This window comes from Arthrobacter sp. N199823, assembly GCF_002929705.1.
Taxonomy (GTDB): domain Bacteria; phylum Actinomycetota; class Actinomycetes; order Actinomycetales; family Micrococcaceae; genus Specibacter.
Map to the genome: position 1 here is coordinate 499,244 of NZ_PJIN01000001.1, position 57,671 is coordinate 556,914.

The window sequence follows — 57,671 nt, forward strand, 5'->3', positions numbered from 1 at the left end:
GCTGGGTCGGCGGTGTATGCCTATGGTTCCAACTATCCAGTGAACGGGTCCTCGGCCAGCTACCTCGTCGACGTCATCTTCCAAGCTGCGGCGGCGCCGCTAACGGTGATCAGTAGAACGCCGGCATCCGGGGCAAGCGACCAATCCGTCAATGCTGCTGTAAAGGCCACGTTCTCAACGGCGTTGGCAACAGGTTACACGGTGGCAGTCAAGAACGGGGCCACGGTCTTGGCCGGGACAGCCGTGCTTTCAACGGATGGCAAGACGCTCACTTTCACCCCGGCTGCTCCGCTTCCCGCTGGTGCCACAATCTCTGTGGTGCTGGGACAGCTCCTATCCACTCAAGGGGCCACTCTGGCTGACGTTAGCTGGCAATTTAGCACCGCTGACGGTTCGGCAACACCAAGCAACTACTCCATGTTTGGTGCGTTGGTGCCTGACACGGCATCAAATGCCGATGATCCAGCAGCCATTGAACTGGGTGTGGCATTCACCCCTTCAGTCGCCGGGACAGTGACAGCCATCAGGTTCTTCAAGGGCGCCGGCAATACCGGGGCGCATACGGGATCCATCTGGAACGCTGCAGGTGTCAGGCTGGCAACGGTTCCCTTCACCGGAGAGACAGCAAATGGCTGGCAGAGCGCTACTTTGCCGACGCCGCTACAACTGACCGCTGGAGCCACCTACACTGTCTCGTACTTTGCGCCGAATGGTAACTACTCATCTACCAGCGCCTTCTTTGCAACAGCGTTCACCCACGGTCCATTGTCCGTGGGCGCTGGCAGCAACGGCCGGTACCTCTACGGGAGCAGCGGTGGCATGCCAATCAACAGTTGGAACGCCACAAACTACTTTGTTGACTTGGTCTTCACCGTTCCTGCAACGCCTTAGCGCACAACTGACGGCGACCAAGCATGTTCAATGAACAAGGTGGGAGCCGCATTGGCGGCGGCAGCGAGAGACCAGACATCACTGTCGCCCACAGTCCCGCTCCGAGGCAGTCCGTAGAGCAGAGTGGTGTTGTTCAGCCACTCCACTTGATCATCAACGCTGCGTGATTCCGAGAGGATAGTTTCCTTATTCGTGGCCAGATCCAGGACGGCAATATTCCAATGGGGGCTGGGCCCCTGGACTGTGTTCTTCTTGTACGCGATGCGCGTGCCGTCAGGCGAAATCGACGGGCACTCGGCAGTTTGCAGGATGGAGGTCAATGTCCGCTTGGCAAGGTCTCCACGCACCAGCCACGTTTTGTTGCCGCTGGCTGCCGTGGCGTAAAAGGTATTGTCATCTGAACTGAAGGTGACGCCCCACAAGTTCCTGTCAACGGGCGCAATGGGGCTGCCATCAATGATCAAAGTAAAGTCCTCCAAGTTGCCAAAATCGCCGCCCGTGGCCTTGGCAATGACCGTCGCGGTGGAAAATCCTGACGGCGCGTAAGAGTGCCCGGTCACGAACGCGGTTGAGGCAACCAGGGTGCCATCGGGGGAGACCCGGGTGCGGCTGGGAATGCCGGGCAGCGGCCACGCTCTCTCTTCCTGCCAATCAGCAGTGTAAACAGCAGCCTCGAAGGTGGTGGCGATGCCCGCATTGGTCCGCAGACAGGCATTGGTGCCCCCAGCTGAGTACACGCGATCGCAGACTGCATCCGTCACCTGCCGTGGGCCCGACGGGTTTTCCAGTGGCACGGCGGCCACATGGCCATAGCCCGCGCCTGCGGCAGTGTTTCGAAAGACCACGTGGGGTACTGCTGAATCGATGGCCCCGGACTCCACAGACACTGACGACGGCGTGTCCTGACGCTGCTGATATTGGACAAAGGACCACACCCCGTAGCCGATGGCTAGCGCCAAACTCAACGCCGTGATCACTAGGAGCCACGCCCAGCGCGCTCGGGACGTCACTCGGTGACCTGGGCGAGTTTAATTCCGCGTACCAGCAGCACCGATAGCGGTATTGCCACGGCCAGTGCTACGGCGGCAAGCAGAATGGCGTGTTGGCGTCCCAGCGAAAACCACAACACACCGAAGCCGACGGATGCCAGCAGTCGGGATAACGCAACCACCGTTTGAGCGGCCGCAATCCCGCTTGCCCGGCTTGCTGGTGTGGAGAATTGACCTGCCAAGGCGGCGAGTACACCGTCCGTTGCGGCATAAAAGACACCCAAAAGTAGCAGGCACGTAAGTGTTGCCGCTGCCCCTGTGGACGGCAGCGCCGCACAGAGGTAGGCCGCAAGCAAGGCTCCGTGCCCCACAATGAACAGCCGCATCCGTCCCCACCGGTCCGCCAGACGGCCCAATGGAATGGCAAGAATTAGGTATGCCACGTTTGTCCCCACATAGAGCAGCGGGAACCATTGGGTGGCAAACGACGCCCGGCTCTGCAGTACCAGGTATATGAATCCGTCACCGATGGTCACCAGCCCGAATATGGCTGCCACGAGTAAGAGGCGCCGCATGCCCACGTTATTCAAATCAGCCCAGCGGAACGGGAGCCGGCCGGCGGGTTCAGTCACAACCTGATGGGGGCTGGCTGGTGCTGACTTGGCCAAGATTTCGGCACGCTGTTTGCGGGCCGGAACAATGATGCCCAAGACCGCCAGCCCTATAACACCGCAAGCCAGAGAAGCAACGAACACGGCGTGGTAGCCGTTCGGGATGGCAAGCAGTACCGCGAACGCTAACAGTGGTCCGATGGTGGCGCCTACGGTATCCAGCATTCTGTGGACCCCGAAGGACCTTGCCAGGTGCTCAGGCTGGGCAGCTTCAGTGATCATCGCGTCGCGCGGGCCTGTCCGGATGCCTTTGCCGATCCGGTCCACGGCAATAATGGAGGTTACGGCACCAAAGCCGGTGGCTACCAGTAGCCCCGCCCGCGAAACCGCTGAGAGACCGTAGCCCAAGAAAGCGACCAGTTTGTGATGGTCGGCGCGGTCAGCTGTCCAGCCTGCGCCGATGCGGACAATGGCGCTGATCCCTTGGTAGATGCCGTCCAGGAATCCGTAGGCCACCATGGAGAGGCCCAGCGCGCCGGTGATGTAAAGGGGAAGGATTGCGTTGACAGACTCGGAGGAGATATCGGTAAAAAGGCTCACGAGTCCCAGAGAGATGATGATGGGAGAGATCTTGAACGGCGTTGTCGCGCGTTTCGAAGTGTCGTCTTTGCCGCCACGGCGGTCCGAGAAAGAAAGATACATCTAGTGGCGGTCCCTAGCTCTCTGCATGCAAAATGCCAAAGACGCTATATTCCGTACCGCCGTCTTGTCGCGGTGTGGTGGTCACGGTGATCTTATCCGTTCCCCGAGTAAACCACATGGCAGATGATCCGGCGCTTGCCGGCGCTTGAGCGGCGCCCAGGCCCAATTGTGCAAACTGCTTCTGGTAGAACTGCATGACAGCTAGTGGTTCCGCCGTGCTGTGGGCCACCAGACTCACCTGAAGAATGCTTCCCTGCGGGCTCACCGAGCTGCTCTTCAGCGCTGAAGCCGGTGCCGCCTCAATGACGTCAGTGGGAAATCCTGCAACGATTTTCCCGTTGACGCTTCCCTCAGCCGGGAGCGGCGACTTGACCAGAGGGCCGTCGTCTCGCGATTTCGGCAACGCCGCACTGGTGGACTTCTGGGCAGGGGGTGCCACTTCAAGGGGGCGTTGAGGGTCCGGAACTGCAGCGGGAGCTTTAGGGTTGACGGACGGGAGCACTGAAGGTTTGGCAGAGATGGCAGGTGCTGCTTTGCTGACTTTCGGGCTAGGAGCGAGTGCCGAGGCAGAAGGAAGCGGAGTAGCAGGCTGCAAGCTCGAAGACTGCGTGCCTGTTGCATCAGCAGCTTGAGGAGATGCGGGCGGAGTGGTCAATAAGTTGAGCATCACCGCAAACGCAACGATGACCACTGCCAAACTTAAACCGGAAATTACTAAAACACGTGGTTTCATCGTTTTCTCGAGTCTGTTTTTCTAATCCCGATCATGAATAGGACGACCAAGAAATGCGCGGTCGCCATATGTTCTCAGACTAGCCCGGTAGCTCTAGCAGCTCCAGAGTAATAGGAACAACTTAATGGTTTCGCAATGCTGGGGTGGAGAGAATCAAAGACGATCACCACCCTGGACCTCAGCTTCGGTGCGCCGCTCGTGGGGCGAGTCTACGAATCTGGCGGATCCGCAGGGACCAAATGATCAGGACCAGTACGGTTCCTATCAATGCTCCGGAGGCGTTGGCGACAATATCGCTCCACGCCGGAACCCGCTGGGGCAAGAAGATGCCTTGGGCTAGCTCTACAGCGCCGGAGATTGCTGCAGCAATGACGACTGAGAGCCACCAGAGCCGCCGGTGCAGGCGCAGCGTCAGGATGATCCCGAAGGGGATAAACAGCAGAATATTGGCGGCAAATTCAATCTTGCGGTAACCGATGAACCATTGGGGCAGGCCGTGGCTGTGTAGCCACATGATGACGTGCGTCAGAGCGCCATCTATGGGCCTGTCCACGGGAGACGGCCAAAACAGGATGCCGGCCAAAGCGGCAAAGTAGACGATTGCCAGAACGACGGCGATCTTGTGGCTGGTGGTTCTCACAAGGGTCAGTCTAAACGTAGGGCAAGCGTCGGGCGTTCCTCGGGCAGGATTGGCCGCCTTTGAAGTGGCGGGAGTGCACGCGCACGACGTCGGACAGTTCCTTGACGCTGCCGGCATCGCCGTCCGCGTGGGGCACCATTGCGCCCAGCCGCTGCATCGCCGTCTCGGTCTGAACTCGTCCACTCGGGCGAGCACTTATTTGTACAACACAACTGCCGAAGTTGACGCTTTCCTGGCCGCGGTGGCCGGGGTGCGAAGCTACTTTGGCGTGGAAGGTGCCTCACTGTGAGCGCGTTGGATTCGCTGTATCAGCAGATCATTTTGGAAGAGTCCAAGACCCGGCGCGGCGGTGACTTGCGCGATGATCAGTTGGACGGGCAGCATTTGCCGGCCAACGTGGGTCAATGCCACCAGCTGAACCCGGTGTGCGGGGATGAGATCACGTTGCGGATCGAGACGGCCGAGGATGAGGTGAGCGGCATCCATTGGGCGGGGGATGGCTGCTCCATTTCCATGGCGTCGGCCTCCATTCTCAGTGACATGGTGGTGGGCCTGAACCGCGCCGAGGTGGCTGCGTTGATTGCGAATTTCCGCGAAGTGATGCGTTCACGCGGGAAGCTGGTAGCGGATGAGGAGATCCTCGGCGATGCCGCCGCGCTCTCAGGTGTCTCGAAGTTCCCGGCCCGCGTTAAATGCGCCATGCTCGCCTGGGTGGCCGCTGAGGATGCGCTGAACCAGACCAGTTAGCGCATGGCCGGGGTGCTGCGAAGGGTTTTGCGCCTACGCAACGCCCAAATGACCAGCACCAGCATGGTTCCTATGAACGCTCCTGAGGTATTGGCGACGACATCACTCCACGCCGGAACACGCTCAGGCAGAAAAATGCTTTGAGCCAGCTCGACAGCGCCTGAAGTTGCCGCAGCAATAACCACTGAAAGCCACCAGAGCCTCCGGTGCAGGCGCAGCGTCAAAATAATCCCGAAAGGGATGAACAGGAGGATGTTGGCCGAGAACTCAACCACGTTGTAGTTGATGAACTTAGGCATCCCGTGTCGATGGAGCCATGACAGCACCTCATGGAGTGTGCCTGCGGCCGGTCGATCTACGGGAGTGGGCCAAAAGACGATCAGGACAACTGCGAGCAGGTACGCCGCAGCCAAGGCCACGATGATTCGGTGTAGGGGTTTGTTCACGAAGCTCAGTCTTGCTGATACACGTCAGGGATGCCGTCACCATCGTCATCGCGGTCCTCGAGCTCAGCGAGTTGGCGGTAATGCTTGTTTCTTATGCGCAGTACCACGGTGGCCAGCAGCGCCGAGGCTAGAGAACCCGCGAGAATAGCGACCTTTGCGTGGCTGTAATGCGGGCTGTCGTCGCCAAAGCTGAGCTCGCTAATCAGTAGTGAGACCGTGAAGCCGACCCCGGCCAAGAGCGCAAGGCCGACGACATCGATCCAAGCCAGTCCGTCGTCGAGCTTGGCTTTGGTGGTTTTCGTGACAAGCCACGTGGCACCCAGGACACCCGCAAATTTGCCGATAATTAGCGCCCCGAGGATACCCAAAGCAACAGTGTCGGTGAACGCAGACTTCAGCCCAGCCACGCCGCCCAAGGCGACTCCGGCGGAGAAGAAGGCAAAGACCGGCACTGCAAAGCCCGCGGAAATGGGCCGCATGAGATGTTCAAAGTGTTCGGCCATTCCTGGTCCCGCATCTGGACCGCCAGCCTTCGCAGAACGGATCACTGGGACGGCGAAGCCCAGCAAAACACCAGCGACTGTGGCATGGATGCCCGATGCGTGGACTAGGGCCCAGGTGGCGAGGGCCAGTGGCAGCAGGAGGTACCAAGAGCGGATTCGTTTCTGAACCAGCCACGTGAATGCGAGCAGGGGAATAACGGCCAAGGCCAGGAATCCATAGTTCATCTCACCCGGGTAGAAGACGGCAATGATGGCGATGGCGATCAGATCGTCTACAACAGCAAGGGTTAGCAGGAAGGTGCGCAGCGCGCTGGGTAGGTGGGTGCTGATGACTGCCAGGACTGCGAGTGCGAAGGCGATGTCCGTGGCAGTGGGAATGGCCCAGCCCTTGAGGACTTCCGGCCCGGCAGCCCAATTGACTGCCACAAAGAACAGCGCGGGGACAATAACCCCACCTACTGCGGCCGTAATCGGGACTATTGCCCGAGCCGGATTGCGCAGATCTCCTGCCACGAATTCTCGTTTGAGTTCCAGACCTGCCACGAAGAAGAAGATGGCTAGGAGGCCGTCGGACGCCCAGCCGCCCAGGCTCAGATTCAAGTGAAGCCACTCGGGGCCAATCTTGAAGTCGCGGAGATTGAAGTAGCTCTCCGCGATGGGTGAGTTTGCCCAGACCAAAGCGATCACGGTGGCGGCAAGCAGCAAAGCCCCGCCAACGGTTTCGGAGCGGAGGATGTTGTTGATGCGCACAAATTCGGAGTAGCTTCCGCGACCGAAGATGCGAGGTGTTGACGATGAACTCATGGGCGGGAACGCCCTTTCAGTGGTGCAAAATCCTCAGCGCGTTGGCCGGGGACTTTTGGGTTCGACAATGGCATTGCCGACCAGACTTCCCGGCGCACCTGATTACAAGTTTACAGGGTGGCGGAGAGGGCCTCATTTACAGGGTGGCGGAGATGGCCTCGATGAAAACCGTGAAAACGTGGCCACGAGCTTCAGAGGGGCGTCTGAGGGTGAATAATTATTAGCGGCCAGGGATAGGAATTTAGCCACTTGGTGAATGAATGTACCCGAACGGCAAAAGAAATGGCCGTTTGGAAGCCGTTTGGAAGTTGTCCGTATGGATAGTTATGGGCTTGGCTAGGTGTACTGCCTACTGGGGGCATGAATTTGGAGTATGGGGGGATTTTCATGAAGAAGATTACGAAGGCAGCCGTCGCTGCGGGTGCAGCTGCTGCTCTGATGCTCGGGGGAGCGGGGTCGTTGGCACTTTGGAACGATTCCAAGACTGTCGACGCGGGAACAGTCACGACCGGTCACCTCACGTTGGACGCGACGGCCGCTGGCACCTGGACTGACATGAGTATTGGCGCTGGCACAACTGCATTTGTTCCTGGAACTGACCACTTGGTCCCGGGTGACACCGTGGTGTACTCCCAGACGGTGACCATTGCCGCTGACGGGAAAAACTTGCGGGGCGCGCTGACCGTGGGGGCACTGGATGCCGCCGTCCCGGAAGCACTGGCTGAAGACGTGACGGTGACGATAGCTGCTGCACCTACCGACCCGAAGCTGACGCTTATCGGTAGTAATGAAGTGTCCTTCGCTGAGCCGGGGAGCTATGAAGTTCCCGTGACCATCACCGTTCTCTTCGCGAAGGGTGTATTGGGTACGGTACCTACTCCCGCGGCAGAGATGGGCGCAGACATTGACCTGACTGCGCTGACCCTGACCCTGAATCAGGTTCGCCCGTAGTCAGTACCCGACGGTAAATGCGCAAAATCCTCATGTCCGCCGTAGCTGCGGCTGTGCTCGTGGTGCTTTTTGCAAGCGCCCAAGGCACGGCCGCGCTTTGGCGTGCAGAGGAGACACTAAAACCAGGCACCATCACCACAGGCACGCTCTCGCTAGCGGTGGGCAACGGGAGTTGGGCATCGGCTGACTTTCCCTTCGAAGCCCTCGATACACAAACGCTGGGCCCAGGCAGATTCGTCCAGGCACCACTGACCATTAGCAACACCGGAACCACAACTTTGGGCTACTCCTTGGTCGGCGCCGCCTCCGCAACCACACCGCAATCTGCGGCTGATGCGGCGTTGGCTGCCGCCGTCGTACTTTCAGTGCATGTCACCGACGATTCGGCGGCGTGCGCGGCAGACGCTTCCAGCCCGGATCCTTCGCTGTACGAGGGTTCGCTGGCAGGCGCGGCGTTTGCGGAGGCCGGCGATCTTCAACCCGGCGAGGGCGAATTGCTGTGCGTCCGCGTTGCTCTTCCGGCCAATGCGTCGCCGGATGCGGCCGGCGGGAAATTGCAGCTCGTACTTACCTGGCGCGGTGATCAGCGGTGAACGGAGTAACCGCCGCGGTGGCACGGGGCAGGCGCCGAACGTCCAAAAATGGTGAGAAAACCGGTGTGCTCTGGTGGGCCGGGCAAATCTTCTCCTGGCTGCTGTTGTTGACCGTTCTGGCAGTCGCAGCGGTCATGATCGTCATCCCGAGGGTTGGCGGGGCCACTGCTTACACGGTCCTGACCGGTTCCATGGCGCCGGGCATGGCACCGGGCAGCCTTGCCGTGGTGCGGCCCGTGGATCCCGCAACCCTGCGCACGGGCGATGTCATCACCTACCAAATAAGGTCCGGTGAGCCCGCCGTCGTCACGCACAGGGTGGTGGGTGTGGGTTCAACGCTGGATGGTGAACTGCGCTTCACAGCCCGCGGTGATGACAATGGCGCCAACGATCCGCCCATCCGCCCCGAACAAATCCGTGGCAGCCTCTGGTACCAGCTGCCCTGGCTGGGCCACATCAACTCCGCCCTCTCCGGCCCGCAACGGCAATGGCTGATATCAGCCGCCATCATCGGTCTGCTCGGCTACTCCGTGTATATGGCCACCAGTGCCCTGCGCGACAGACTCAAAAGAAAGAAAACGCCGTGAGCTCCTCCAACGTTTCCCGCAAGCATTCCGTGCCACTACCCGTGCGCCGCACAGCGTTAGCCGCCGCAGTTGTTGCTGCTGCCATTGGTACGACGGCGGCCCCGGCTATTGCTCAACGCCCACCCATGGTGCTGGTCTCCGAAGGCAACCCGGACATTGCCTTCTCCTACAGCTTAGACGGAATTGCGTTCTCAAAGGCAGTGCCGGATCTGTTCAGTGGTTCCCCGAAGCTTGTGCCCGGTCAGGAAATCGAGGAACGGCTGTGGGTCCGCAATGAAAACTCCGTGGCTGTGGAAGTGTCCGTAGCTGCCGAGGCCCCCCTTGGCGAGAGGGAACCCACGAGGGCGGGATTGACGCCGTCGCCCGTTGTTACGCTGGCGCCGGGAGCAGCCGCGCCGCTGCAAGTGCGGATGTGGTTGCCAGAATCGGCTGACAACTCGAGTCAGAGCCAGACATGGCCCGTGCGTCTTCAAGTAAATGCCCGTGAATCCGTCTCCTCGACTACCCAAGAACTTAGCTACACGGGGGCGACAATTGGCATCTGGCCCTTGTCCGTCGCCGCATTGCTGGGCGGCGCCGGCGCCTATCTTGGGGCGAGGAAGCGCAGGATGCAGCGGTGACTGGAGAGAAGGTGAACCGGCGGAGGATGCAGCTCAAGGCACTGCTCTCGCTTGGCCTGCTGGCCGGATTTGGGGCAGTATCCACGCTGGCGGCGTGGACCGGAGAAGCAACTGCAACATCATCCATTCAAGCCGGCACGGTGGCGATTGGCGTGGGCGCCACAGCTGATTCCACTTCCGGTAGTTACACACTGCCGCCTAGTAGCAATTGGTACCCCGGTGTAAATCGCGCGGTCTTGGTGAGCGTGAAGAACATCGGAACACTAGCTGCGCCCTTTGCCATCTCGGGAATCACAACGCCCGCAGGCGTGGGAACACTTGGCGAGAGTATGCACGTGAAGGTGACTCGTGGGGCCACGGTTGGAGACGCCACCTGTGATGGAGCAGCGGTTCTAGAGAAAACCGCTGGTAATGGTTTTTCGGGGTCCTCTGTGCCTCAGTTATTGGCAGCTGGGGAAGTGCAGGCGGTGTGTGTGCAATACTCGCTGCCGAGCACTGCGCCCAGCACGTTGCAGGGAAAATCCACCACGGTCACCTTGACCTTCACTGCGACAGTGGGGCTGTCCTGACATGGCGGCCATGGAACGAAAAACTTGGTGCCGGACGGTGGAGCGGTATTTGTTCAACATTGGCGCGGTGCTGGGTGCACTGTGCCTGGTGCTGGCCGGACTCACCTTGGCATTCGGCCTGAAGCCCCTGATCTTCTCCTCTGGTTCCATGGGGCCAGCCATCCCCACCGGTTCGTTGGCGCTGGCACTTCCCGCGGCCGCCTCCAATGTTTCCCCGGGTGAGGTGGTGTCCGTGGTGTCCTCCGACGGAACCCGCATAACGCACAGGGTGGTCTCCGCTGATCCGTCCATGGGGCTGGTGCTTAAGGGCGACACCAATGCCGTTGATGATCTTTTGCCATATACCGGAGCAACGGTTGACCGGGTGCTGTTCAGCCTTCCAGGTCTGGGGTACGTGGCCGGCTGGCTGGCGTCACCGTGGGTCTTCCTGCTGGGCGGGCTACTGTGCGCGTACCTTATATATGTAGCCTTTTTCCGGGCCGGTTCAGGGGGAGCTCGGAAGTCGCATTCGGGGCGCGGCCGAAGGAAAAACGCTGCCGATGGCGAGGCAGCCAAACCGGGGAACCGGCGTCGGACATGGTTGGGAATTGGCGCGATGGCTGCGGTCATTGCTGTTGCCGTCCCCTTGGGTGTCGCGGCCAAGGTTGAGCCGACGCTAGCGGTATGGACGGCGATTGCCGCGGCCGGATCTGAGATCGGCGCAACAGCCGCCGGGCCGGTAATAGGTGCCACGTGCGGCAACCTCGGGGACAAAAACACCATTGAGTTCAAGTGGCAGAAACCCGCATCTACTCCGACCGAATATCTTGTGACCGCAGTCCAGACCAATTCGTCGGGCGTGGTGACGATCGGCGGGAAAGTGAATAGCGAAAAAATCTCCGGTTCAAGCACCTCTTTGGTGACAAGCAATTCCGGTCCAACAGGACTTCTCGGAACACTTCTCGGTGCGCTATTGGGCTACAACTACTACTTCACAATCAGTATTACGGCCTTGTATGGCGATTCTTGGGCGTCACAGCCGGTGGTTTTCAAGGGTGTTAACACCACCGCACCCACTCTCATTATCTTGGGCGAGCTCAAGGTGACGTGTCCGCCATTGCCAACGAACTAAACCGGAGGTCGCTTGGCCAGTCAGCATCATCGAATAGTGCGTGATGCAGGGAATTCGCGTGGACTGGTTATTCCCGGGCACGCAGTTGGCCGCACAACCCTTGGAGAAAATCAGGTCATGCGGCCATGGTGCGAGGCACCCGGGTGGGTGGGCGCCGTCGAACTTTAGAGAATCAGGCGTGCGTGTTCAGCCATTCCTGCGCGAGCGTGGCCTGCAGGTTCAGCGCGCGGCCAATGACAGGCTCGGCGGCGGAGGCGATCTTGGCGCCGAGGAACGGCACGCCGGACTTGACCTCACCCGTGAGATCAACAACCGTGGACTCGCCGCCGGCTACCAGCTTTTGCACTGCTGAAACATCCACAGGAGCCTTGGCCACCGAAAGCTTGATGATGTTGGTGCGTGAACCATCGGCCGCCGGAGCGCTCCAGGACTCATCCTGGGTGACGGTCAGCGAATCGCCAACGAACTTCTTGACGATGTCAGGCATGCGCGTGGTGGGCAACGTGCGCACGGTCTTGGTGGTGAACGCGGCTGTGGTGGGGCCGCTGATGGTGAATGACAACAGCTCACCGCCGACAGTTTCGCTGACGTGCTTGATAAATGCTTCGTTGGTGAAGACATCGGTGACATTCTGAGCCGTAGCCGAGAGCGTTGTTGAGGCGGCAAGCGCCATGGTTCCTCCAATATAGGGGGTGTTTGGGGCAGCTCCTAGGATAGCAAGCTCGCTGGCGAGTAAGCTGGACACGGTCCCGGAGTCGTTCATAGATTCTGGGCTTTCGTGTTGTCCTCAGCGCGGTAGATAACGTACTTTGGCGGCGCCGGCCGCCAGGCACTAAGGAGAAAACCACCCATGAGTCTTGCAGGGTTGCGAACAGCGCTTTCTGAAGATCCACTGTTCGCCCGGGTGCGCAGCTACGCCGCTGCCCACCCCGCAACGCGCAGCACCGACGTGGCCTTTAGCGCCCCCGCAGGCATGCGGGCGGTGCTCCTGGCAGAAGTAGCGGATGGTTTGGCCTCGGCTGCCTCTTCTTCGGACGAGCTCCCGGGCGTGGTCCTGGCCGTCACTGCCACCGGTCGCGAGGCTGAGGACACCGTCGCCGCCCTGCGCTCCTACCTGCCCGACGGGGCTGTGGCCGAATTCCCCAGCTGGGAAACCCTTCCGCACGAACGCCTGTCACCGCGCTCGGACACTGTAGGTCGGCGCCTCTCCGTCCTGCGCCGGTTGGCCCATCCCGAGCACGACGCCGGAGATCACCTTCGCGTGATCGTGGCACCTATCCGTGCGGTGGTCCAGCCGCTGGTGGCTGGCTTGGGAGAGTTGGTGCCGGTACGGGTGAAGGTGGGAGAGGAGATCCCCTTTGCTGCGCTCATCAAGGCACTGGCCGACGCGGCGTACGCACGCGTAGACATGGTCACGCATCGCGGCGAATTTGCTGTCCGAGGCGGCATCATCGATGTCTTCCCGCCCACCGACAACCACCCGATCCGTGTCGAGTTCTTCGGCGACGAAGTTGACTCGATGCGGTGGTTCAGCATCGCCGACCAGCGCACCCTGACCTCCGTCAAGGGCTCCGTCAGCCACCCGAGCGAACTGTACGCTCCGCCTTGCCGGGAAATCCTCATCACACCCACCGTCATGGGCCGGGCCGCCAAATTGAAGAACGCCATGCCCGGTGCCGCTGCCATGCTGGAAAAAATTGCCGGCGGCATTGCCGTGGAAGGCATGGAGTCCTTGGCTCCGGCCCTCGTTGACGGCATGGTGCCGCTGGCCTCCTTGTTGCCTGCCGCATCCATCACCGTGGTGCTGGATCCCGAAAAAGTCAGCGCCAGGGCTCACGATCTGGAATCCACCAACGAAGAATTCTTGGAAGCTGCCTGGTCTACAGCGTCCGACGGCGGCAATGCCCCGCTTGATCTGTCGCAGGCCAGCGGCGTAGCAGCCGGGGTGGATCTGGCCTCGGCTGGATTCAAGTCTTTGGCGCAAACCCGTGAGACTGCCCTTGAGTATGGGATTGGCTGGTGGGCGCTGAGTTCTTTGGCTCAGGATGAAGAGCTGGAACCGTCCACCGATGTGCTGAACCTGCACGCCCGGGAACCTCGGGGCTACCGGGGTGACGTGGCGGAGATGATGGAGTTCATCGGCTCCCGCGTCAAGGATCAGTGGCGTGTTGTTGTGGCCACCCAGGGCCCGGGCCCGGCCCAACGCCTGGCTGAGCTATTCCACGAAGCCAACATCCCGACGTCGCGCGTGGACTCTCTGGATGCGCCACCGCAGCCGGGCATCATCGAGGTGACCACGGCTGACACTGGCCGCGGCTTTGTCCTGGATTCGCTGAAGCTGGGCCTGCTGACCGAGGCGGATCTGCTGGGTCGCGCGTCCGCGGTCTCCACCCGCGACATGCGCAAGATGCCCTCGAAGCGGCGCAACGCCGTGGACCCGCTGCAGCTTGCAGCCGGGGACTTTGTGGTTCACGAGCAGCACGGTGTGGGTAAGTTTGTGGAACTTATTCAGCGCAAGGTGCCCGGTGCCGGCGTTGGTGGGGCTGCCGGTTTGCGCGAATACCTGGTGCTGGAATATGCGCCCTCCAAGCGCGGGGCACCGGGTGACCGGCTCTTTGTGCCCACCGATCAGCTGGATCAAGTGACCGCGTATGTGGGTGGAGACGCACCGGCGCTCTCAAAGATGGGTGGCTCCGACTGGGCCGCCACCAAGTCCAAGGCACGCAAAGCCGTCAAGGAGATTGCCGGAGAGCTGATCCGGTTGTACTCGGCGCGCATGGCGTCTAAGGGGCACGCTTTCGGGCCGGACACTCCGTGGCAGGCCGAGCTGGAAGAAGCCTTCCCCTACGTAGAGACGCCGGATCAGCTGGTGGCCATCAACGAGGTCAAGGCCGACATGGAGAAGGAAGTCCCCATGGACCGGCTGATCTCCGGCGATGTGGGCTATGGCAAGACTGAAATTGCCGTACGTGCTGCCTTCAAGGCGGTCCAGGACGGCAAACAAGTGGCCATTTTGGTTCCGACCACGCTGCTGGCGCAACAGCACTATGAGACGTTCAACGAGCGTTTTTCCGGCTTCCCGATTCGGGTGAAGCCGCTTTCGCGCTTCCAAACCGCCAAGGAATCCAAGGAAATCATGGAGGGCGTGCGCACGGGAACAGTGGATGTTGTCATTGGCACGCACCGCTTGCTCTCCAAGGACTTCGGCTTCAAGGACCTGGGCTTGGTCATTGTTGATGAGGAACAGCGCTTTGGTGTGGAGCACAAAGAGGCGCTGAAGAAGATGCGCACCAATGTTGATGTGTTGGCCATGAGCGCCACGCCCATCCCGCGAACCTTGGAAATGTCCATGACGGGCATCCGCGAAACCTCTACCTTGGCCACTCCGCCTGAGGAACGCCACCCCGTGCTGACCTACGTTGGTGCGCACAGCGACAAGCAGGTGGGCGCCGCCATTCGACGTGAGCTTATGCGCGAGGGGCAAGTGTTTTATGTGCACAACCGGGTTAAATCAATTGAGAGCACTGCCGCGCACATCCAGCAACTGGTTCCCGATGCGCGTGTAGCGGTGGCCCATGGACAAATGTCTGAATCGCGCCTGGAGCAGATCATTGTTGACTTCTGGGAAAAGCGTTTTGACGTGCTGGTGTGCACAACCATCATCGAAACGGGGTTGGATATTTCCAATGCCAACACGCTCATTGTGGAGCAGGCCAATAACTACGGGCTGTCCCAGCTGCACCAGCTGCGCGGGCGTGTGGGCCGCGGGCGCGAACGCGCTTATGCCTATTTCCTGTACCCGGCGGACAAACCGCTGGGCGAGGTGGCCTTGGAACGGCTCAAGGCAGTAGCGGCACACAATGAACTCGGTGCCGGTATGGCCTTGGCCATGAAGGACCTTGAAATCCGTGGTGCCGGAAACCTGCTGGGTGGGGAGCAGTCGGGCCACATCCAAGGTGTTGGCTTCGACCTCTACATTCGACTGGTGGGCGAGGCTGTGGCGGACTTCCGCGGTGAAGGTGAGGAGCGGACGGCAGAGATGAAGATTGAGCTGCCCGTCAATGCCCACCTGCCACACGACTACGTACCGGGGGAGCGGTTGCGTCTCGAGGCGTACCGGAAGCTGGCCGCTGCTGTGAGTGTTGAAGCCATTGCCGAGGTGGAGGCTGAACTGATCGACAGGTACGGTGAGCTGCCGCAGGCTGCCGTGAATCTGCTGGCCGTGGCCAACTTCAAGGTACTGGCCCGGGCCGCAGGCCTGACAGACGTTGCTCTGCAGGGTAACTTCATCAAGTTCGCCCCGGCTGAGTTGCCCGAATCCAAGGAGATGCGCCTGACCCGCATGTACCCGGGCTCCATGGTGAAGTCGGCGCTGAACGCGATCTTGATTCCTAAGCCCAAGACTGCGCGGATTGGTGGCCGCGACCTGGCCGATGCCGAAGTGCTCAAGTGGGCGCAGGGCGTGCTGGAAGCCATCTTTGAAGTGACCCCACAGACCGTGGCGGCCAAATAACGAACTGCCGCTACGTTATGCGCCGGACTGGGGCCGGAGTCCGGCGCACAACGGTTGGACACTTTCCCTATGCGTCAGACTCGGACCGGGTCCGGCGCATCTTGTCCACAGGCGCCATAGTCAGCACGAGTCCGGCGCATAACGGTGAGGCACTTTCCCTATGCGTCAGACTCGGACCGGGTCCGGCGCATAATAATTGTGCTGGGTGCTGGGTGCTGGGTGCTGGGTGCTGGGTGCTGGGTGCTGGGTGCTGGGTGCTGGACGGGCGGTGCGGAGAGTTGGCCGCCAACCAGCGCGGCGGTACAACCCGGCCTCGCGTTGTACCGCCAGCCGGCAGCGCCACCCGGCCTCCCGGCGTCGTGCTCAAGTCGGTGCATGAAACTGCTTCTAAAACAGGGCTTAAACATCTGAACCGCAGCAGAGGCTTACGCCAATTGCTGCGGTTCAGTGGAAAACGGAAACTGGCTACTCGCCTGCGGAGTCCGTGCGGCCCATGATGGTCATCGGGAACCAGAAGGCCAGCGCGCACAGGCCAATGCCGACGCCGGCCGGGATGAAGGCGTGGGCAAAGCTTTCCAGGCTCCAGTATGAGAACGCAAAGATTCCACCGAGGAACAATGCAAGGAAAACGACGAACAAGACGATGGACTGCACCAGGCTGTTCTCGCCCTGGTAACGGGTGCTGGACACTGTTCCTCCTGACCCCATGGCGGGGAGCTGAGTGGGTGCACCGGACTCACCGGCGCGTTGATCTACCAACGATCTTAGTACGGATTAGTACGAAGCTGCGCCCGTACCACCGGTGACGATGGCGATACCGGAGCTGGTACCAATGCGAGTGGCACCCGCGGCAATCATTTCCAAAGCCTTTTCCCGTGTGCGGACTCCGCCGGAGGCCTTGACGCCCAGGTCCGGACCCACGGTTTTGCGCATTAACGCAACATCTTGGGCCGTGGCGCCGCCGCCGTTGAAGCCCGTGGAGGTCTTGACGAAATCGGCGCCAGCTTCGAGCGCCGCCTGACAGGCCAAGACCTTCTCGTCGTCGCTGAGCAGTGAGGTTTCAATGATGACCTTCAGCAGGGAATCCGCTTCGTGGACCACCTCGGCCACGGCTGAAATATCCGACACCAGCGCGTCCTTGTTCAAAGCCCTGGCCGATGCGATGTTGATGACCATGTCAATTTCATCCGCGCCGTCCATGGTGGCACCGCGGGCTTCGAATACCTTGACATCGGTATTGTGCGTGCCGAGCGGGAAACCCACCACCGTGCACGTCAGTACGCCCGTGCCGAGCAGAGCCTTCTTTGCTGCTTCAACCCAAATGGGGTTAACACATACCGACTTGAAGTGATGCTCAGCTGCTTCCTTGCATAGGCGCACGATGTCAGCGTGGCTGGCCTCGGGTGCTAGCAGGGTGTGATCAATGTAGCTTGCGAGTTCGTCGCCTGGCTGGCTTGCAGCGAACGGGCTGTTGGATGTCATGATGCGGACCTTCCCACGTGTGAATGATTAACACCATGGTGCCACAGTAAAGGCCACCATGAGGCTTGGTTGGAGGCGGCCGTTGGCTGTTTTTGGCGAGCTCGGCGTCAGCGGAGGAGGTCAGTGGCGGGCGTCAGCGCAGCCGGTAGCCGCGCTTGACCACGGTTTCCACAATGCTGGCGTCCGGCAAGGCTGCCCGGAGCCGACTAATGGTCATGTGGAGGGCGTGATCGCCTTCCAAGGATCCGGTCCCCGCAGCGAGCTCGCTGGGCGAAAGGACCCCGCCGTCTGCGCCCATGAGCAACTTCAGTAGTTGCAGGGGGGCAGGCGCCACCGGTACCGGAAGCCCGTTGACCAGCAACGACTGCCCGCGCACCTCCAGCACGGACCCGGCACTCTCCACACGCAGCACCCCTGTCTTCTCCAGATACTCACAGACCAGCCTGATCAGGGCCCCCATACGGAACCGTTCCGGCATCAGCGGGACAATGCCGGCCTGAAGGAGTGGGGCCGCAGTAACAGGACCGACGACGGCGCACACCACGCCGCCGATTCCTGCCGTGGTAATTCCACCTGCGCCGTTTCCGCCTGCGCCGCTTCCAACGTTGGGGTCGATCCCGCGCAATGCGGCACGGAATTGCTCGCCACGGCCCAAAGCATCGGCGGCGCTGAGCACCGCGTCGACTGCCGGGGCGCTTGTAAACGTCAGGACATCGATTTCCTTGTTGATGACGGCGTCAATCAGTTGGGGCAATTTATCCCCTTCTTCAGCGTTGACCCAGCGATACGGGGTCACGGTCAACACCCTGGCGCCAGCCTCGCGCAGCCGGGTCAGGGCTGCCACGTCCGTGTAACCGTGAACCTGCACGGCCACTGTCTTGCCGACCACACCGGCAGAAATCACCAAATCCGTCAGCGTTGCCGTGGTCTCATCGGAGCTGATGCCATCGTCATCGAGCCCTGCGGCCCGGACCGCGCCACGAGCCTTGGGGCCACGCACGTAAATAGAAGAGGAGGCCAGCGTTGCCAGCAGCTCTTCACCCTGCCCGGCAACATCGGCCGCCTCGGCCCAGCGACGCATCCCGTAGGCGGTGGTGACCATGACGATGTCCGGCGCTGCGGCAATCACGGCCGCCGTTTCTGCGCGCAGTGCCTCATCATCTTCAACAGGGGCAATTTTCAAGGCCGGAGCGTGCTGCACCTGAGCGCCGCGACGTTCCAGCGCGTCAATCAAGTCCCCGGCCCGGCGATGCGCGGTGACACCGATCCGGAAGCCGCGCAGTGGCTGATCCAGGTGCGGGGAAGAAAGCTGGGGTGTCTCGCTCATGAAATCCTTCAAGCTGTTTGCAAATAGGCATCCGCGACGAAGTTCGGGACGGCCAAGCCATGCTCGCCAGCTAGATTCACCACATCCCCGATGACAATGACAGCGGGATTGAGGCAAGCAGATGACGCGTGAACAATCGTACCGAGCGTTGCCACTGTGGTGCGTTGCGTATGGCTGAATCCATTCTCGACGATAGCCACGGGCGTAACACTTGCTAATCCGGCTCCGCTGAGGCCCGCCATCAAAGAGGGCAATGTGCCGATGCCCATCAGGACAACAATGGTGCCGCCCAACCCTGCCAAATGCGTGAATTCATTGGTGGTCAACGGTGCGTGTCCCGAGACCACTGTGAACAGGTGGCTGACGTTGCGGTGAGTCACGGGGATGCCCGCAGCGCCCGGCACGGCGATGGAGCTGGAAATACCAGGCACAACGGTGACGGCTATGCCGGCAGCCACAGCCCCGGCCATTTCCTCACCGCCTCGCCCAAACACAAAGGGATCCCCGCCCTTGAGGCGCACCACGTGCAGACCGGACTTGGCGCCATCGATCATGCGGGAGGTGATCTCTTCCTGTGGGACCTTGTGATGTCCGGGGGTTTTTCCCACATCCACGAAGGTGGCCCGGGGTGCCAAGGCGGCGAGATCTTCGGTGGGACCCAGCCTGTCGAAGTAGACTACATCCGCTGCGGTCAACGCCTTTGCAGCGCGCAGCGTCAACAGATCGGCCGGACCCGGCCCGCCGCCCACCAAGGTGATGTGTCCGGTGCGGCCAATGCGGCGGGGGCTTGTTGGAGTTGCCATGGATTTCACCATTAGTTGTGCTCGGCGATGGAGCTGCGGACGGGGATGTGGGTGGCAATCAGCACCGGGCCAGCCTCAGCTTTTTCGGAGGCCGTTGCTGGACGGATCTGTCCGCGCTCGGGCACAAACATGATCGAATCGTCGGCTACTTCAGGGGCATTGACAAAGGAACGGAAACGGCGCAGACGTTCGGGATCGGCCAAGGTGGCAGCCCATTCGTCCTCGTAGTTGCCCACGTGTGTGTTCATGGCAGCTTCCAGATCGGCGGCGATGCCCAACGAATCGTTGACCACCACATCCACCACGTGAGCCAATTCGCCGTCGAGCTCTTCCTGCCAACGGGCTGTACGCTGCAGACGTTCGGCGGTGCGGATGTAGTACATGAGATACCTGTCGATGTAGCTGATGAGCGTGTCATCATCGAGGTCCTTGGCGAGCAGCTGGGCGTGCGCCGGGGTGGCTCCGCCGTTGCCGCCCACATAGACGTTCCAGCCGTCGGCGGTGGCAATGACACCCACATCCTTGCCGCGTGCCTCGGCGCACTCACGGGCGCAGCCGGACACGCCGAGCTTGAATTTGTGCGGGCTGCGCAATCCGCGGTACCGCAGCTCCAATTTGATGGCCATGGCCACCGAATCCTGAACGCCGTAGCGGCACCAGGAGGAGCCCACACAGGATTTCACGGTGCGCAGCGACTTGCCGTACGCCTGTCCGGATTCCATGCCGGCGTCCACCAGGATCTTCCAGATCTCCGGTAGCTGCTCCAGCCGGGCGCCGAAGAGGTCAATCCGCTGACCGCCGGTAATCTTCGTGTACAGGTTGAAATCCTGGGCGACCTTGGCGATGACGGCCAGCTTGTCCGGGGTGATCTCCCCGCCCGGGATGCGCGGCACCACCGAGTACGTGCCGTCCTTTTGCATGTTGGCAAGCGCGCGGTCATTGGTGTCCTGCAGGGTGCCGCGGCCCTCGTCTAGGACGTAGGCGCTGTTTTGGCTGGCCAGAATATTGGCGATGGTGGGCTTGCAAATATCGCAGCCACGCCCATTTTTCGCCGTCTCATCGACGCCAAAACGGGCCAGAATGTCGGGGAAACTGGTGAGTTCCAGTGCACGGACTGCCTCGAACAGTTCCGGGCGGGACATCTCAAAGTGCTCACAGAGGGCCTTGGAAACCGTGATGCCCGACTTCTTCAGCTCACCCTCCATGAGCTTTTTCAGCAGCGGAACGCAGGATCCACACTGGGTGCCGGCGCGGGTGCAGGCTTTGAGCCCGGGCAGATCCTGAACCGGTGAGTTGCCTTCGCACGTCCCGCAGCCGTTGACGGCGTCGCGGACACTGCCGGCGGAGACGTTGTTGCATGAGCACAAGATGGCATCGTCGGGAAGTTCGACGACGGGAGCGTCACCGCCGCCTGCTGCCGAAAGGAACGCCCCGGGTTCGCCCGGCAGCTCCCTGCCCAGGAGCGGGCGCAGGCTGGTGTAGGGGCTGGCATCCCCAACAAAAATGCCGCCGAGGAGCGTTTTGGCATCGGCACTGGTGACGATCTTTTGGTATACGCCGCGGGCCGGATCGGCGTAAACCACTTCCAGGCTGTTCTCTGTAGTGGCAAAGGCGTCGCCGAAGCTGGCCACATCCACACCGGAGAGCTTGAGCTTGGTAGCAGTGTCAAAGCCGGGGAAGGTGGCGCCGCCGCCGTGGAGCCTGTCGGCGACAATTTCTGCCATGGTGTTGGCCGGGGCTACCAAACCCAGACACATGCCCTCGTAGTTGGCCACCTCGCCAATGGCCCAGACGCCGGGCACGCCCGTGGCGCAACTATCGGTGATGACAATGCCGCCGCGCGGGCCCAGCTCGAATCCGTGGTGGGCAACCCCGTCACTGTCGCGGGCCAGCTCATCGCGAGGCCGTACGCCCACGGAAACCACCACGAGGTCTGCGGCTACCACCGAGTCATCGGCCATGAGCACTCCGGTGACCTGACCGGCGTCGTCTGTCTGAATAGCTTTGGGGTACTGGCCAATAGCGGCGTTCATGCCCTTCGCAGCGACCAAACGGCCCAGAGCCTGGCCGGCGCCCTCGTCGAGTTGGGCGTTCATGAGCCAGCGCCCGCCATTGATGACTACCGAATCCGCACCAAGCTTGATGAGTCCGGCCGCAGCCTCCAGGCCCAGCAGACCACCGCCGATGACTGCCGTCTGCACCGTGCGGCCCAACTTCTCGCTCAGCGCGGCAACTTGCTGGTTCAGCGTCCAGACGTCGTCCAAGGTGCGGTAAACGTGGGTGTACTCGGAACCAGGGATGCTCAGGCGCGTGGCGTCAGAGCCGGTAGCCAAGACCAACTCGTCATAGGGGTAGATGGTGAGTTCGCCACAGTCCATGGTCTGCACGGTGCCCTGCTCGGGATTGATGCTGGCAACTTCAGCGCCGGTGACGAGCGTGACGGCGGGGTGATCCCACAGTGCTGCATCGCCCAGGGTGAGATCGGTGGAGACATCCTTGAGGGCCTGGCTCAGCGCCACCCTGTCATAGGGAACGTGGACTTCCTCGGTGAGGACGGTGATGTGCCAGTCATTGCGGCCGCGGGCATGCATAGCCTCGACAAAACGATGAGCGGCTGGCCCGCCGCCAACCACAACGATCTTGCGGAAGTTGGTGGCACTGCTGGCCGTGGTGCTTTGCTCGCTTGGCTGCGTCATGTCTATGGCCTTTCCTGGGGGCCCGGTGGAGGCGGCCTCGTGTTGGCGGAACCTACGCCGGCCCTCTTGGGTGGGCCTGGTACCGGCACCAACGTGTGTTTCCATGTTAGGAAAGGGCCATTGCTACGCCGTTTCGTCGATGTAACAGCCAGTTAACATAAGCCTCACGGGCCCCGGCATCGCGGTGGTGAGAGAGGTTTAACATTTCCGTTACCGGGGCGTCGGGCAGGGGAAACATGGCCGTTTTAGGGTTGATCTCAGTTGCCCGACCCGCAGCTTCTGGTCACCGGGTTGTGGGTTGGGCATCCAGTTTTTTGCCACGGCGCTTAGCTCCCACCCGGCCCCGATCAAAAGGAACGCTCATGGAACAGCTCATGGAAATGCCCCGCACCTCCCACGCTCATGGCGCTCGCACCGCACATACAACGCGGTGGTTTCCGGTGTGCAAGTTGCGCGATCTCGAAGACTCGTGGGGTGAAGCGGCCCTGATCAACGGACAGCAAGTCGCGCTGTTCCGGGTGGGTGAAAACGACGTTTTTGCGGTGTCCCATGCCGACCCGGCCACCGCCTCCCATGTCATGGCCCGCGGTGTGGTTGGCTCCCGCGGCAACACGTACACCATCGCCTCACCGCTGCACAAAGAGGTCTACTCGCTGGCAACGGGGGAGTGCTTCGGCAGGCCAGAATTATCCTTGGACACCTTCCCGGTGCGCGTTGTGGCCGGCGGTATCGAGGTGGAGCTCTAGAGCTGGACCCGCCCGATAGCTGCAGCTGCAACGCAGCACGATTGACGTGGCACAACAAAAAACGCCACGCAGCCGTGTGAAAGCGGATGAGTGGCGTAATTCGCGCGGCTAGAGCCGTGACTAACTGTTAGAGATTTTCCAGCCCCAGGGCTGCCTTGACGTCAATAACCACCGCGGCCAGTGCACGTTGCGCCTCTTCGTGAGCTGCGCCGAGATGCTCCGCGCCGGTCACCGGAATGATGACTTCCAGGTAGCACTTGAGCTTTGGTTCGGTGCCGCTGGGCCGGATGATGACCCGGGTGCCGTTATCGCTCCAGTAGGCCATGGCCTCCGTGGCGGGCAAGTCAATTGAGCCCGTGGCGAGATCGGCGAGCTCGGCAATGGCTGAACCGTCAAAGTGCGCAGGAGGCTGGGCCCGGAGCCGGGACACCATGGCGTGAATATCGGAGATTTCCTCGACGCGGATGCTGATCTGGTTACTGACGTGGAGACCGTGCGCCAAAGCCAAGTCATCCAAAACATCGAAGAGCGTCCGGCCAACAGCCTTGAGTGAGGCGGCCATTTCAGCCACCAAGAGCCCAGCCGAAATCCCGTCCTTGTCGCGTACCACCTCCGGTGCCACGCAATAGCCCAAAGCTTCTTCGTAGCCGTAAGTAAGCGCCGGAACACGCGAAATCCACTTGAAACCTGTCAGCGTATGGGCATGTCCGTATCCGGCGGCAGCTGCGATCTTGCCCAGCAGTCGCGAGGAAACAATCGAGTTGGCAAAGACGGGGGTACCTGTTGCGCCGGTTTCTGCTGTTCCGGCGCGCCCGCCCCTTGCCGCTATGTGCGCTCCGAGCAAGGCCCCCACCTGGTCGCCGTGGAGCTGATGCCACGTTCCGGTGGCGGGGTTCAGCGCACCGACAGCGACCCTGTCGGCGTCGGGATCGTTGGCCAAGACCAGATCGGCACCGACCTCTTCCGCCAAGGCAAAGGCTAGATCCATGGCGCCAGGCTCTTCCGGATTAGGGAAGGAGACAGTGGGGAAGTCTGGGTCAGGGGCGGATTGTTCGGCAACGGCATGAACATCGGTGAACCCGGCACTGTTGAGCACAGCCAGGGCCGTTTCATGCCCCACACCGTGCAGCGAGGTGTGGACAATGCGCAGCTCCCGTGCGGGGAAGGCCGTAGGATCCACCAATGTGGCAACAGTTGTTTTGTACTCCTGAACCAGTGCATCGCCAAGGACATGCCAACCCTCGTTGGCCATCTCAATGCCTGAAGTTTCGCCCATTTCCGCTGTGTTGGCAACGGTATCAATGTGACCGGCGATCAAGGAATCGTGCGGGGCAACAATTTGCACGCCGCGAGCCTCCGGAGCCACGGCCCGGCCGCCCAAGTACACCTTGTAGCCGTTGTCTTGGCGTGGATTATGGCTAGCTGTCACCATGATGCCGGCTTCGCAGTCCAGGGCACGTACAGCGTAAGCCAGCACCGGTGTTGGCAGCGGTGCCGGCATCAGGAATGTTTCAATACCAGCCGCAGTGAAAATAGCCGCGGTCTCTTGCGCAAACGCCTGCGAGTTGTAGCGGGCGTCAAATCCCACAACTGCCCGGGGCTGGTACCGCAGGACAGACGCGGAGGAGGATCCGGCGTCGAAAGTGTCCTTCTGCCCTTCCTGAGCGTCCTCAGGCTGCGCGGGCTCCTTGGCGAGGGCGAGCAAGTGCGCGGCCACACCGGCTGCGGCGCGCCGCACCACCACCTTGTTCATCCGGTTCGGGCCAGGCCCCATGGCGGCGCGGAGCCCGGCCGTCCCAAATGCGAGATTGCCGGCAAAGCTGTCGGCCAACTCTGCCGGGTCAGCCGGCGCGGCGGCGATCAAATCCAGCAGTTGCGCGGCAGTTGCCGGGTCCGGATCGTGGTCAGCCCACTGGCCTGCGGCCGCCTGCAGGGCCGCAATCTCGAGTGCTGAGGCGGACTCGGATTGGTTCTCGTTTACATGTCTCACGAAACCAATGTAACCGCACCGCGCGCGAACTCCTACAACTTTGCGATGATACCGGCCAACAAGGCGGAAATGCGGGGGCCTGCGGCGGTGCCGGCCTCGATAACTTCAGTGTGGCTGAGCGGGGTGGCGCTGATGCCGGCGGCGAGGTTGGTCACCAGGGAAATGCCGAATACTTCCATGCCGGCGGCGCGGGCGGCAATGGCCTCCAGCGCCGTGGACATGCCCACTAAATCGGCACCAATGCGCTTGGCGTACTGCACCTCGGCAGGAGTTTCGTAATGCGGGCCGGTGAACTGGGCGTAGACGCCTTCATCAAGGGTGGAATCCACTTGGCGGGCCACTGCACGCAGCCTGGCGGAGTACAGATCCGTCAGGTCCACAAACGTTGCGCCCTCGAGCGGGGACGTCGCCGTCAAATTGATGTGGTCGCTGATCAACACGGGCGTGCCGGGGGTCCACGCCTCGTTGAGCCCGCCGCAGCCGTTGGTCAAAACCATGGTGGTGGCGCCGGCAGCGGCGGCGGTGCGCACACCGTGGACCACAGCGCGCACGCCCTTGCCTTCGTAGAAGTGGGTGCGGGCGCCGAGGACCAAAACGTTCTTGCCACCGGGGGTGCGGATGGATGTCAGCGTGGCCACGTGGCCTACTACTGCGGGGGCGGAAAAGCCCGGGACGTCAGTGGCATCCAGGACAGCTGTGACCTCGCCGATGAGACCTGCCGCTTCACCCCAGCCCGAGCCCAGAACCACTGCGATGTGGTGAGTTTGAACACCCGTGTGTTCGGCAATATAGGCGGCTGCCTCGCGGGCTAGCTGGCTGGGATCGGTCTGCTCTGCGGTGTTTTGAATAGTCACGGAACCAACATACCGGCCCCGTGTGCCTAAGCACAGTCTTGGTGGAACTTGGTGCATGGCGCGGCCTAGGGAAGAATGAATGATTGTGACCAGTCAACAGGATGTATTTGCGCCCTTTGCCCTTCCCAGCCTTGCCATTCTTGGTGGTGGTCCCGGCGGCTACGAAGCCGCCATGGTGGCCGCGTCAATGGGAGCCGCGGTGACCATTGTGGAGCGCGCCGGACTGGGCGGAGCAGCTGTCCTGACAGACGTTGTCCCGTCCAAGTCGCTGATCGCCGTGGCTGAGGCCATGAACCGCAGCGTCGACTCCACACAGCTCGGTGTGAGCTTCGAATCTGCCGAGGGCAACCCCAAGACCGTCATGAAGGCTGATCTGAAGCAGATCAACGAACGCGTGATGCGCCTGGCCAAGGAACAGTCCGCTGACATCCGCCGCGGCCTGGAAGCCGTGGGCGTGAAGATCGTCATCGGCACTGGCCGTTTGCTGGACAACCGCACCATCGAAGTGGACCGCGGCGAGTCACGCGAGATCATCAAGGCCGATTCCATCCTGGTCTCCGTTGGCGCCCACCCCCGTGAACTTGCCACGGCCCAGCCCGACGGCGAACGCATCTTCAACTGGACCCAGATTTATGATTTGGACGAACTCCCCGAAGAGCTGATCGTGGTGGGTTCTGGTGTGACCGGCGCTGAATTCGCCTCCGCCTTCAACGGCTTGGGCTCAAAGGTCACCTTGATTTCCAGTCGCGACCAGGTTCTGCCCGGCGAGGACTCCGACGCCGCTGCCGTGCTGGAAGACGTCTTCGCCCGCCGAGGACTGCGCGTGCTGTCTCAGTCGCGCGCCGAGGCCGTAGAACGAACCGCCGACGGCGTAGTGGTGACACTGGGCGACGGCTCCAAGGTCACCGGTACCCACTGCCTGGTCTGCGTTGGCTCCATCCCCAACACCACCGGGATCGGTCTGGAAGCTGCCGGCGTTGAGGTCACCCCCAGCGGCCACATTAAGGTCGACGGCGTCTCCCGCACCAGCGCGCCGAATGTCTACGCTGCCGGTGACTGCACGGGCGTTTTTGCACTGGCGTCCGTAGCTGCCATGCAGGGCCGCATCGCGGTGGCTCACATGGGTGGCGACGGCGTACGCCCGCTGAAGCTGACACAGGTTTCCTCCAACATTTTCACCTCCCCGGAGATCGCCTCCGTGGGTGTCTCCGAAGCCGATCTGGCCTCGGGCAAGTACCAGGGTGATGTCATCAAGCTGTCCCTGGACACCAACGCCCGCGCCAAGATGCGTGGCGTCAATGACGGCTTTGTGAAGATCATCGCTCGCAAGGGTTCCGGAACCGTTATTGGCGGTGTGGTTGTGGGTGCTGGCGCCTGTGAACTCATCTTCCCGATCGCGCTGGCGGTGACTCAGAAGCTGCACGTGGATGACGTGGCCAACACGTTTACGGTGTACCCGTCCATGTCCGGCTCCATTTCAGAGGCTGCGCGCCGCCTCCACGTCCACATGTAACTCACCCTGCTGCGAATCGACCCGTTGCGCGAATCGACCCGTGAGTTAAGGTCGCTTAGAAAGTTCTAAGCGACCTTAACTCACGGGTCGATTCTGTTTTCTGCGGCGCTCCGTCTGACTCGATGGATCGCAGGGCGCGAATGTGGGGTGATTTAGGCCGCGGCCGGGGCGAAATGGGCCTCGATGAGGGACTTCAGCTCTCCGTGGCAGCCGCCGCAGCCGGTTCCGGCCCGTGTGGTGGCAGAAAGCTCCGGAACCGTGGCGCAGCCGCCCGTCACCGCGTCCGTGATGCTCTCTTCTGAGACCCCGGCACAGCGGCACACTGTCCTGGTAGGGTCGGCCACCGCCACGGCACCGCTGTCCCCGTCCGAGCCATCCAATCGCAAGAGTGCTGAGCGGTCTGCCGGAAGCTCGGATCCGCGTTCAAAGAGTAGCGTCAGTTCCGCGCCCGCACGGGGCATGCCGACACTCACGAATCCTGCCAGCACGCCGCCACGGGTACTCATTTTCACGTATTTCCCGTGCTCGGGATCAACCCACTGGCTGATGTTCAAGCCGGGAACATCGTCAAAGGGCCCCGCTGACACATCTCCGGCCGCTGCCACGTCAACTCCGCGAGCCTTGAGCATGATGACCGGGGCGCGCTCCGCAGGCAAGGGTACGGTAGGGCGCGGAGCTGTGGCTGCTGCGGAATCGCTCAGGAACCCTGCGAGCCATTCGGCCTGCCGCCACCCCGGACCAATGAGACCCAGTGGCCCCGAGTTATCAGCGCACTCCGGACACGTTGCGTCCAAGCAACGCACTTCTGCACAATCGCCCAGGGCAAAGATGTGGGGATCGTGATGGGCCATGAGCTGATGGTCCACCAAAATACCCCTGTCCGTGGCCAGCCCGGCTCCAGCAGCCACCTCAATGCGCGGCCGCACGCCACAGGAGAGCAGCAGTAGCTCCCCCTCCACTGTTGCCCCCGCATCCTGAAGCAACCCGGAAAAGGTGGGAACGCCGTCGGCTCCGGGACTCAATTCCACCCCGACAGCACGCGCCTGCGAGACCACTGTAATACCCCGGGCACGCAGCGCGGCCGCCACCGTATGGCCCGCACCGGCGTCAATGCTGCGGCCCAGAGTGTGCGCCCCGTGATGGACCACCGTCACGTGCGCACCCTCGTCGCGAGCAGCCAGCGCGGCTTCCAAACCAAGAATTCCGCCACCCAGCACCACCACGCGCTCGTGGCGAACGACGGCGTTGCGCAGCACCGCGGCATCGGCCAGATCGCGCAGGGCACTCACGCCACGGGGGAGCGGGACCCGTGCTGTGGGATCCGGGTTGAGCCCGTGCAAGGTGGGAACCACGGGGCGGGCACCTGTGGCGAAGACCAGCTTGTCATAGCCGATCCATGTGCCGTCGGAGAGCAGGACGCCGCGGCGGGCACGGTCCACGCGCCGGACCAGGACCCCCATGAGGACAGTCATTCCGGCAGCTCTGAGCTCTGCCGCATCGGAGACGGAAATGGCCTCTTCGGTGGTCCTGCCAACGCCCAGATCGGCGACCAGCACACGGTTGTAGGCTGCCGTGGGTTCCTCGCCAATAATGGTCAGTGCCAGCTCGCCGCGACGGACGCTGGGCAATAATTCCTCGGCCAGGCGGGCCGCCACAGGCCCGTATCCTATGACCACGATGTGCTGGGGTGCCAAGGTCATGCGACTGCCTCCAATGCTGCGTCAAGTGATCCGGCTTGCTCCGATACCGCATCCGCGGGTGCATGTATTGGCGTATCCGCCGTCACGGTGACCGAGCTGGCCTTGAATTCCGGCATCCCGGAGATGGGATCCACGGCCGCGCTGGTGAGTAAGTTGGCGTTCTCCTCGGCCGGAAAATGGAAGGGCAGAAACACCGTATCGCTGCGAATGGCCCTGCTGTACGTGGCTGTACACCGCACCGTTCCACGCCCGTTCGCGATGGTGACACGTGCGCCGTCGAGAATTCCTCGCGATTGCGCAGCCAGCGGATGGATGAGCAGCTCAGCCCGCGGAGCGGCATCCGATAAGGCCTGCACCCGCCGCGTCTGGGAACCGGATTGGTAGTGCTCCAACAGCCGGCCGGTGACCAGAGCCAGCGTTGCTCCCGTGAACAGCGTGTCCCGGGCACTTCTGCTCGACGGCGTTACCGGTGTCAGCACGGCACGGCCGTCCGCATGGGCAAATCGCTCTAGGAAGAGCCGCGGCGTGCCTTGACTGCCGGCCGGATAGGGCCAGTAAGCCTCTGCGCCGGCATCCAACATGGCGTAATCAATGCCGGAGTAATCGGCCAGCCCACCAGCGGAGGCGGCGCGCAATTCGGTGAACACCGTCTCCGGATCCGAGCTAAAGCTCGACGGCGCATCCAGTCGACGCGCAAGCTCTGACATGATCCACAGCTCCGAGCGCGCACCCGCAGGAGGGGAGAGCACGGCCCGGCGGCGCAGCACGCGGCCCTCGAGATTTGTCATGGTGCCCTCCTCCTCAGCCCATTGCAGGACCGGCAGCACCAGATGCGCCTCCCGCGCCGTCTCCGACATGAAGAAATCCGCCACCACCAGAAAGTCCAGCTGGCGCAGTCCCTCGAGTACCTCGCTGGCGTTGGGCGCCGAGACAGCTACATTGGCGCCGTGAATGAAGAAGGTGCGCACGCCGTGGGGCTTGCCGAGTGAGGCGAGAAGTTCGACGGCGGGCAGGCCGGGACCGGGGATGTCCTCCGGTTCCACGCCCCACACCTTGGCAACGTGGGCGCGGGCGGCGGGGTCGGTGATTTTGCGGTAGCCGGGGAGCTGATCGGCCTTCTGGCCATGTTCGCGCCCACCCTGCCCGTTGCCCTGACCGGTCAACGTGCCGTACCCGCTAGTGGTCGAGCCGGGGAGGCCCAACAACAGGGCCAGGTTAATGGCGGCCGTGGCCGTGTCGGTGCCGTCCACATGCTGTTCCACGCCGCGTCCGGTGAGGATGTAACTGCCGCCGCGCTGGGCGCCAACGGCTAGGAGCCGGGCCGTTTCGCGCAGCTGTTGTACGGGTACGCCCGTGACCGATTGCACGCGTTCGGGCCACCAAGAGGCCACGCTGCGGGCCAGTGCATCGTAGCCATGGGTGCGCTTGCTGATGAACTCCGTGTTGGCCAGTCCATCCGCAATGACAATGTGGGCCAGGCCCAGCAACAGCACCAGATCGGTGGCTGGAACTGGTTGTAAATGTAGACCGGCGCCGTCGCCTGTGAACTCTGCCGTGGCGGTGCGCCTGGGATCAACAACGATGAGCCCGCCGGCTTCCCGGGCGCCCGCCAAATGCTGGACGAACGGGGGCATGGTCTCGGCCACGTTGGAGCCGAGCATTAGAACGGTGTGGGCGTTATCAAGGTCTGCGAGAGGGAAGGGTAAACCGCGGTCCAGGCCGAACGCCCGGTTGCCGGCGGCCGCTGCCGAGGACATGCAAAAGCGGCCGTTGTAATCAATGCGGGAGGTGCCTAGTGCCAGGCGGGCGAACTTGCCCAACTGGTAAGCCTTCTCATTTGTCAGCCCGCCGCCGCCAAAAACTCCCACGGCATCGGGACCGTGAACGGCTCGAGTGCGCAGCACGTTGTCGGCAATCAGATCAAGGGCTTGCTCCCAGTCGATGGGGCGGTGCTGGCCGTCGGCTCCGCGGAGGAGGGGGGTGGTGACGCGGCTGGCATGGCCCAGTAGTGCCGCCGAGGTCCACCCCTTGCGGCACAGCCCGCTGCGATTGGTAGGGAAATCGCGGCCGGCAATGGTGGGTTCGGGGACTGCCGGGGTCACTGTCATGGCACATTGCAAAGCACAGTAAGGACAGTGGGTGTCCGTCCCGGCCCCAGCCCCCGCGGCGGCTAGCGAGACAGCGCGGAGGCGAGTGTCCGGCGTCGTGCTGCTCTGTCCCAAAGGGGGACTGATCGCGGAGGCAGGGAGCTGCGCGCCCGGCGTCGTGCTGGTCTTGTTGGGTGCGGCAGTCATTACACGTTGCCCAAGGATGCGGCCGATGAGCGGCGGAGGTAGACGGCCCAGGTCAGCGTCATGAGTACCAGGTAGGCGGCGACGAAGCCGATGAAGGCGCCTTCGTAGCCACCGGTGGACTGGCGGGAGGCGTTTAGGACCTGCGGGACCACGAATCCGCCATAAGCGCCAATCGCTGAGATGATGCCCAGCGCGGCCGAACCCTTGCGGGTAGCGCTCATTTGGCCGTCACCGGTTGCGTCCCCGGAGTTCTTGGCGCGGAGGGCAAACACCATGGGAATCATGCGGTAGGTGGAGCCATTACCGGCACCGGCTGCGGCGAAGAGTACCAGGAAGAGGATCAGGAAGAGCGGGAAGCTGCCCAGCGGAAGGGTGAGGACCTGGACCATGGCTGTCAGGGCCAGCACGCCGAAGCAGGCGACGGTGACGCGGGCGCCACCCCAGCGATCGGCCAATTTGCCGCCGTATGGCCGGGCAAGGGAGCCGGTCAGGGCACCCAGGAACGCCAGCGAGATGATGGCCGGTCCCATTTTCAGTCCCACGCCGGCGCCAAAGGAATCCATGATCAGCTTAGGGAACACGGCCGAGAAGCCGATAAAGGAACCGAAGGTGCCAATGTAGAGCAGCGCCAGAATCCAGAGGTGCGGTTCGCGAAGGGATGCAAGGGAGCCGGCAATATCCGACTTGGCGCTGGAGAGGTTGTCCATGTACTTCCAGGCGCCCCACGCGGCGATCAGGATCAGTGGGACCCACATGAGCCCGGCCAGCGGGAGCCCTAGTGTGCCAGCGGCCAGCAAGGTCACTGCCACAGGCACCATGAACTGTGCGACGGCGGCACCTAAGTTTCCGCCGGCTGCGTTCAGTCCCAGCGCCCAACCCTTTTCACGGGCGGGGTAGAAGTAGGTGATGTTGGCCATCGAGGAGGCGAAGTTGCCGCCACCCAAGCCGGCGAGTGCTGCCACAACGAGCATGGTGCCGAACGGGGTCTCCGGGTTGCCCAAGCACCACGCCATGCCCAGTGTGGGGATCAGCAGCAGGAGGGCGGAGACGATGGTCCAGTTACGCCCGCCGAATCTGGCCACCATGAAGGTGTACGGAATGCGCAGCGTGGCTCCGACGAGGGAGGGGATGGAAATGAGCCAGAAGAGTTCCCCGGAGCTGAAGGTGAATCCGGCCGCTGGCATGAAGACCACCACGATGGACCATAGCTGCCAGACCACAAAGCCTAAGAATTCGCAGGCGATGGACCAGGCGAGGTTTCGTTTGGCAATGGCACGCCCCACACTGTTCCATTGCCCCGTGTCCTCGGCGTTCCAGTGATGCAACCAGCGGCCCCGTGAACTGCTCAGTGCTGCTCCGGTGTCCGTTGCTGTGGTCTTGCTGGTGGTGGTACTCATCTGTTCAGCCGTCATGACAAACCTCCCGGTCGCTGTGGTGACTGTGCACTCTTGTGGCGAATGCAGTGTCTTCAATGCTTGTGATCACAACGTTAGAGATGCGGAGTTTCGGGGCCGGTCACGGGGTGTGAAATTGTTGTGACGTTTACCTAACAGCGGTCCGGGAGCACGGTTAGGTGGAATTTTGACCATTGCTGCACCACTTCGCAGGGTCCACATGATGGCGTGATTGTCCAGCAGGTGGACAGTGGTAGTACTGTTGGGAGTCGCAGAGTGAAATATTGTCGTTTTGCCACCATGGTTGTTGACTTGCCTTTGAGTGCGTGAGATACGCCCGCGAGGCCTGCTTGCCCTGTGAGTGGCAAAACACCTGAGAGAAAGCCGAGCCATGAGCTCTTCCAAAAACACGGCGGCCGCGGAGACTGCTCCAGTCAACAGCCGCGGCAGGGTCATTGTTGCCAGCCTTATCGGAACCACCATCGAGTTTTACGATTTCTACGTTTACGCAACGGCTGCAGTGCTGGTTTTCCCCGCATTGTTCTTCCCCAACGCGGATGCTGCAACGGCGCTACTGAGTTCGTTCGCTATTTTCGGGGTGGCGTTCGTTGCCCGCCCGTTGGGTTCCATTGTTTTCGGCCACTTCGGCGACAAAGTTGGCCGCAAGGGAACGCTCGTGGCGTCCCTGCTGACCATGGGTGTTGCCACCTTCCTGATCGGCTGCCTGCCCACGGCACTCGTGCCCGGTTGGACGTTCTGGGCGCCAGCTCTGCTGGTGGTCATGCGCTTCATGCAGGGTCTGGCTCTGGGCGGCGAGTGGAGTGGCGCGGCACTGCTGGCCACCGAGAACGCTCCGGAAGGCAAACGCGCCATCTGGGGAACCTTCCCACAGCTGGGTGCGCCCATCGGCTTCATCCTCGCTAACGGCATCTTCCTCTGGCTCAGCCTCGGCATGAGCACGGAGCAGTTCCAATCGTGGGGCTGGCGCATTCCGTTCCTCCTCAGTGCGGTCATGGTCATCATCGGCCTGTACGTCCGGCTGAAGCTGGTAGAAACCCCCGCTTTCCAGAAGGTCATCGACCAGGGCGAAGTTTCCAAGCTCCCCGTTGGCCGCGTGTTCAAGACCAGCTGGCGCCCCCTCATCTTGGGTACGTTCGTCATGCTGGCCACCTATGTTCTCTTCTACCTGATGACAACCTTCACACTGTCCTACGGCACCACCCCGGCCACCATCGAAGCAGCCAAAGCCAAGGCCGAGGCTGCGGGCAAGCCGATGAGTGCCGATGCCGTTGCCAACTGGGTCGCAGGACTGGGCTACACGCGCAACGAATTCCTGGTCATGCTCATCATCGGTGTTGTCTTCTTCGGTATCTTCACGCTGGTCTCCGGACCATTGGCTGAGAAGTATGGCCGCCGCAAGTCCCTGCTGTGGATCACGTCCGGCATCTTGGTCTTTGGATTCACGTTCGTACCGCTGTTCGGTGCTGGCACCGCAGGTGTCATGACGCTGCTCATTGTGGGCTTCTCGCTGATGGGTCTGACCTTCGGTCCCATGGGGGCACTGCTGCCGGAATTGTTCCCCACCAACGTGCGGTACACCGGCTCAGCTATCAGCTACAACATGTCCAGCATCCTCGGTGCTGCCGTGGCTCCGTTCATTGCCGTGGCCCTCTGGCAGGCAGCCGACGGAAGCCCCGTCCTGGTGGGTGTCTACCTGTCCTCGATGGCTGTGCTGACGCTGATCGCCCTCTTCATCATGAAGGAAACTCGCGACCTGGAATACACCTCCAACGTCAGCTAGTCCCCACTTGCCGGCCTATAAATCGCTGACGCGATTTCTGGGAACCTGGCAAGCGTGGGCCCACCACCCGCATTCAACTAAGGGCCTCGATGGTCTTGCCCACTGCAGTGGTCAAGACCATCGAGGCCCTTTTGGTCCCCAGCCCCATCGGCATTTGTGTTAAAGCCATAACAATGTCCGAAGAGTACAGTAAATCAGCTGATGTGAGCCACGATACGTTAACGTTGCTTCATGACTACCTCACCCGTAGGCGGGGGCGGAAAAGCCGCTCCAGCCCCTCGAGAGACATTCTCCTCGCGAAAACTCTTCATCCTCTCAGCCATCGGTTCCGCCGTTGGGCTGGGCAACATCTGGCGATTCCCTTATGTCGCCTATGAAAATGGTGGCGGCGCTTTCCTGATTCCCTACCTGGTGGCACTGCTATGCGCCGGTATCCCTCTACTGTTCCTTGACTACTCGATTGGCCACCGCTTCCGCGGATCGGCACCCCTGTCCTACCGTCGCTTGCACCGTGCGGCGGAGCCCATCGGCTGGTGGCAGGTATTGATCTGCTTCGTCATTGCCATCTACTACGCCGCGATCATTGCCTGGGCGGCCATGTATACGTGGTTCTCGGTCACGAAAGCCTGGGGCGACGACGCCGAAGGCTTCTTCTTCGGAGACTACCTGCAGTCAGCCGATCAGGCCGGCTTGTCCTTTGAATTCGTCTCCAATGTCTTCTTCCCCATGCTGGCAGTCTGGGTTGTGGCCATTGTGATCATGGTGGCCGGAGTTAACAAGGGCATCTCACGCGCCAACGCCGTGTTCTTGCCGCTGTTGGTGATCATGTTCGTGATCCTGGTGGTGCAGTCGCTGTTCCTCGATGGGGCAATGGTTGGCCTGAACGCCTTCTTCACCCCGGAATGGTCTGCCCTGCAGAACCCGAGTGTGTGGGCAGCTGCCTTTGGCCACATCTTCTTCTCCCTTTCGGTGGCCTTTGGCATCATGGTCACTTACTCTTCCTACCTCAAGCGCAAGACCGACTTGACCGGTTCGGGCATGGTTGTAGCGTTTGCTAACTCCGGCTTCGAGATTCTCGCCGGTATTGGCGTTTTCGCAGCGCTGGGCTTCATGTCAGTGACTGCTGGAAAACCCGTGGATGAGGTGGCCTCCGGCGGCATCGGGCTGGCTTTCGTGGCCTTCCCAACTATCGTTTCCGAAGCACCGTTTGGGGCGGTGCTGGGCGTATTGTTCTTTGGATCTCTAGTCTTTGCCGGATTGACCTCGCTGATATCCATTCTCGAAGTCATCGTTGCGGCCTTCCAAGACAAACTTGGGTGGAGCCGCAAGAGTGCCACCTTGATTGTCACCATCCCGATTGCCGTGATCTCCCTGGTCCTGTTCCCGACCACCACCGGAATTCACCTGCTGGATACCTCGGACGCGTTCGTGAACCAGTTCGGCATTCTGGCCTGTGCACTCGTCGCGGTCATCGTGATCTCTGCCGGGCTCAGCAGCCTCCCGAGACTCCAACAGCACCTGAACCGGACCTCCACCATCAAGATGGGCACCGGCTGGCGCATTGTGGTCGGTGGCATCGTGCCGGTGGCCTTGGGCTACATGCTCATCAACGAGATCCAGTCCAAGAGCTCCGAACAGTACTCAGGCTACCCAGCCTGGTTCAACGGTGTCTTCGGCTGGGGCATGGCCGGTGCGCTGATTGTGGGCGCCGTGCTGCTCTCGCTGATTCCTTGGAGCGAGAAATCCAAGCTCAAGGATCCCGAATATGAAGCGTTCAATGCAGCCGCAGAACTTGAAGGCGACGTGGACAACAACATCAAGGAGTTGAAGTCATGACCCCGGTAGCCATCACCATGATGATCATTGCCATGTTGACCGTGTGGGGCGGTTTGGCCCTTTCCATGTGGAACCTCGCGCGTCACCCGGAAGACGAAGACGAGCTTCCCGGCCCCGAGGAAATGCCGCACGAACTCTAGCTTTAAACACTGAAGTACGACGCCGGGAGGTGCCCTTTCACAAAAAGGGCACCTCCCGGCGTCGTGCTTTTGGGTACTAGTCCTCGATGGTGGCCAGTACGGCACCAGCAGAAACGGTGTCCCCGGCGGCTGCGTTCAGTCCGGTGACGGTACCTGCGCGGTGCGCCGTGAGCGGCTGTTCCATCTTCATGGCCTCCAGGACCATGATCAGATCGCCCTCAGCCACCACATCGCCATCGGCGACGGCAACCTTCACGATGGTGCCCTGCATGGGTGAGGTCAGCGCGTTGCCGTTGGCAGTAGCCGGACCCGCATTGCGGTTACGTCCAGCCTTCTTGGCCTTCTTCGTCGATGCGCCGGAACCGTTGCTGACAGCGAACGACGACGGGAGCGTCACCTCAAGCCGTTTGCCGCCCACCTCGACGGTAACGCTCTGGCGAGTGCCGGCGTCGTCCGCGGCACCTGCTGCCGAGGCGAGATCAAAGACGGGGATGGTGTTCTCGAACTCGGTCTCGATCCAGCGGGTGTGGATCGTGAAGGGTTTGCCGTCGGCCGGTGCGAAGGCGGGATCGGCCACCACTGCGCGGTGGAAGGGCAGCACTGTTGGCATGCCGCCGATTTCCATCTCGGCCAGGGCGCGGTTGGCACGCTGGATGGCCTGCTCGCGAGTGGCGCCGGTGACGATCAGCTTGGCCAGCATGGAATCGAAGTTGCCGCCGATCACCTCGCCAGCAGTGATGCCGGAATCGACGCGGACGCCGGGACCGGTGGGAAGGGTCATGGTGGAGACGGTGCCGGGGGCGGGCATGAAGCCGCGGCCGGCATCCTCGCCGTTGATGCGGAATTCCAGTGAGTGTCCACGGACTTCGGGATCGCCATAGCCGAGCTCTTCGCCGCGGGCGATCCGGAACTGCTCGCGAACCAGGTCAAGGCCGGTGACTTCTTCAGAAACCGTGTGCTCCACCTGCAGGCGCGTGTTGACCTCGAGGAAGGAGATGGTGCCATCAGTGCCCACGAGGAATTCGCAGGTGCCGGCGCCTTGGTACTTGGCTTCGGTCAAGATGGCCTTGGACGCTGCATACAGCTGTGCGTTTTGTACGTCCGTCAGGAACGGGGCCGGAGCCTCTTCAACGAGCTTCTGGTTGCGGCGCTGCAGGGAGCAGTCCCTGGTGGAGACGACCACAACATTGCCGGCGGCGTCGGCCAAGCACTGGGTTTCCACGTGGCGCGGGGCGTCCAGGAAACGCTCCACGAAACATTCGCCGCGGCCAAAGGCTGCGACGGCCTCACGCACGGCAGATTCGTAGAGTTCAGGGATTTCTTCACGTGTGCGGACAACCTTGATGCCACGCCCGCCGCCACCGTAAGCGGCCTTGATCGCCAGGGGTAAGCCGAATTCATCGGCGAAATCGAGCACTTCCTGGGTGGACTCCACCGGGTTCTTGGTGCCGGGAACCAGCGGTGCGCCCACCTTTTCGGCGATGTGGCGAGCCTGAACTTTATCGCCCAGAGCCGCGATGGATGCGGGGGAGGGGCCAATCCAGAGCAGACCGGCGTCGACGACCTTCTGCGCGAAGTCAGCGTTCTCGGACAGGAATCCGTAGCCGGGGTGAACGGCATCGGCACCCGAAGCCTTGGCGGCGTCCAGGATCTTCTCCATGACCAGGTAGGAGTCGGCCGCCGTTGAGCCACCCAGCGCGAATGCTTCATCAGCCATGCGCACGTGCAGCGCTTCACGGTCCGGTTCGGCGTAGACGGCAACGGAGGCGATGCCTTCGTCGCGGGCTGCCCGGATGATCCGGACGGCAATTTCGCCGCGGTTGGCGATCAGTACTTTGCTCAGCTTTTGCGCCGGGACAGATGGTGAAATGCTCACTGACGGACTCCTTCTATTCTCAAGAGAGCCTAGCGTGAATATGTGGATTTTCCTCACACATCATGGCGTTTATGCGTGTGCGCTCCTGATCTTTTGTGGAGTTCCTACAAAATAGGCGCTTGTTAGCCCCCGGCGATTAGTCGCAATGTGGCGATGTGGTGGTCCCAGGCTTGTTGCCCATCCGCACTCAGGCTGACCGAAGTGCGGGGGAACTTGCCCACGAAACCCTTCTTGATGGTCACGAAACCGGCCTTCTCCAGATGCGAAAGCTGCTTACTGAGCACCGAATCGCTTACCTGGATGGTGTTGCGGAGGTCCTTGAAATCCATGGTCTCGGTTTTGGACAGCGCCGCAGCGATGGAGAACCTGACGGGCTGGTGTAGAACGTCGCTAAGTTCGTGCCGTGGGTGCTGCGGCGGTTCGGCTGATTGGGGGTTCATGCGCGCAGCTCCCTAAATGCTGCGGCCAAACCGACTGCGGCCAGAACTGCTGCTGCCGTTATGTAGTAGGCAAGGCTGCCGTCAGGGAAGGCGAAGGCGCCAACAAACAAGGCAATTGCGTAGAGACCCATGTAGGCAAAAAGCGATGTGAGAAACCGTTTAGTGAAACCGGTTTTCGTGGTGCGCTGCATCAGTGGCCAGATGGTGGCATTGATGGCGGCCCAGACGCTGACCGTTATGGCCAGTAGCGCGGCTCCGTACCCGGTGTGAGCGACGATGTGAAAGCCGATCATGAGCATGGAGCCGAGGATTGCCAAGGAATTGAACACCATAGCGGCGGGCCAACTGGCTGCGCTGGTGGCCGAGCTGCCAATGCCATCGGCTCGAGCGAGCATCTCGCGGGCTTCCTCTGCGGATGGAGTGGGGCTGTTCTGGTTCACGCTGGGCCTTTCAGTTGAGTGATGCAGTCCAATGACTCAACTATATGAAAATACTTTCCATTGCGTCAAGTAGTTTCTCGCGATTTGTTACTTTATGCGCCGAACTTGAGGTGGGTTTGGGGCATGAGCGCCTATACGCCAAACCCATGTCGAGTTCAGCGCATGAGGTACGCGAAGTTTCACCATGCGCCGGATCCAGTGCGAGTTCAGTGCATAAGGGACGGAACCCTCTACGTCAGGCTGGTTGTGAGTCATTCATTTCTATTGATTGAAGCAAAGTTTCACCATGCGCCGAACCCGAGTTGAGTTCAGCGCATGAGCGAAGCGCCAGGCCCAGAAGTCCGTGTTCGCGACGCCGTACTTGCCCGGCTGATCCTTATGCGCTGAACTGAAGGCGGGTTTGGTGCGTGAAGGCTATGGCGCCAAACCCGGGCCGAGTTCAGTGCATAAGGGACTGCGAATTTCGCTGATGCGCCGAACTCCGAGCGAGTTCAGCGCATCAGCGAAGAATTAGGCCCAAAGGTCAGTGATCGCGACGCCGTGCTTGCCCAAAAGTCGGCGGAGGGTGGAAATCGACAGTCCCACCACAGTGTGGGGGTCGCCTTCGACGCCGGTGATGAAGGCTCCGGCCAATCCGTCGATCGTAAACGCGCCAGCAACCTGTAGCGGTTCACCTGTGGCAACGTAGGCGTCAATCTCAGCATCTGTGACCTCCTCAAAGGTGACAGCGGCGCTAGTGACCTCTCCGTACCCAACGGGGGATCCGACGTCGGACAGGGAAGGCGTGGAAATGAGCCAGTGACCGGTATGAAGCACGCCAGTTCGACCGCGCATCAACTGCCACCGCTCCCGCGCAACCTCCGGCTCCCAGGGCTTGCCATAGGGGGTGCCGTCGAGCTCGAAGACGGAGTCGCAGCCGATCACCAAGGAGCCGGGCGTTACCTCGGCCACGGATTCGGCCTTGGCGCGGGCCAACAACAGGGCGGTTTCGGAGGGGGTGATGGGGCCGGCCGCGGCGGTGAGTGCGTCCTCGTCGGCGTCGGAGACTTTGACGGTGTGGGTAATGCCGGCATCGGTGAGGAGTTTGGCGCGCGAAGGGGAAGCGGAGGCCAGGATCAGTGTTTGGGTCATGGATCTAGCCTAAACGTCAGTGCACGTAAGGATTCGCTCTCAAGCGTCAGCCGGAATAAAGCCCTCCACGAGGCGGGAGCGGATCAAGAAGCGTTTGCCTTCCGGCGCCTCCACGGAGAAACCGCTGCCGCGCCCGTCCACCACATCCACTGTCAGATGCGTGTGGGACCAGTAGTTGAACTGTTCGCGTGACATCCAAAATTCCAAGGGCCCGCAGTCTGGCAGTTCAAAGAGTCCGAGCAGGATGTCTGCCTCAGCAGTGATGAACTCGCCCGCCGGATAGCACATGGGGGAGGAGCCGTCGCAGCAGCCGCCGGACTGGTGGAACATCAAGGGCCCGTGCCGACCCCACATCTTCTGGAGCAGTTCCACGGCCGTTGCGCTCAGGGCCACGCGGGACGAGGTTTCCCCGGGGACGGTGATGCCTGCATCCAAGGTTTCGGGGGTGGCGTTCATGGGAGTGCTCCTTAATAAGGTGGCACATGTACCCAAAGTACGACGGCGGGAGGTCACTTTCCCGGGGAAGGTGACTTTTCGCCGTCGAACTTTGGGCAAAAGTGCGGGAGGGTTCGACGAAATCGCCCCATCGCTGAGGGAGGGTTCGACGAAAACGCCCTATTGCTGAGGGAGGGTTCCGGGCGGGGCTAGTACTTGATGACGACGCGGCCGTCGATCTTGCCGCCACGCATCTCATCCAACACCTCGTTGATTTCGCCCAGGCTGCGGGTGGAGACCGTGGGGTGGATCAGGCCGCGGGCGTAGAAATCAATGGCTTCCTCCATGTCCTGGCGGGTGCCCACAATGGAGCCGCGGATTGTCAGGCCCTTGAGCACCACATCAAAGATGGGGGCGGGGAAGTCGCCCGGGGGAAGCCCGTTGAACACGATGGTTCCGCCGCGGCGGGTCATGCCAATCGCCTGGCCAAACGCTGCCGGATGCACGGCCGTGACAAGCACGCCGTGGACACCACCGGTCTGTGCCTGGATGGCCTCTACCGGATCCTCGGTCATTGCATTGACGGTAATTTCGGCCCCGTGCTTGCGTGCCAGAGCGAGCTTGTCCTCGGCAATGTCCACAGCGGCAACGCGCAGACCCATGGCCACGGCGTACTGGACGGCGATATGTCCCAAACCGCCGATACCGGAAATAACAACCCACTGGCCGGGCCGGGCCTCGGTCATCTTTAAGCCCTTGTATACCGTGACGCCGGCACACAGTACTGGTGCGATCTCCACGGGATCAGCGCCCTCAGGAATGCGAGGAGCGAACTCGGCATCGACCAGCATGTACTCGCCGAAGGAGCCGTCCACGCTGTAGCCGCCATTTTGCTGGGATTCACACAGGGTCTCCCACCCGGTACGGCAGTATTCACAGTCCCCACAGGCACTCCACAGCCAGGCGTTACCCACCCGGTCGCCAACAGCAAGGGAGGTGACGCCCTCGCCGAGGGCCACCACGTCGCCCACGCCTTCGTGCCCGGGGACAAACGGCGGGCTCGGCTTGACGGGCCAGTCGCCCTCGGCGGCGTGTAGATCTGTGTGGCAGACCCCGCTTGAAATCAGCTTGATCAGGGCTTGGCCCGGGCCGGGGGTGGGCAGCGGGTATTCCTCAACACTGAGGGGTGCGCCGAATTCTTTAACAACTGCAGCATGCATCGTAGTCATGTGGTTCTCCTTTGAACGTAGGGATGCCGGGAGTGCGCCGGGCACCCAGGGTGGGTACCCGGCGTCGTGCCCAGGTGAGATGGTGAGCGAGGGTCCCGCCGTGAACTTGCGAGCGGTGTGGAGGGTGTTGGGCCCACGCGCCCGATGGCCCCGCCGCGAACTTGCGAGCGGTGGGAGGGCGTGGGGATTAGAAGAAGCCCAACTTATCCTCGCTGTAGCTGACCAGCAGGTTCTTGGTCTGCTGGTAGTGATCGAGCATCATGGCGTGGTTTTCACGGCCGATGCCCGAGGACTTGTAGCCGCCAAACGCAGCGCCAGCGGGGTAGGCGTGGTAATTGTTGACCCACACGCGCCCGGCCTGGATCTCGCGCCCTGCACGGTACGCGACATTGCCGTTTCGGGACCAGACACCGGCGCCGAGCCCGTAAAGGGTGTCATTGGCGATGTGGAGCGCGTCTGCGTAGTCGTCAAACTTGGTCACCGCGAGGACGGGGCCAAAGATCTCCTCCTGGAAGATTCGCATGTCATTGGTGCCCTCGAAAATGGTCGGCTTGACGTAGTAACCGCCGGCCAGATCCCCGGGGAGGATGTTGCGCTCGCCGCCAGTGAGCAGCTTGGCGCCTTCCTGCTTACCGATGTCCATGTAGGACAGGATCTTTTCCATCTGGTCGTTGGACGCCTGCGCTCCAATCTGAGTGTCGGTGTCCAACGGGTTGCCCTGGATAATCGCTTCGGTACGGGCAATAGCGTCGGCCATGAATTTCTCATAAATGCCTGCCTGCACCACAGCGCGGGACGGGCAAGTGCACACCTCGCCCTGGTTGAAGGCGTAGAGCGTGAAGCCCTCCAGCGCCTTGTCATAGAAGGCGTCATCCTTGTCCATGACGTCGTCGAAGAAGATGTTGGGGCTCTTGCCGCCCAGTTCCAGCGTGACAGGAATCAGGTTCTGGCTGGCGTACTGGCTGATCAATCGGCCCGTAGTGGTCTCACCAGTGAACGCGATCTTGCGGATGCGCTTGGACGAAGCGAGCGGCTTGCCTGCCTCCACGCCGAAGCCATTGACCACGTTGATGACCCCGGCTGGCAGGATGTCCGCGAGAAGTTCCATGAGGACCAGAATGGAGGCCGGCGTCTGTTCCGCTGGTTTAAGGACGACGGCGTTTCCCGCAGCGAGTGCCGGTGCCAGTTTCCAGACGGCCATCAGGATGGGGAAGTTCCACGGAATGATCTGCCCCACCACGCCGAGAGGCTCATGGAAGTGGTAGGCCGTGGTGTTCTCGTCGATTTGGGTTAGGCTGCCTTCCTGGGCGCGGACCACAGAAGCGAAGTAGCGAAAGTGATCTGCCGCGAGGGGGATGTCAGCGTTGAGTGTTTCACGGATGGCCTTGCCGTTATCCCACGTTTCCGCGACGGCCAGAAGTTCCACATTCTCATCAATGCGGTCGGCAATCTTGTTCAGGACTGCTGCGCGTTCCGTGGCCGAGGTTGCGCCCCAGCTCGGCGCCACCTTGTGGGCTGCGTCCAGCGCCAGTTCAATATCCTCAGCCGTGCCGCGGGCCACTTCGCAGAAAACCTTACCGGTGACGGGCGTGATGTTCTCAAAATACTCACCCTTGACCGGAGCCACCCATTCCCCGCCAATCCAGTTCTCATAGCGGTCCTTGAAAGTGACCTTGGAACCGTCTGTACCGGGTTGTGCATAAACAGCCATTGTTCAAACTCCTTCGCGGTGGGGGACATCAGCGTCCTTGATCGCAACAGTACGTCGAGCAACGTTGCAACCACGTTGCATGATCCAGATCACACTTTTGCCGCACCCTGCAGCGAGGTCAGTGATGAGGCAGAACCGTGCTGGTTAGGATGAAGGGATGGAAATCATGGGGATAGCACTTCTGATTGTGGCCGCCATCTTGCTCTTTTGGGGGCGGTGGATTGGGCCACAACGCCTCAATCGCCAGCGTCAACTCAACGGCTACCAACCCGCGAAATCCAGCTACCAGCCCACCTTTGACCTTCCAGAGCCGAACGCTGCCAGTGCCGAATATTCACGCACGACGGCGGTACCCATGTACGCGAGTGGCGGCAACTTTGCCCGTGGTCACGATGCGCCCGCACGGTTGGTGCGTGACATCTCCACCATCATTGAAGCGCATAGCATGACCCAGCAGAGCGCATCCCAGACCGTGGAAGAGTTCACTGGCACGAAGCTGTGGACGGCCATCGCCCGCTCAGGCAGTCCGCGGCCCGGGTCCTCGGCGAACTAGCCTTCGAGAGCTGCTAGCCTTCCAGCGCTTCCAGATGAGCCACGACGGCGGCACGCTTAGGTGAGCGCGGTGGCAGGAGACGTAAGGCTGTGCGCCAGGCTTCGACGTCGTCCGCGGCTTCGGGAAGCAGTAGGTAACCCAACAGCGCGTCCGGGCTGGCATCGGCGAGGATTGCCTCCCGCAGTTGCACGGCCACGCGATGGCGGATGGCCTCAATTGCCGGGGCCAGCGAGCGGGGCATGACCTCGCCACGGTAGATTTTCAAGGCCAGCCTGTGTGCGCCTCGGTCTAGATAATTGCGGACCTGTTCGGCGTCAACTACGAGCGCGCGGGGGAGCCGGTAGGGGCGCGATTCGGGCACCAACGTAGGTGCTGCGCCTCGCAAGAGCTTGCGCAGGCGCACCATTTCGGCCCGGATGCTGGTCAGTGAGGTGCCTTCGGGGTAGACCTTGTCGGTGAGTTCCTCGGCGCTGAGGCCATCGGGGTGCAGCGCCAGCATGGCCATGATTTCAGTGTGGCGTTCGCTGAGAGTGACGGCTTGCCCGGCGACGTGCAGCAGGCCCTGATCACGGCCCAGAATTTGCAAGCTGTCACGATAGAGGGGCTTCTTCGCACCAGTAGAAGTAGCTATAGCCCTGCTGGCCGAGCCTGCGCTGGCGGAGGAGGAAAACCATGTGCGGCGTTCCTGTTCAGCCCGGCGCTCCAAGCGCTCGATCCGCAACTGAGCTTCGGCCGCCGCTACCGAGGCCTGCACCAACGACAAGGTGTTGGCACCCACGGCTTCCGCGCCGCCGGTGATGTCGACGACGCCCAAGACTGCTCCGGAATCCGGATCATGCAACGGCACGGCCGTGCAACTCCAAGAGTGGACGGCCGGGTTGAAATGTTCGTGGCCCACAATTTGCACGCTCTTGCCCAGGACCAGGGCGGTTCCGGGAGCGCTGGTGCCCACCACTGTTTCGGACCAGTCGGCTCCTGTGGCGAAATTGATGCCCTCGCCGTTGCGGCGAGCTGCAGAGTCACCCTCCACCCAGAGCAAGCGGCCGTGCTCATCGCCTACGGCAATCAGTAATCCGGTGTCGTGACTTGGCTCCACCAGCAGCTTGGTAATCACCGGCATGATTGCTGCCAGCGGGTGGTCCCGGCGGAAGTCCTGCAATTCTCGGCTTTCCCACACCGCAGGAGGATTAAGCCCGGAAGGCGTGGCCAGAGCGTCCAAGGACCGCTGCCAGGATTCACGGACCAGCGGACGCATGGCTGGCAGGCTCTCGAGCAGTGGATGCTCCGGGGACATTAATGCTCCAAAACTCAAGAGGGGCGATGGGTAGCTTGCCAGCTGTGTGCCGTAGCTCACTATCCTAGTTCATGATGAGTACACCGGAATGGACGATTGCTGCAGGAGCGTTGATGAAAAACGGTCTATATGTGAGGAAGCGTTTCCGAAAAATGCCCGATATGTGAGGAAGCGTCTGTCCTTAACGCACAAGCGGGCCTTAACGCACGAGCGGGCGGGGTCGAAACCCCGCCCGCTTGTCATTGCAGCCCGCCGTCACTGACAGCCGGCCGCCACTTGCCGCCGGTGCAGCTAGCGAACCAACTCGGCGTCGTCGCTGCGCGTCGGCGCAGCATCAGGGGTCTCTGTGAGAGTAACCAGCTTGGCGCCTTCCACATCAACGTCGGGCAGGATCTTATCCAGCCACTTCGGCAGCCACCAGGCAGACTTGCCCATCAGGTGCATGGCCGCCGGAACAATGGTCATGCGCACCACGAACGCGTCAACGAGCACGCCGAACGCCAGCGCAAAACCGAGTGGCCGCACCATGGTCAGGTGGCTGAAGATGAAGCCAGAGAACACGCTGATCATGATGATCGCGGCGGCCGTGACGACCGGTGCCGCATGCTTGAAACCGGTGCGCACGGCCTGCTTGGCATCCTGACCGTGGGCATAAGCCTCACGCATTCCCGAGGCAATAAAGACCTGGTAATCCATGGCGAGCCCAAACAGCACACCAATCAAAATGATCGGCAGGAAGCTCAGCACAGCAGCAGGATTCTCCACACCAAAGATGCTACTGAGCCAGCCCCACTGGTACACGGCCACCACGCCACCAAACGCAGCTACGAGCGAGAGTAGGAATCCTGCCGTTGCCAGCAGCGGCACCAGAATAGAGCGGAAAACCAGGATCAGCAGGATCAAGGAAAGTCCGACGACGATGGCCAGGTAAGGCGGCAGGGCCGCTCCCAGCTTTTCCGAAACATCGACGTTGGCGGCCGTCTGACCGGTCAAGCCGATGGTGACGTCCAAGTCGGATTGGATGGTGGCACCCTCGGCACGCAGGTCATGAATGACCTGAACGGTGCTCTCGCTGGCTGGTCCTTCGGTAGGGATGACCTGGAAGACAGCGGTGCGCATATTTTCGCTGAGGGTGACCGGAATGGCGGCCTTCACGTTTTTCACCTCGCGCAGCTTATCGGCAACATCCAGATTCAGTTCCGTGGCGCTGGCCTTATCCAGCCCAGCCGGAAGCGAACCAACAACGATGATGGGCCCGTTCATGCCTTCGCCGAAGTTCTTTCCGGTGATGGAGTAAGCCTGGAAGGCGCTGGAATCGACAGGTTCGGAACCGCCGTCGGGCAATGCCAAGCGCAAACCCGTCGCCGGGATCGCGATAATAACTAGCGCAATGACGGAAACCGCAAGGGCGATGACCGGGTGCTTGGTGACCAGACCACCCCAGCCTTTGGCGCTGCGGGCGATGTCGGCTGTTTCATCAGCAGAAGCCTTTTCGGAGTCCGTGAGGCCTTCCAGCGTGGCATTGTGCTTCGCCGTTGCAACGCCATTCTTCGCCCAGCCCTTCTTGGAGATGATCTTCTTCCCGATCAGCGACAACAACGCGGGCGTCAGGGTCAGGGCAATCAGCACCGAGACGGCGACGGTCGCTGCAGCGGACAAACCGAGAACAGCAAGGAACGGCAGGCCAGTGACGGCCAATGCCGCCAAGGCGATGACTACCGTCAGTCCGGCGAAGGTGACGGCGTTGCCGGAGGTGCCAGTAGCCCTGGCGATGGACTCACGCATGTCCATGCCAGCGCTGATCTGCTGGCGGTGACGGTTGACAATGAACAATGAGTAGTCGATGCCCACGGCCAAGCCCAACATGAGCGCCAGCATCGGTGAGATGGAGGACATGTCAATCACGGAGGTCAACGCCATGGTGCCGCCCACGCCGACGCCGACGCCCACGAGCGCCATGACCAGAGGTAGTCCGGCGGCCCAGAAGGTGCCGAGCATGATCAGCAGGACCACAACGGCCACTGCCACACCAATGACTTCGGCTACGCCGAACACCTCGGAGACGTCCTCGAGAATTTCCTTGCTGTAGGATACGGTCACACCGCTGGATTCCAGGGTGTTAAGTTTGTCCTGAACCAGCTGGCGGTTGGCCGGAGTCACGGCGTTCATGGACTCGCTGAACTGGATCTGGCCAATGGCGGCCTTGTTGTTTTCCGAGACAAAAAGCAGGCCAGCGGTGGCATCTGCAGTACGTTGACCCGTAGCCAGCTCGGCCTTCTTGGCAGCCAAGGTGGCCTGACCGGCGTCGAACTTTGCCTTGCCCGCATCAAACTTGTCCTGGCCTGCTTGCCACTGAGCCTTTTGGGCATCGAGTTGCGCCTGCGCTGCCGCAAGAGGAGCCAGTGCGGCCTCCGGTGCGCCGGCCAACTGTGCCTTCTGGGCGTCCAGCTGAGCCTGGCCCGCATCCAACTGAGCCTTTGCCGCTGCCAATTCCTTGGCGGAAGCATCCAGGGTGGCCTTGCCAGCGGCGGCTTCAGCCTCGCCTGCCGCCAGCGCCTTGGCGCCTTCGGCCAGCTGGGTGGCACCGTCCTTCTGCGCGGCCGTGGTTACGAAGGGATCAATCGTGCCCTTGACGGTGGGGATGGTGGTTAGTGTCTCTAGGGCAGCCGAGATGTCCTTCTCCTGGGCTGCCGTGAAGGCCTCACCGTTGCTGCTGGTGAACACCACCGAACCGGTGCCGCCGGACGCCTCGGGCAGTTCGGCTTGAAGCTTGTCCGCCATCTGCTGGGTTTCAGTGCCCGGGATCTGGAAGTTGTTGGACGTGGTGCCCATGAACAGTGCTGCTGCGCCACCGACGACGCCAATGACCACAATCCAGCTGACAATCACCAGCCACGCGCGGCGGGCGGAAAACCGTCCCAATTTATAGAGCCAAAGAGCCATGATGCTTCCTTATGTTGAACGCTGACGCGGGGTGGGCGCCATGGTGGGGATGACTAGACTGCGAATCCATTGCGGATCAAGGAAATCGTGTCGCTGAGCAGTTCGCGCAAATCAGAGAGCGCCGCAGGCGAGGTATCTCTGCCGTGGCGCTGGTACCAGACGATGAAGGCTGCACGGCAACTGCCGATGACAGCACCCACCAATGCGTGGATGTACAGCTCGTCAGTTCCTTCGGGGAGCTGCCGGCGGGCCAGCTCCGTGATCTTGAGGCTGCAATCATCCCAGGCCTGCAGCTGGAACCGGCCCAGCTGGGGATCTTGGGTCAAGGCGAACACCTCGGCCAGAACAGTCAAGTCCTGGCTGTTGCCAGCTACGGAGAGTGCAACTTGAGCCGATTCCAGGATGGACTCACCGGCTGGGCGATCCTTGAAGGCCATGATGATTGCGTCAAGGTACGTCTGCGTGAAGCTGGCAATGGCCGCTTCAACGGAGGAAAAGTAGTTGAAGAACGTGCGTCGGGAAACTCCGGCGGCGGCAGCAACGTCGTCGACAGTGAATGAGCTCAAGTTGCCGCTGCGCAGAAAGGCCAGCGCGGCGTTGGCGATTGCTTCCCGCGTGGCGGTCTTGTTGAGTTCGCGACGGGACGCCGGGAGCGCCGGAGGTGGTGTTGCCGATGAGGGGGATGCGTTAATGCTCACCCTTCTACACTAAGTGCAAGTTTGCACTTTGTGCAAACTGTTGAGTGTGAGCTGCGGGATGCCCCCTGTGCGGCGAGGGAGGGTGCCCGGCCCGCCGCACTGTGGCCCGGCAGCACACCGCGCACCGCCCACTGGGCAGCTCGCACAGTGTGGACGCCGTTCTTAGCGCTGAGCGTTCTGTGCGAGGTAGATTGACTGGCCGGTGGCTCCGGGCTGACCTTCGCCGAGGGGGATTGCGAAGACGGCGGTGCCATATACGCAGACTTCGGTCCAGGTTCCGCCCATTTCGGAGGTGTCGAAGCGGGTTGCAATGATGGCGTTGGCGCCCTTTTGCTGAGCCTCAGTGACCATGCGGGCCACCACTTCCTGGCGGCTTTCGTACAGGGCCTTGGTCATCTCGGGCAGCTCGCCGCCGCCTAGTGAACGGAAGCTGGCGGTGAACTGTGCGCCGACGTGGCGAGAGCGCACGGTGAGGCCCATGACCTCGCCGAAGACGGCGTCAATCTTGTAGCCCGGCAGATCGTTGGTGGTGACGATGATCATTGATAGTCCTTAAATTCACTTCTGGAAACTTGTAACGTAAGGCATCCTACTGTGCGTGACTGGGTGGTTTTCTCTTCCGAGGAGCCGGCCCGGAAGACAAAGATCCCGTCAGGGCAAGTGTCCTTGGACCTTGCCCTGACGGGATCTTAGAAAGCAGCAGCCGTTGCCGGAGAAACTTAGGCGTTGGCCGGTTCCCGCTTCGGGTCGATATTCCCTGCAGCGCTGTCGGTTGCGCCGTTGGCTGTCAGATCGGCCAAGGCATCGTCGGAATCGTCAGCGAAGGGGTTGCCGTTGCGTGGAGCGTTGTAGAGTTCCTCGTTCAGGATGCCCTGACGCTTCGAGACGATGGTGGGAACCAGTGCCTGACCTGCCACGTTCAAGGCGGTGCGGCCCATATCTACGATCGGGTCAACTGCCAGCAGAAGTCCGACGCCGGCCAGGGGCAGTCCCAGCGTTGACAAGGTCAAGGTCAGCATCACAACGGCACCGGTGGTTCCCGCGGTTGCAGCGGAGCCCAGAACGGAGACCAGAACAATGAGCAGGTACTGTCCCAGATCCAGCTGAATGCCGAAGAACTGGGCCACGAAGATGGCTGCGATGGCCGGGTAAATTGCGGCGCAACCGTCCATCTTGGTGGTGGCGCCCAGCGGCACCGCGAAGGAAGCGTAGGCGCGGGGTACGCCCAGGTTGCGTTCGGTGACGCGCTGGGTCAGCGGCAGGGTGCCGATCGAGGAGCGGGACACGAAACCCAGCTGAACGGCCGGCCAAACACCGGAGAAGTACTGCTTGATGGACAGGCCGTGAGTCCTGACCAGAATCGGGTACACAACAAACATAACGAGAGCCAAGCCAACGTAAATGGCAACTGTGAACTTCAGGAGCGAGCCCATGGTGGTCCAGCCGTAGCTGGCCACGGCGTTACCGATCAGGCCCACGGTACCAATCGGGGCCAAGCGGATGATCCACCACAGCACCTTCTGGATCACGGCGAGGGCTGAACTGTTGAGCTTCAGGAACGGCTCGGCGGCCTTGCCAACCTTGAGAGCGGCAATGCCAACAACAATGGCAATGACCAGGATCTGCAGCACGTTGAAGCTGACGCTCGTTGTCAGGGCGCCGGATTCAGCGGCTTTGGTGGAAGCGCTCAAGCCCAGGAAGTTGGAGGGGAACAAGCCAACCAGGAAGGACCACCAGTCACCGGATTTGCCCGTGTACTCAGCAGGCGTTTCCGTGCCGGTGCCTGCCCCGGGCTGGAACAGCACACCCAGGAAGATACCGATCGTCACAGCGATCAACGAAGTGATGGCAAACCACAGCAGCGTATTCCAAGCGAGACGGGCTGCATTCGTGACCTGACGGAGGTTCGCAATGGAGGAAACAACAGCCGTGAAGATCAGGGGAACAACAGCTGCCTTGAGGATCGAGACGTAGCTGGAACCAATCGTGCTCAGGGTTGACACCAGGCCGTTGGGATCAGTCTCGGGGTCGCCGCCAAGCTGGCGGGCGAGCAATCCAAGTCCCAGACCGACAATCAGGGCAATGATGATTTGAATACCGAAGGAGCCAGCCCACTTGGGCAGCCTCGACACTGGGGGAGCGGTTGCTGTTGAAGTCATTGCTCAAAGGTAAGCGCGGCACAATAACACCCGGAAATTTGTGTTTCCTTTTATTACGCGCCAAATCGGGAATTATTACGCGCACCCCGGCGCTACGGGACGTTAGCCCAGAAGCGCTGCCTGCAATGTGTCAAGTCCCACAGAGCCCAGATTGAGTGCCTGCGTGTGGAAGTCGCGAAGTGAGAATGCCTCCCCATCGCGGGCGGCGCGGGCATCACGGATGTCCTCCCAGAGACGCTGACCAATTTTGTAAGACGGCGCCTGACCCGGCCAGCCCAGATAGCGGTGAAATTCAAAGTCCAGCTGGCCCTCGGAGATGTCCAGGTTGGCGCGCAGGAATTCTAGGCCCTTCTCCGCGGTCCACGTTCCGGATCCCCACCGTTCCGGGACGGGCAGTTCCAGATGAACGCCAATGTCGAAGACCACGCGGGCCGCGCGCATGCGCTGGCCATCCAGCATGCCCATTTTGTCGCCGGGATCTGACAAGTAGCCCAGATCATCCATGAGCCGTTCGGCATAAAGTGCCCAGCCCTCGCCATGGCCTGACACCCAGCAGACGTTGCGGCGCCAGTCATTGAGCAGTGCCGACTGGTAGGTAGCAGTGGCTACCTGCAGGTGGTGGCCCGGCACACCCTCGTGGTAGACGGTGGTTGTTTCGGCCCACGTGGTGAAGGAATCCTCGCCCTCCGGGACGGACCACCACATGCGGCCAGGGCGGGAAAAATCCTCAGACGGCCCGGTGTAATAGATGCCACCATCCTGGGTGGGTGCAATGCGGCACTCCAGGGTGCGCATGATGAAAGGAATATCGAACTGTGTCCCTGCAAGGTCGGCAACAGCTGAGTTGGATAGCTGTTGCATCCACTCCACCAGCTCTCCGGTACCGTGCAATTGACGTGCCGGATCGGCATTGAGTAGGGCTTTGGCTTCAGCGATGGTAGCGCCGGGCTCGATGGCCTGCGCCACGGCTTCCTGTTCGGCGATGATCCGGTCAAGCTCGGCAATGCCCCACGCATAGGTCTCGGCTAGATCGACGGCGGAGCCCAAGAACTCCCGAGACGCGAGCGCATAGCGTTCCGCCCCGACGGCATCCTGTGTGGGCGCGACAGGGAGTAGCTCCTCCCGCAGGAACAAGGCCAGAAGCCCATAGGCGGCGCGGGCCAGCTCCGCATTCGTGGCTAGCGCTTCGGTGAGGGCAGCTGGGAGGGACGTGCCGGCGTCGTCCGCTTCAGGGGAACGATCCAAGGTGGCATTGGCCGCCAGACTGGTGAAGAAACCGTCAGTGCTGGCATGCCGTTCACACTGGTCGATCACGGTGGCGACCTGCCGACGTGCGGCGATCAGCCCCCGGGTGGCACCGGCGCGCAGTGAGGCGATATAGCCGTCAATGGCGGCCGGGACATTGGCCAGACGGCCCGAAATATGCTCCCAATCGGAGGTGGTCGCGGTGGGCATGAGGTCGAAAATGGCGCGAATGCCCTGTGCCGGCGAAGCAATATTGTTCAAATCGGCCAGCGGCCAGCCCGTCGCATGGAGTTCCAGGTAAAGACCCAGCCGTTCCCGCATGGCGTGCAGAGTTACCGCATCCACCTCGTCAACGGGTTCCAGCGCGGCCAGCTCGGCCAAGGCGGTGCTGGCTGCATCGGCCAGTGCGTCCAGGCCCGTGGGGGAATGGTCACGATATTCACTCTCGCGGCCCGGATGCCCCAACTCGGTGGCAAATCCCGGGTCTAGGTCCAGCAGCCGCGCTGTGTAGCGGTTGGCGGTCTGGTCAATGGCTGTGGTGGGGCGGGCGGCGGGCTGCGCGGGCAAAGTCATGCCCACGAGCCTACCTGCCCGCACCCGCCGCTGCACTTATCCGAATGGGGACCTATCCGGCTGAGGCTCTATCTGGCTGAGGCCCTACCTGACCGAACGGCGCCAGGAACCCGAGCCGGGCTTGGGCGGCAGATTCAAGTGCACCCTCCTGGCCCAATGCCGAGTGGGGGCCGCTTTGCCTTCATTATCCTCGCCAGATTGCAGAGCAAGCACGACGGCGGTCACGGCGGCCAGCTCTTCCGCGGTGGGATTGCCGCGGGTCACGTTGAGCAACGGCGCGTTCTCTGGTCCGGCTGCCGAAGTTTCCTGGGTGGCTGTCACAGCGGGATGTTTCCATGCTTCTTGGCGGGCAGGCTGGCACGCTTGTCACGCAGTGCTCGCAGGCCCTTGATGAGTTGGATGCGGGTATCGGCGGGTGCGATTACGGCGTCCACGTAACCCAGTTGTGCAGCCTGGTACGGGTTGAGGAGTTCGTCTTCGTAGTCACGCACAATCTCGGCACGGCGGGCCTCGACGTCGCCGCCGTCGGCCTCAACGGAGGCAAGGTCGCGGCGGTACAAGATATTCACGGCGCCCTGAGCGCCCATGACGCCGATCTGGGCGGTGGGCCAGGCGAGGTTCAAATCAGCGCCGAGCTTCTTGGAACCCATCACGATGTACGCTCCACCGTAAGCCTTACGGGTGATGACCGTCAGCTTCGGCACGGTTGCTTCGGCGTAGGCGTAGAGCAGCTTGGCGCCACGGCGGATGATGCCCTGGAACTCCTGATCCTTACCGGGCAGGAAGCCAGGGACATCGACCAGCGTGATGATGGGGATGTTGAAGGCATCGCAATTGCGGACAAAACGGGCAGCCTTTTCGGAAGCGTTGATGTCCAGGGTGCCGGCAAATTGCATGGGCTGGTTGGCCACAATGCCTACCGTGTGGCCCTCGATGCGGCCGTAGCCGATCATGATGTTGGGAGCGTATAGGGCCTGCATCTCCAAGAAGTGGCCGTCATCGAGGATCTGCTCGATGACTGCACGCATGTTGTACGGGTGGTTTGCCGAATCCGGGATCAACGCGTCCAAGGCGAGATCGGCGTCGTCGAGCTCCAATTCCTGCTCATGCTCGGTGACGGGCGCCTCGGCCAGGTTGTTGGATGGGAGGAAGTCAAGCAGTTCGCGGACAAACTCAATGGCGTCAGCTTCATCCGTGGCCAGGTACGTGGACGTTCCCGTGGTGGTGTTGTGCTGGCGGGCACCACCCAAGGTTTCCATGTCGACGTCTTCGCCCGTGACGGTTTTGATGACGTCGGGGCCGGTGATAAACATGTGGCTGGATTTGTCCACCATGACTACGTAGTCCGTCAGGGCGGGGGAGTAAGCAGCTCCGCCGGCGCACGGGCCCATGATGAGCGAGATTTGCGGGACGACGCCGGATGCGTGGACATTGTTGCGGAAGATATCGGCAAACATGGCCAGTGATGCCACGCCCTCCTGGATACGAGCACCACCACCGTCGTTGATGCCGACAACCGGGCAACCGTTGCGCAGTGCGAATTCCTGCACCTTGACGATCTTCTCGCCATTGACCTGGCTGAGGGAGCCGCCGTAAACGCTGAAGTCCTGGCTGTAAATGGCGACAAGACGGCCATCCACGTTGCCGTAGCCGGATACCACGCCGTCGCCCAAAGGCTTCTTCTTCTCCATGCCAAAAGCTGTGGAGCGGTGAACGGCCAAGGCATCAAACTCCACGAAGGAATCCGGGTCTACCAGCAGATCGATGCGTTCGCGAGCCGTGTTGCGGCCCTTTGCGTGTTGCTTCTCGACGGCGGCCTCACCGGAGGGCATTTCAGCCTGAGCCATCCTGTCGCGGAAATCGGCAATTTTGCCTGCTGTCGTCGATAGATCGTGGCTCATTGACACTCCGGATCAATAGTGTGGATACTTGCAGACCTTCATAGGAACCGCACAAAAGGTCAAACTCTACTGACAGTCTAATAACGATATGGGTCCCTGCATGTGTAGGAACCCTACAAAGTCGGCCGAAAAGTATCTGGCGTTTTGTCCCAGTTTCCACTTTTTGACCCGGGACGGTCTCAGTGGTGGTTCCACGTGGGGGCCACATTGGCTCAGTGGCTGTTTCAGCTGCGGTTCTTCTGGAGGCCGTGGTGGTAGTTGTTGCGGCGGTTTCTTTGGGCGGGGTCAAGGGTCCACGGCGGTGTGAACCAAGGAGTGCCGTCGATGATGTGGGCTTGCCATTGACTGTGGTGGATGAGGGTGTGGTGGGCTCCACAGAGCAAAGCGGCGTTGTTGAGGTTGGTTTCTCCGCCTTCTTGCCACGGGATTACATGGTGGGCTTCACACCATGTGGCGGCTGCCCGGCAGTCAGGGAAGGCGCAGCCGAGGTCTCTAGCGAAGAGGAGTTTGCGCTGAGCAGGTGTGAAGAGGCGGTGGCTGCGGCCGACATTGATGATTTCTTGTCCGGTGCCGTAAGTGATGTTGGTTATTTCGGGATCGCACAGCGATTGGCTGAACAGACTTAGCGGCATGGGGCCGCTATACGTGGTGTAGGCGGTGCCGAGGCGGTCGGTGCGGCGTAGGTCTTCTTCCGTGCAACTGATGATGAGTTGAGTTTTCAGTCCTCCGTTGAGGGGGAGCATTCCGGTGCGAGCTGCGAGTTTCACGCAGGAGATCAGCCCTTCAAGGAGTTTCTGCCCGTTGGTGCGGGTGTCTTTCACGGCCGAGTCAGTGCTGAACGGGTCGATCGGGTCAAGACCGGGCAGGGTTTCATTATCGCCAGGTGCTGGGACGTCTACCCCGTAGACGGAATGTGGCCAAGGGTTGTCGTTTTCATCTTCAGGGGCGCCGTCACTTTCACTGGGTCCAGTGCTGGCGCCGCTGGCGGTGCCACTGCCGCTGATGTTGGTAAGTGGGATGCTGTCCCACCCGGGGCCGAAGCCATGGTCCGGTGGCTGTGGCGGTGGGGGCGGCTCCGGAGGGTATGACGGTGGCGGTGCTCCCGTGTGACCTTCGGGTTCGCCTCGAGGTTCGCTTTCTGTGGCTGTGTGCGTGGGCTGGGGTGTCGACGCGGGTGTGGCTGATGGTGTGGCGCTGAACCAGAACCAGGTGTCTCCGTCGTAGACAGGAGGCATCGCGTTTTCAGGAGCTTGCGGTGGGCGAGGTGGAATTTCCCACGGTTCGAGTCGACGTCGTCATCCGTTGATGAGTGGTGGAGGAATCGGCCGTGCTGGTTCGGATTCAGGATCAGGCTCAGGATCTGGCGCTGTGTCTGTATCTGGTTCAGGATCTGGAGCTGGCTCAGCCTCTGAACAGGGATCAGGCTCGGGCGGTGGCGGGGCAGCTTGCTGCTGCACCGCGGATGACTGTGGTGGTGGTCCTTGGGGTGGTGGGCCTGACTGTGCTGTATCTGGGGTTCGGGATTCCCTGCTGGAGGGTGGATCCGTGCTGGTGCTGGTGCTGGTGCTGGTGCTGGTGGTCAAAAGGTCGGAGAGGTCGTGGAGGTTGTCTAGCAGTGATTCTTGCCCGTCACATTCTTCGTTGCCTCCATTGCCGTCCCCTGCTGCTGTGGTGGTGAGGGTGTCGATGTTGGTGTGTTTGTTGGGGTTGGTAGCGAAGCTGATTATGGCCATGAGCTGTTCGTATTGTTCGACGGTGCAGGCTCCATACAGGGAGACTAGCCCCCGGCGGGGCTTGCGGAAGAACAAGCCTTGGCGTGCAAGTAGATCGGACTCGCTGGGTTTGTTCCCGTCGGGATCTAGATGGCTCATGATCTGGTTCCCCACCGACCTGATGAAATCAGGGCCTTGAAGTTGACCGGTAGCAACAAGGGCTTCTTCGACTTCGACGGATTTCTCTTCGCTGATGCGGCCATTGCTGGCGAGCCGGACGGCTTCTTTGAGATAGTGAGAAACGCTCACAGCGCGTTCTTGGGAGAGAGATCCGCTGAAGAAAGCCTCTGCCAAGATCGGATGAGCGGTGGGGGCTACAGCGCCCGTGATGGTGTCAACCACAGGCAGGACTTGTTTGGCCAAGGCGATTCTGCGGTGAGCTTCACTGGAGCTTAATTGCAGGGACTGCACGAGTACGTCGACGGTCCCACGAGCACCAGTCTCGGCATAGCGCCCGGCCGTGACACGCAGATCCATTTCCCCAGCGTTTTGGACGCTCAATGCCTGTGCGACGCACATCAAACGCTCTACGTCTTGAGACCACTGCGCAAACTCCACGTCAGAGAGGGAGTCGAGATCAACGCCAACGTCAACGCAACTATCCGATGGTGAGGGCACAGAAGATTGGGACGAGTGTGAAGACGGTGCAGGGGTGCCTGTTGAGCACAAAGCCCGGACAAGATTG

The 57,671-nt window shown here is 61.6% G+C and carries 49 protein-coding genes and 1 pseudogene; 16 read left to right on the forward strand and 34 right to left on the reverse strand.

Annotated features, from left to right (window positions below; translation table 11 throughout):
• On the forward strand, positions 1-891 hold an 891-nt coding region (locus tag CXQ93_RS20575), incomplete at its 5' end, for a DUF4082 domain-containing protein (RefSeq protein WP_181036013.1).
• Here CXQ93_RS20575 and CXQ93_RS02160 read toward each other — a convergent pair.
• The 4 genes from CXQ93_RS02160 to CXQ93_RS02175 all read right to left on the reverse strand — a co-directional run bounded on the left by CXQ93_RS02160 (position 888) and on the right by CXQ93_RS02175 (position 4,566).
• Positions 888-1,901: a PD40 domain-containing protein gene (locus tag CXQ93_RS02160; RefSeq protein WP_104108824.1), complete on the reverse strand. Its 1,014-nt coding sequence runs from the start codon at positions 1,899-1,901 to the stop codon at positions 888-890. The two genes, CXQ93_RS20575 and CXQ93_RS02160, sit on opposite strands and share 4 nt — an antisense overlap.
• A complete protein-coding gene (locus CXQ93_RS02165) occupies positions 1,898-3,193 on the reverse strand; it encodes an MFS transporter (RefSeq protein ID WP_104108825.1) in 1,296 nt (431 codons plus the stop codon). Before CXQ93_RS02165 ends, CXQ93_RS02160 begins: the two co-directional genes overlap by 4 nt.
• Before the next feature lie 13 nt (positions 3,194-3,206).
• Positions 3,207-3,788 (reverse strand): hypothetical protein, encoded by a 582-nt coding sequence (locus tag CXQ93_RS02170; RefSeq protein WP_146073136.1) that lies wholly within the window; start codon positions 3,786-3,788, stop codon positions 3,207-3,209.
• Between the two features lie 316 nt (positions 3,789-4,104).
• A complete protein-coding gene (locus CXQ93_RS02175) occupies positions 4,105-4,566 on the reverse strand; it encodes a VanZ family protein (RefSeq protein ID WP_181036014.1) in 462 nt (153 codons plus the stop codon).
• A gap of 16 nt (positions 4,567-4,582) precedes the next feature.
• On the opposite strand from CXQ93_RS02175, the pseudogene CXQ93_RS02180 reads away from it, so the two are divergent.
• A pseudogene (locus tag CXQ93_RS02180) lies at positions 4,583-4,855 on the forward strand (aminotransferase class V-fold PLP-dependent enzyme); the annotation flags it as partial.
• Positions 4,852-5,313, forward strand: a complete 462-nt coding sequence (gene sufU, locus CXQ93_RS02185; RefSeq protein ID WP_104108828.1) for a Fe-S cluster assembly sulfur transfer protein SufU — start codon at positions 4,852-4,854, stop codon at positions 5,311-5,313. The pseudogene CXQ93_RS02180 and the gene sufU, both read left to right, overlap by 4 nt.
• On the opposite strand, the gene CXQ93_RS02190 is transcribed toward sufU, so the two are convergent.
• A complete protein-coding gene (locus CXQ93_RS02190; RefSeq protein WP_181036015.1) occupies positions 5,310-5,759 on the reverse strand; it encodes a VanZ family protein in 450 nt (149 codons plus the stop codon). The two genes, sufU and CXQ93_RS02190, sit on opposite strands and share 4 nt — an antisense overlap.
• A gap of 5 nt (positions 5,760-5,764) precedes the next feature.
• Complete coding sequence (gene nhaA / locus CXQ93_RS02195) at positions 5,765-7,066, reverse strand: Na+/H+ antiporter NhaA (RefSeq protein ID WP_104108830.1); 1,302 nt, start codon at positions 7,064-7,066, stop codon at positions 5,765-5,767.
• A 387-nt stretch (positions 7,067-7,453) separates the two neighbouring features.
• Here nhaA and CXQ93_RS02200 point away from each other — a divergent pair, with 387 nt between their 5' ends.
• Genes CXQ93_RS02200 through CXQ93_RS02225 form a run of 6 tightly spaced genes read left to right on the forward strand, consistent with a single transcriptional unit; the run spans position 7,454 to position 11,497 of the window.
• A complete protein-coding gene (locus CXQ93_RS02200) occupies positions 7,454-8,017 on the forward strand; it encodes an alternate-type signal peptide domain-containing protein (RefSeq protein ID WP_181036016.1) in 564 nt (187 codons plus the stop codon).
• A 17-nt stretch (positions 8,018-8,034) separates the two neighbouring features.
• On the forward strand, positions 8,035-8,610 hold the full coding sequence (locus CXQ93_RS02205; RefSeq protein ID WP_104108832.1) for a hypothetical protein: 576 nt from the start codon (positions 8,035-8,037) through the stop codon (positions 8,608-8,610).
• Positions 8,607-9,197 (forward strand): signal peptidase I, encoded by a 591-nt coding sequence (locus tag CXQ93_RS02210; protein WP_219817311.1) that lies wholly within the window; start codon positions 8,607-8,609, stop codon positions 9,195-9,197. The genes CXQ93_RS02205 and CXQ93_RS02210 overlap by 4 nt, the downstream gene beginning before the upstream one ends.
• Positions 9,194-9,817: a hypothetical protein gene (locus CXQ93_RS02215; RefSeq protein WP_104108833.1), complete on the forward strand. Its 624-nt coding sequence runs from the start codon at positions 9,194-9,196 to the stop codon at positions 9,815-9,817. The genes CXQ93_RS02210 and CXQ93_RS02215 overlap by 4 nt, the downstream gene beginning before the upstream one ends.
• Positions 9,814-10,386 carry a hypothetical protein gene (locus CXQ93_RS02220; protein ID WP_146073137.1) on the forward strand — a complete coding sequence of 191 codons (573 nt, stop codon included), beginning with the start codon at positions 9,814-9,816 and terminating at the stop codon, positions 10,384-10,386. The genes CXQ93_RS02215 and CXQ93_RS02220 overlap by 4 nt, the downstream gene beginning before the upstream one ends.
• A 10-nt stretch (positions 10,387-10,396) precedes the next feature.
• A complete protein-coding gene (locus CXQ93_RS02225; protein WP_146073138.1) occupies positions 10,397-11,497 on the forward strand; it encodes a S26 family signal peptidase in 1,101 nt (366 codons plus the stop codon).
• A 172-nt stretch (positions 11,498-11,669) separates the two neighbouring features.
• Here the strand turns inward: CXQ93_RS02225 and CXQ93_RS02230 are convergent, their stop codons facing one another.
• Positions 11,670-12,170: a DUF2505 domain-containing protein gene (locus CXQ93_RS02230; RefSeq protein WP_104108836.1), complete on the reverse strand. Its 501-nt coding sequence runs from the start codon at positions 12,168-12,170 to the stop codon at positions 11,670-11,672.
• Positions 12,171-12,347: 177 nt separating this feature from the next.
• On the opposite strand from CXQ93_RS02230, the gene mfd reads away from it, so the two are divergent.
• The gene (gene mfd, locus CXQ93_RS02235) at positions 12,348-16,010 is read left to right on the forward strand and encodes a transcription-repair coupling factor (protein ID WP_104108837.1); all 3,663 of its coding nucleotides are present in this window, start codon (positions 12,348-12,350) and stop codon (positions 16,008-16,010) included.
• A gap of 465 nt (positions 16,011-16,475) precedes the next feature.
• On the opposite strand, the gene CXQ93_RS02245 is transcribed toward mfd, so the two are convergent.
• The 5 genes from CXQ93_RS02245 to nirB form a co-directional block, all read right to left on the reverse strand.
• Entirely contained in the window at positions 16,476-16,700 is a 225-nt protein-coding gene (locus CXQ93_RS02245; RefSeq protein ID WP_258068532.1) for a hypothetical protein, read from the reverse strand.
• Positions 16,701-16,784: 84 nt separating this feature from the next.
• Entirely contained in the window at positions 16,785-17,492 is a 708-nt protein-coding gene (gene deoC, locus CXQ93_RS02250) for a deoxyribose-phosphate aldolase (protein WP_104108839.1), read from the reverse strand.
• Between the two features lie 133 nt (positions 17,493-17,625).
• The gene (locus tag CXQ93_RS02255; RefSeq protein WP_104108840.1) at positions 17,626-18,819 is read right to left on the reverse strand and encodes a uroporphyrinogen-III synthase; all 1,194 of its coding nucleotides are present in this window, start codon (positions 18,817-18,819) and stop codon (positions 17,626-17,628) included.
• An 8-nt stretch (positions 18,820-18,827) separates the two neighbouring features.
• Positions 18,828-19,634, reverse strand: a complete 807-nt coding sequence (cobA, locus tag CXQ93_RS02260; RefSeq protein ID WP_104108841.1) for a uroporphyrinogen-III C-methyltransferase — start codon at positions 19,632-19,634, stop codon at positions 18,828-18,830.
• The gene (gene nirB / locus CXQ93_RS02265) at positions 19,634-22,318 is read right to left on the reverse strand and encodes a nitrite reductase large subunit NirB (protein ID WP_104108842.1); all 2,685 of its coding nucleotides are present in this window, start codon (positions 22,316-22,318) and stop codon (positions 19,634-19,636) included. The genes cobA and nirB overlap by 1 nt, the downstream gene beginning before the upstream one ends.
• Positions 22,319-22,698: 380 nt before the next feature.
• Here nirB and nirD point away from each other — a divergent pair, with 380 nt between their 5' ends.
• Complete coding sequence (gene nirD, locus CXQ93_RS02270; protein ID WP_104109175.1) at positions 22,699-23,064, forward strand: nitrite reductase small subunit NirD; 366 nt, start codon at positions 22,699-22,701, stop codon at positions 23,062-23,064.
• Positions 23,065-23,191: 127 nt separating this feature from the next.
• Here nirD and CXQ93_RS02275 read toward each other — a convergent pair whose 3' ends face one another.
• Both CXQ93_RS02275 and CXQ93_RS02280 read right to left on the reverse strand, forming a co-directional pair.
• Positions 23,192-25,006, reverse strand: a complete 1,815-nt coding sequence (locus CXQ93_RS02275) for a phospho-sugar mutase (RefSeq protein ID WP_104109176.1) — start codon at positions 25,004-25,006, stop codon at positions 23,192-23,194.
• A gap of 80 nt (positions 25,007-25,086) precedes the next feature.
• Positions 25,087-25,902, reverse strand: a complete 816-nt coding sequence (locus CXQ93_RS02280) for a purine-nucleoside phosphorylase (protein ID WP_374953381.1) — start codon at positions 25,900-25,902, stop codon at positions 25,087-25,089.
• Positions 25,903-26,080: 178 nt separating this feature from the next.
• Here CXQ93_RS02280 and CXQ93_RS02285 point away from each other — a divergent pair, with 178 nt between their 5' ends.
• Entirely contained in the window at positions 26,081-27,421 is a 1,341-nt protein-coding gene (locus CXQ93_RS02285) for an NAD(P)H-quinone dehydrogenase (protein WP_374953382.1), read from the forward strand.
• 152 nt (positions 27,422-27,573) lie between these two features.
• On the opposite strand, the gene CXQ93_RS02290 is transcribed toward CXQ93_RS02285, so the two are convergent.
• Genes CXQ93_RS02290 through CXQ93_RS02300 form a run of 3 tightly spaced genes read right to left on the reverse strand, consistent with a single transcriptional unit; the run spans position 27,574 to position 32,827 of the window.
• On the reverse strand, positions 27,574-29,121 hold the full coding sequence (locus CXQ93_RS02290) for an FAD-dependent oxidoreductase (RefSeq protein WP_104108845.1): 1,548 nt from the start codon (positions 29,119-29,121) through the stop codon (positions 27,574-27,576).
• Complete coding sequence (locus tag CXQ93_RS02295) at positions 29,118-31,415, reverse strand: molybdopterin oxidoreductase family protein (RefSeq protein WP_146073139.1); 2,298 nt, start codon at positions 31,413-31,415, stop codon at positions 29,118-29,120. The genes CXQ93_RS02290 and CXQ93_RS02295 overlap by 4 nt, the downstream gene beginning before the upstream one ends.
• Complete coding sequence (locus CXQ93_RS02300; protein ID WP_104108847.1) at positions 31,415-32,827, reverse strand: MFS transporter; 1,413 nt, start codon at positions 32,825-32,827, stop codon at positions 31,415-31,417. The genes CXQ93_RS02295 and CXQ93_RS02300 overlap by 1 nt, the downstream gene beginning before the upstream one ends.
• 373 nt (positions 32,828-33,200) lie before the next feature.
• Between CXQ93_RS02300 and CXQ93_RS02305 the strand changes: the two genes are divergently transcribed.
• The 3 genes from CXQ93_RS02305 (at position 33,201) to CXQ93_RS02315 (ending at position 36,586) form a co-directional block, all read left to right on the forward strand.
• Positions 33,201-34,610 carry an MFS transporter gene (locus tag CXQ93_RS02305; protein ID WP_104108848.1) on the forward strand — a complete coding sequence of 470 codons (1,410 nt, stop codon included), beginning with the start codon at positions 33,201-33,203 and terminating at the stop codon, positions 34,608-34,610.
• A 231-nt stretch (positions 34,611-34,841) separates the two neighbouring features.
• Positions 34,842-36,446 (forward strand): sodium-dependent transporter, encoded by a 1,605-nt coding sequence (locus CXQ93_RS02310; RefSeq protein ID WP_104108849.1) that lies wholly within the window; start codon positions 34,842-34,844, stop codon positions 36,444-36,446.
• On the forward strand, positions 36,443-36,586 hold the full coding sequence (locus CXQ93_RS02315) for a methionine/alanine import family NSS transporter small subunit (RefSeq protein WP_082634378.1): 144 nt from the start codon (positions 36,443-36,445) through the stop codon (positions 36,584-36,586). The genes CXQ93_RS02310 and CXQ93_RS02315 overlap by 4 nt, the downstream gene beginning before the upstream one ends.
• A gap of 76 nt (positions 36,587-36,662) precedes the next feature.
• On the opposite strand, the gene CXQ93_RS02320 is transcribed toward CXQ93_RS02315, so the two are convergent.
• The 7 genes from CXQ93_RS02320 to CXQ93_RS02350 form a co-directional block, all read right to left on the reverse strand.
• Positions 36,663-38,462 carry a biotin carboxylase N-terminal domain-containing protein gene (locus CXQ93_RS02320; protein ID WP_104108850.1) on the reverse strand — a complete coding sequence of 600 codons (1,800 nt, stop codon included), beginning with the start codon at positions 38,460-38,462 and terminating at the stop codon, positions 36,663-36,665.
• 122 nt (positions 38,463-38,584) lie between these two features.
• Positions 38,585-38,902: a transcriptional regulator gene (locus CXQ93_RS02325; protein ID WP_104108851.1), complete on the reverse strand. Its 318-nt coding sequence runs from the start codon at positions 38,900-38,902 to the stop codon at positions 38,585-38,587.
• On the reverse strand, positions 38,899-39,342 hold the full coding sequence (locus CXQ93_RS02330) for a hypothetical protein (protein ID WP_104108852.1): 444 nt from the start codon (positions 39,340-39,342) through the stop codon (positions 38,899-38,901). The genes CXQ93_RS02325 and CXQ93_RS02330 overlap by 4 nt, the downstream gene beginning before the upstream one ends.
• Positions 39,343-39,852: 510 nt before the next feature.
• Positions 39,853-40,473 carry a nucleoside triphosphate pyrophosphatase gene (locus tag CXQ93_RS02335; protein WP_104108853.1) on the reverse strand — a complete coding sequence of 207 codons (621 nt, stop codon included), beginning with the start codon at positions 40,471-40,473 and terminating at the stop codon, positions 39,853-39,855.
• Between the two features lie 39 nt (positions 40,474-40,512).
• Positions 40,513-40,929, reverse strand: a complete 417-nt coding sequence (locus CXQ93_RS02340; RefSeq protein ID WP_104108854.1) for a DUF779 domain-containing protein — start codon at positions 40,927-40,929, stop codon at positions 40,513-40,515.
• 188 nt (positions 40,930-41,117) lie between these two features.
• Positions 41,118-42,128, reverse strand: a complete 1,011-nt coding sequence (gene adhP / locus CXQ93_RS02345) for an alcohol dehydrogenase AdhP (protein ID WP_104109177.1) — start codon at positions 42,126-42,128, stop codon at positions 41,118-41,120.
• A gap of 196 nt (positions 42,129-42,324) precedes the next feature.
• Positions 42,325-43,848, reverse strand: a complete 1,524-nt coding sequence (locus tag CXQ93_RS02350) for an aldehyde dehydrogenase family protein (RefSeq protein ID WP_104108855.1) — start codon at positions 43,846-43,848, stop codon at positions 42,325-42,327.
• A 166-nt stretch (positions 43,849-44,014) separates the two neighbouring features.
• Between CXQ93_RS02350 and CXQ93_RS02355 the strand changes: the two genes are divergently transcribed.
• A complete protein-coding gene (locus CXQ93_RS02355) occupies positions 44,015-44,401 on the forward strand; it encodes a hypothetical protein (RefSeq protein WP_146073140.1) in 387 nt (128 codons plus the stop codon).
• 13 nt (positions 44,402-44,414) lie between these two features.
• On the opposite strand, the gene CXQ93_RS02360 is transcribed toward CXQ93_RS02355, so the two are convergent.
• The 10 genes from CXQ93_RS02360 to CXQ93_RS02405 all read right to left on the reverse strand — a co-directional run bounded on the left by CXQ93_RS02360 (position 44,415) and on the right by CXQ93_RS02405 (position 57,463).
• Positions 44,415-45,695 carry a GAF domain-containing protein gene (locus CXQ93_RS02360; RefSeq protein ID WP_104108857.1) on the reverse strand — a complete coding sequence of 427 codons (1,281 nt, stop codon included), beginning with the start codon at positions 45,693-45,695 and terminating at the stop codon, positions 44,415-44,417.
• A 291-nt stretch (positions 45,696-45,986) separates the two neighbouring features.
• Entirely contained in the window at positions 45,987-48,638 is a 2,652-nt protein-coding gene (locus tag CXQ93_RS02365; RefSeq protein WP_104108858.1) for an MMPL family transporter, read from the reverse strand.
• 53 nt (positions 48,639-48,691) lie between these two features.
• Positions 48,692-49,336, reverse strand: a complete 645-nt coding sequence (locus CXQ93_RS02370; protein WP_181036017.1) for a TetR/AcrR family transcriptional regulator — start codon at positions 49,334-49,336, stop codon at positions 48,692-48,694.
• 162 nt (positions 49,337-49,498) lie between these two features.
• Positions 49,499-49,879: a YbjQ family protein gene (locus CXQ93_RS02375; protein ID WP_104108859.1), complete on the reverse strand. Its 381-nt coding sequence runs from the start codon at positions 49,877-49,879 to the stop codon at positions 49,499-49,501.
• Between the two features lie 176 nt (positions 49,880-50,055).
• Positions 50,056-51,495 (reverse strand): dicarboxylate/amino acid:cation symporter, encoded by a 1,440-nt coding sequence (locus CXQ93_RS02380; protein ID WP_104108860.1) that lies wholly within the window; start codon positions 51,493-51,495, stop codon positions 50,056-50,058.
• A 102-nt stretch (positions 51,496-51,597) separates the two neighbouring features.
• Positions 51,598-53,313 carry a DUF885 domain-containing protein gene (locus CXQ93_RS02385; protein ID WP_104108861.1) on the reverse strand — a complete coding sequence of 572 codons (1,716 nt, stop codon included), beginning with the start codon at positions 53,311-53,313 and terminating at the stop codon, positions 51,598-51,600.
• A gap of 84 nt (positions 53,314-53,397) precedes the next feature.
• Positions 53,398-53,634 carry an acyl-CoA carboxylase subunit epsilon gene (locus CXQ93_RS02390; protein WP_104108862.1) on the reverse strand — a complete coding sequence of 79 codons (237 nt, stop codon included), beginning with the start codon at positions 53,632-53,634 and terminating at the stop codon, positions 53,398-53,400.
• On the reverse strand, positions 53,631-55,214 hold the full coding sequence (locus CXQ93_RS02395; protein WP_104108863.1) for an acyl-CoA carboxylase subunit beta: 1,584 nt from the start codon (positions 55,212-55,214) through the stop codon (positions 53,631-53,633). The genes CXQ93_RS02390 and CXQ93_RS02395 overlap by 4 nt, the downstream gene beginning before the upstream one ends.
• 224 nt (positions 55,215-55,438) lie before the next feature.
• Complete coding sequence (locus CXQ93_RS02400) at positions 55,439-56,449, reverse strand: HNH endonuclease signature motif containing protein (RefSeq protein WP_104108864.1); 1,011 nt, start codon at positions 56,447-56,449, stop codon at positions 55,439-55,441.
• Positions 56,450-56,509: 60 nt separating this feature from the next.
• Positions 56,510-57,463, reverse strand: a complete 954-nt coding sequence (locus CXQ93_RS02405) for a DUF222 domain-containing protein (protein WP_181036018.1) — start codon at positions 57,461-57,463, stop codon at positions 56,510-56,512.
• Positions 57,464-57,671: the final 208 nt, after the last annotated feature.

Coding starts and splice junctions, on each gene's coding strand:
- CXQ93_RS02165 (WP_104108825.1), bottom strand. CDS start 3,193: ATGTATCTTTCTTTCTCGGACCGCCGTGGCGGCAAAGACGACACTTCG.
- nhaA (WP_104108830.1), bottom strand. CDS start 7,066: ATGAGTTCATCGTCAACACCTCGCATCTTCGGTCGCGGAAGCTACTCC.
- CXQ93_RS02200 (WP_181036016.1), top strand. CDS start 7,454: ATGAAGAAGATTACGAAGGCAGCCGTCGCTGCGGGTGCAGCTGCTGCT.
- CXQ93_RS02205 (WP_104108832.1), top strand. CDS start 8,035: ATGCGCAAAATCCTCATGTCCGCCGTAGCTGCGGCTGTGCTCGTGGTG.
- CXQ93_RS02225 (WP_146073138.1), top strand. CDS start 10,397: ATGGAACGAAAAACTTGGTGCCGGACGGTGGAGCGGTATTTGTTCAAC.
- CXQ93_RS02230 (WP_104108836.1), bottom strand. CDS start 12,170: ATGGCGCTTGCCGCCTCAACAACGCTCTCGGCTACGGCTCAGAATGTC.
- mfd (WP_104108837.1), top strand. CDS start 12,348: ATGAGTCTTGCAGGGTTGCGAACAGCGCTTTCTGAAGATCCACTGTTC.
- deoC (WP_104108839.1), bottom strand. CDS start 17,492: ATGACATCCAACAGCCCGTTCGCTGCAAGCCAGCCAGGCGACGAACTC.
- CXQ93_RS02255 (WP_104108840.1), bottom strand. CDS start 18,819: ATGAGCGAGACACCCCAGCTTTCTTCCCCGCACCTGGATCAGCCACTG.
- cobA (WP_104108841.1), bottom strand. CDS start 19,634: ATGGTGAAATCCATGGCAACTCCAACAAGCCCCCGCCGCATTGGCCGC.
- nirB (WP_104108842.1), bottom strand. CDS start 22,318: ATGACGCAGCCAAGCGAGCAAAGCACCACGGCCAGCAGTGCCACCAAC.
- nirD (WP_104109175.1), top strand. CDS start 22,699: ATGCCCCGCACCTCCCACGCTCATGGCGCTCGCACCGCACATACAACG.
- CXQ93_RS02285 (WP_374953382.1), top strand. CDS start 26,081: ATGGTGGCCGCGTCAATGGGAGCCGCGGTGACCATTGTGGAGCGCGCC.
- CXQ93_RS02290 (WP_104108845.1), bottom strand. CDS start 29,121: ATGACCTTGGCACCCCAGCACATCGTGGTCATAGGATACGGGCCTGTG.
- CXQ93_RS02295 (WP_146073139.1), bottom strand. CDS start 31,415: ATGACTGCCGCACCCAACAAGACCAGCACGACGCCGGGCGCGCAGCTC.
- CXQ93_RS02300 (WP_104108847.1), bottom strand. CDS start 32,827: ATGACGGCTGAACAGATGAGTACCACCACCAGCAAGACCACAGCAACG.
- CXQ93_RS02305 (WP_104108848.1), top strand. CDS start 33,201: ATGAGCTCTTCCAAAAACACGGCGGCCGCGGAGACTGCTCCAGTCAAC.
- CXQ93_RS02310 (WP_104108849.1), top strand. CDS start 34,842: ATGACTACCTCACCCGTAGGCGGGGGCGGAAAAGCCGCTCCAGCCCCT.
- CXQ93_RS02315 (WP_082634378.1), top strand. CDS start 36,443: ATGACCCCGGTAGCCATCACCATGATGATCATTGCCATGTTGACCGTG.
- CXQ93_RS02325 (WP_104108851.1), bottom strand. CDS start 38,902: ATGAACCCCCAATCAGCCGAACCGCCGCAGCACCCACGGCACGAACTT.
- CXQ93_RS02335 (WP_104108853.1), bottom strand. CDS start 40,473: ATGACCCAAACACTGATCCTGGCCTCCGCTTCCCCTTCGCGCGCCAAA.
- CXQ93_RS02340 (WP_104108854.1), bottom strand. CDS start 40,929: ATGAACGCCACCCCCGAAACCTTGGATGCAGGCATCACCGTCCCCGGG.
- adhP (WP_104109177.1), bottom strand. CDS start 42,128: ATGCATGCTGCAGTTGTTAAAGAATTCGGCGCACCCCTCAGTGTTGAG.
- CXQ93_RS02350 (WP_104108855.1), bottom strand. CDS start 43,848: ATGGCTGTTTATGCACAACCCGGTACAGACGGTTCCAAGGTCACTTTC.
- CXQ93_RS02355 (WP_146073140.1), top strand. CDS start 44,015: ATGGGGATAGCACTTCTGATTGTGGCCGCCATCTTGCTCTTTTGGGGG.
- CXQ93_RS02360 (WP_104108857.1), bottom strand. CDS start 45,695: ATGTCCCCGGAGCATCCACTGCTCGAGAGCCTGCCAGCCATGCGTCCG.
- CXQ93_RS02365 (WP_104108858.1), bottom strand. CDS start 48,638: ATGGCTCTTTGGCTCTATAAATTGGGACGGTTTTCCGCCCGCCGCGCG.
- CXQ93_RS02375 (WP_104108859.1), bottom strand. CDS start 49,879: ATGATCATCGTCACCACCAACGATCTGCCGGGCTACAAGATTGACGCC.
- CXQ93_RS02380 (WP_104108860.1), bottom strand. CDS start 51,495: ATGACTTCAACAGCAACCGCTCCCCCAGTGTCGAGGCTGCCCAAGTGG.
- CXQ93_RS02385 (WP_104108861.1), bottom strand. CDS start 53,313: ATGACTTTGCCCGCGCAGCCCGCCGCCCGCCCCACCACAGCCATTGAC.
- CXQ93_RS02395 (WP_104108863.1), bottom strand. CDS start 55,214: ATGAGCCACGATCTATCGACGACAGCAGGCAAAATTGCCGATTTCCGC.
- CXQ93_RS02400 (WP_104108864.1), bottom strand. CDS start 56,449: ATGCCTCCTGTCTACGACGGAGACACCTGGTTCTGGTTCAGCGCCACA.
- CXQ93_RS02405 (WP_181036018.1), bottom strand. CDS start 57,463: ATGGATCTGCGTGTCACGGCCGGGCGCTATGCCGAGACTGGTGCTCGT.